Below are 48,479 nucleotides of genomic sequence, written 5' to 3'. Positions count from 1 at the left end.
TGGTGGATAAAGAGCTTTTTGTTGCTTCTGTCGATAAAGGACTTTTTAGAATGGATGGTTCCCGAATTGCAAATCCAAAAGGCTGGAATATTTTAAAGAACACAGTCGTTCATGCAATCGAAAAACACAAAGGCAAAACTTATATTTTTACCCAAAAGAAAGGGATTTTTATTGTAGAAAAATCAGGTTTGATTGCCTGGAATAATCCTTTAAACGAAACATTAAAAGTAAACGGAATCAATGTCGCGAGGTTTTATTAAAAATAACAAATTAGTTATCGGAACCGGAAACAAAGGAGTTTATATTTATGATTTTAATTCAGAGACATACAAAAATATAGACCGAAATAATGTGTTGATGAACAACTCAGTTCTCTGTATTGGCTTTGATAAAGAAAATGATTTATGGCTTGGTCTGGATAACGGTATAGCACACGTTGAAGTGAATTCACCCATATCTATTTTTTATGACAATTCAGGAATTTTAGGTTCGGTATATTCCGTTGCAACCACCAATAAAGGATATTTAATTGCTTCAAATCATGGTGTTTTGAATTTGATTCAGGTAAATTCAAAATGATGCCCAATACACAAGGACAGGCCTGGAATATTACTAAAATTGAAAATAAATACATCATTGGACATAATGACGGAACTTTTTGCTATGAAAATGGTTCTTTAGTTAAAACAAATAATATTAGCGGTGGCTGGAATTTATCAAAAAGCAGTATTAACAATACTTGTTTTCAATCTACTTATAGTGGGATTTTGGCATATGATGATATTTCAAAATTAAGTGATTATAAAAAAATTAAATATTTCAAAGCCTATAAAATATGTAGCTCAAAATAAAAAAAATGAAATTTTTGCTGCAGATAATTATCGTGGTTTATATCGTGTTGTGTATAGTGATGATTATCAGACTAAAAAGGTTGAAAATATCACCCAGCAGAGTAAAATACAAAATGATTTTGGGGTTAAGATTTTTGAATTTAGAAATGAAATTTTGTTTCTAATTGATAATTCATGGTTTACCTATAATTCAATTACCAATAAATTGGAAGAAAATGAATTGTTTAATACTAATTTTAAAAATATAACAGATGTAGTAGCAATTGATGAAAATCATTTTATGGTACTTCAGGAAGGTATTTTGTACCATATTTATGCTGTCGAAAATAAATTTGTCTGGAATATTATTCAGGAAAAATATTACAAAGGAAAACTCATAAATGACAATTTAAGGATTTTTAAAACTCAGAATCACTATTTACTGAATCTGGATGACGGATTTATTTCTCTTCAGCTTAAATATGAAAATAAGCAAAATACACATGTTAAAATTGAAGCATTTAATAACGGAATACTGCTTCCCGATGATTCTAAAATTAAATACAATACCGAATTAAGAATCAATGTAATATCAGGAATTTACGGAGCCAGTAAGCCTAATTTATTTTATAAAATCAATAAAAGTAATGATTTTGTACCCATTTCCGATGGCTTAATTGTACTGAATAATCTAAGTAGTGGTAATCATACCATTGTCGTTTATAAACATGACGGAGCCAATTATGATAAGGTCTGTAATTTCGATTTTAAAGTAGCCGAGCCCTGGTATTTTTCTGTTTGGATGATTTTATTATATCTCTTATTAGTAGGGACAGTTTTGTTTTTTTATTATAAGTGGAATAAATTTCGCTATATGCAAAAACTGGAATTGCAGGCAGAAGAAGAAAGACATCAAAGGAAAATTCTGGAAATGGAATTAAAGGCCGAAAACGAACTCAATATTCAGGAATACGAAAAACACATTCTGGAACTCGAACTGCAAACTAAATCATCTGAAGTTGCCGGAAAATCATTATCTATTGCCAAACAAAGTGAAATGATTGAAAATATTCAGAGTATTCTGGATTCTGAAAAAGATTTTAATAAACTGAAAAGTGAAATTAAAAAAAGCAATTAAGATCAATGAAGTCAATAAACATGAATGGGAAATCTTTGAAACCAATTTGAATCAGATCCATAATGAATTTATCATTAATCTTTCGAAGAAATTCCCAAACCTGACTCTAAGGATATTAAGTTATGTAATTTATCTAAAAATGAATCTTTCTTCTAAAGAAATTGCACCGCTAATGAACATATCATTCAGAGGTGTTGAACTACACAGATATCGTCTAAGAAAGAAGTTTAAATCTGTCTCAGGAGGATAATCTTTCTAAGTTTTTATTAAGTCTGTAAGATTTTGTTTTATTTTTTATACAAATACTATTTTTTCAATCCTTTTTTTAACATTATTACAATACATCATTACTACATCATAACATTATGTTGATGAAATTTATTTAATAATTAAGTTGTTGTTTTAAAAGGTTTTAATTGTATTTTAAGTGTGTGTGATGTGGTTGTGTAGTAGTACTATATGATGTACTCAAACGTTGTAATTGTTTAATTTGGCTCTACTAACTTAAACGATTTAAACTGTATGAAAAATTTTATTTTTTAGCTTTCTGGCTCTTTTGCTTTTTACCGGCTTATATGTCGGGTCAGGCAATTAAAGGAAAAGTAATAGATAATAGCGGAATGGGAATCCCCGGAGCAATTATTAGTGCCCCCCAATCCAAAACTACCGCCGATGCTGATTTCGACGGAAATTTTACAATTAATGCCAAACCAGGTGAAATTCTAAAGATTTCGATGCTGGGCTTCGATGCTGTTTCTGTAGCAGCAACTTCCGGTTTAATGACAATTACTTTAAAAGAAGCTGGCGATACTGCTTTAAAAGAAGTAGTAGTAATTGGATATGGTACCAGAAAGAAAATTGACAATACGTCTGCCATTACTTCATTAAAAGCAGAAGATGTTACAAGAACAAAGGTATTAAATGCTTCTCAGGCTATTCAGGGGAAAGCAGCAGGGGTTCAGGTAACTTCTTCAGATGCACCAGGGAGTACACCTTCTGTAGTCATTAGAGGTTTGGGTACTGCATTAGGAGGCAGAAATCCTTTATATATTGTTGATGGTATGCCAACAGAAAATATCAATAATATCAATACAAATGATATTACTTCTTATGAAATCCTAAAAGATGCTTCGTCCCTTGCTATTTATGGCACAAGAGCAGCAAATGGGGTTATCATTATTACTACTAAAAAAGGTAAAGGAGATAAAGTTTCTGTAGAAATTGAAAGTTTTGGCGGTATCAGAACACCCCTTAAGAAAGTAAAGATGGCAGATTCTAATCAATATGCAAGCTATTCTAACGCCTCTTTAGGCACAAACAGATTCTCTACCAATCAGCCTGTTAATACAGATTGGTTTGATGAAATTACAAGAACGGGTACTTATACTCAAAATAATATTTCTATTTCCGGAGGTTCAGAAAGTGTTAAATACTTTTTCAGCGCAGGTAACTATCAGGAAAAGGCGATTCTTAACGGCTTAGATTACAGCCGTACAAATTTTAGAAATAATAATGAATTTAAACTTTCTAAAAAAATCACTTTAAATCAGAACTTTAGCTTTACATCGGCTAATTCTACACCAAAACCATTAAGCGCATTTACAAATGCTTACAAACAGTCATCAATTGTGCCGGTGCGTTTTGCGAATGGTCAATATGGTGCTCCTTTTGCAGATGCAAGCGGAGTGGCAAGCTCAACAGGTACTTCATTTAATAATGTTGGAAATCCTGTATCACAATTAGATTTTTATAATGAAGAACAAAGAAGTATTACCCTTCAGGGTGGTTTGAAACTGGATTATGAAATCTTAAAAGGCTTAAAGTTTACTTCACAATTTAATGGGGAATACTATACCTGGAAAAATTATAATTTCGAGGATACTAAAAATGTTTGGTTAGCGGCTAATCCAACCCGTAAAGATGCTGATTATTCAAGTACTGATCCTATTAATTTATTAACGAGAGGCAGAGAACAGTATTTTAACTGGAACCTGTCTAACTATTTTACTTATAATAAAGTATTTGCTAATGTTCACGATGTAGAATTAACAGCAGGTATTGAAACTTCTGTAAAAGGTCCAAGAGAAAAATTAGTAATCACCAGAAAAAATGTGAGTCCTGATTCTAACTATTGGTCTTTATATAATGCGACAGATGCAGAAGGTGTTGATTACTCAGGTACTGTTACAAATTTACAGGATATTGTTTTCAATGAAAGTAAATTAGCATCTTATTTTGGACGTTTCCAATACAAATTAATGGACAGATACTTAGTAACCGGAACTATTAGACGTGACGGATCTTCAAATTTTGCAAAAGATTACCGTTGGGGAACTTTCCCATCTGTAGGTCTTGGATGGATTATGACTAAAGAAAGTTTTCTGACAGATGTTAAAGGAGTTGACTTAATCAAATTAAGAGGTAGCTGGGGTAAATTGGGTAACCAAAATGTACCATTAAACAGTCAAAGTTATAATTCGGGTTTAAACAGTTATTTAGGAGGTTCAATTTTATATGAAGGATCAAGTATAACTTCTCAAATTGACCCGTCTTTAACATGGGAAATTACTGAAGAGGCTTCTGCAGGTGTAGATTTCGAACTTTTAGGCAACAGATTAAAAGGATCTTTCGATGTTTATGACAAAAATACAGATAATGTAATTTTATATGTAAAACCTTATCCAACTTCTGGAATTACAACGGCTTCTCCTTCTCATGTTGGTGAAGTTTCAAACAAAGGTTTTGAAATTGCTTTACGTTGGGATGATAAAATTAATGACAATTTAAGCTATTGGGTTGGTGGTAACTTCTCACACAACAAAAATGAGCTTACAAGCTTAAAAGATGTTTCATTATCTCAGGTTATTGGAGGTAATTTAGGAAATGGTCAGGACACCAAATTATTATACAACAACTCAATTGGTCAGCCATTAGGTAGTTTTTATCTTTATGAATATGCAGGTGTAGACCCGGCAAATGGAAACATGCTTTATTACGATTTTACTGGTGCTAAAGTAACTCAGGATGCTTTATCTGCAACAACTGATAAAAAATACGCTGGTTCAATTTTACCAAAAGCAAATTACGGAGTTTCTTTAGGGCTTGTTTACAAAAACATTGATTTTTCAGTTGACGGATATGGGACTGGCGGAGCAAAAGTGTACAATGGTAAAAAAGCACAGCGTTTTGGAGGTGAAAACATCGAAGCTTCTATGACAAATGATTATTGGACGGCAACAAATACAACATCTCAGAATCCAGCACCATTTAATATTGTTCCGGTTGCTTCAACTTATTATATGGAATCTGCAGATTTCTTCAGAATCAACAATATCACTGTAGGGTACAAACTTCCTCTTAAAGAAGATCAATTTATTAGTTCTTGCAGAATTTATTTTAATGCAATTAACCCGTTTATTACACAGAAGTATTCTGGTTTTTCTCCTGAGTTAAATGGAGATGGTAATCCTTATGGAACACAAGGTGTTGAACTGGACGCTTACCCAACATTAAGATCATTTGTAATTGGTGCTAATTTAAAATTTTAATATTATGAAAAAAATATATATATCAATCTTCTTGTTATCGGCATTAACTTTTACAGGATGTGCAGATGATTACCTGGATGTTAAACAAACTGAGACTATTTCTACAGATGATATTGAGTTATTTAACAACGACAGCGGAGCAAAAACCTTTGTTACCTCAATTTACAGTAAGTTTTTAGATTGGGACATGAGTTCATTCGGATGGATTGGCTTGGCAAGTATTACATCTGATGATGCTGATAAAGGTTCCACTCCAAGTGATACAGGTACTGATAAAGATGTTTTGGACGCCTTAACTTATAATGCATCAAATCCATCTGCTGAAAGTACTTTTAATGCAAACTATGATGGAATCAATAGATGTAACCAGGCATTAGCGATTCTTCCTAAATTAGACAAAGCGGATCCTGCATTAAGAGAAAGGTTAATGGCTGAGGCAAAATTTTTAAGAGCTTTCATGTACTTTACTTTAGTAAAATGTTACGGAGGAGTGCCAATTGTAGATCACGTTTCCAGTATTCCATTATCAGCAGAAGATAAAGCAATGCAGTTAACTCGTAAAACAGCTGCTGAAGTGTATGCTTTTATTGAAAAAGATTTAACTGAGGCTGTAGTGGTTTTACCAAATAAATCTGAATATGCTGATTCTGAAAAAGCCAGAGCTTCAAAAGGAGCAGCTTATGCTTTATTGGCAAAAGTAAGTCTGTATCAGAAAAAATGGCAAGACGTCGTAGATAACTGTAATCTGGTTACAGGATATAGCATATCTCCTGATTATGCTAAAATGTTCAGACTTGAAGGAGAAAATGATGGGGAATCTATTTTTGAAATAAACGGTAATGGGGCAGTACCAACTCGTGGAATTCAAGGATATTCTAATACTCAAGGTGTTCGTGATGCATGGGGATGGGGATTTAATCAGCCTTCTAAAAGTTTAGTAAATGCTTATGAAGCCGGAGATGTTAGAAAAGAGGCGACGATAATTTTTAGAGGTACAACCTTATATGATGGAAGAGTAATTCCAGTAGTTAGTGCAGACGATCCTAATCCGAGATATAATTATAAAGCTTATTCTTCTGCCTATACAAGTGCATGGGAAACAGATGCTAATATTAAATATTTAAGATATGCTGAAGTTTTATTAATGAAAGCAGAAGCTTTAAATGAATTAGGGCAAACTTCAGAAGCAATTCCTTTGTTGAATCAAATCAGACACAGAGCCGGATTAGGCGATACTCCTGCGACTTCGCAGTCAGCGGTTAGAACTGCAATCTGGAAAGAAAGAAGAGTTGAATTAGCTTTTGAATTTGACAGATTCTTTGATCTTGTCAGAACAGGACAGGCCAAAGCTGCTTTTGAAGCAGATAAGAGCGATATTTTCCCTAATGGAAGAGTCTTTACAGAAGGAAAAAATGAATTGTTCCCAATACCGGCATCATTCTTATTACAAGCCAACGGCTTATCGCAACAAAATCCGGGATATCCGAATTAACAGCATTAAATCACTTCCTTCAGATTTTCCGGAGGAAGTGTATTTACCATAATCTTAAATTTTTATAATGATTAGAATTTCAGTTTTATTATTAGTTTTTAGCTTTTTTGGCTTTGGATCTAATTCCGAAAAATCAAAAGAAAATAAAGGCCAAAATACTGCAACTGTAACATTAACAGATGAACAGCTTTTAGATGCCGTTCAAAAACAAACATTCAAATATTTCTGGGATTACGCAGAACCCAATTCAGGATTAGCACGGGAGCGTTACCATCCAGACGGAAATTATCCTGAAAACGATTCAAATATCGTGACCACAGGCGGTTCAGGTTTTGGATTAATGGCTTTGGTTTCGGGTATGGCTCAAGGTTATATTACCAAAGAGCAAGGAGTCGAAAGACTGAACAAAATTGCAGATTTTTTAGACAAAGCAGATCGTTTTCATGGGGCATGGCCACATTGGATTGACGGAAATACAGGAAAGGTAAAACCTTTTGGAACCAAGGATAATGGTGGCGATTTAGTCGAAACTTCATTTTTGGTTGCAGGGATGATTACAGTTCGTGAATATCTTAAAGATGGCTCTGAAAAAGAAAAAGCGGTCGCAAAAAAATACGATGATCTTTGGAAAGGAGTTGACTGGCAATGGTACACCAACAATAAAAATGTATTGTATTGGCACTGGTCACCAAATTACGCATGGCAGATGAATTTTCCATTACAAGGATACAATGAGTGTTTAATCACGTATGTGATGGCTGCATCTTCACCAACTCATTCAATTGATGCAAAAGCATATCATGAAGGATGGGTCAGAAGCGGTGGAATCGTTTCATCAAAAACAAAATATAATATTCCATTGATTCTAAAACATAACGGAGCAGAAGAATTTGGAGGTCCATTATTCTGGGCACATTATTCTTATGTAGGATTAGATCCAAATCAATTGAGTGATAAATATGCTAATTATTGGGATTTAAATGTAAATCAGACTAAAATCAATTATGAATATTGTGTAGAAAACCCTAACAAAATCAAGGATTATGGACCAAATTATTGGGGATTAACAGCATCCTATTCCAGAAATCCGGACGGTTCTATTGGTTACAATGCGCACATGCCAAGTAATGATCAGGGGGTTATTTCGCCCACAGCAGCCATAAGTTCTATTGTTTATACTCCAAAAGAATCATTGGCTTTGATACGTAATTTATATGAAAATCATAAAAATGAAACCTGGGGAGATGCAGGCTTTTATGATGCAATTAGTTTGGGCAATAAGTGGGTGGCTAAACGTTATTTAGCAATCGATCAGGGACCAGAAGTTGTAATGATTGAAAATTACAGAACAGGTTTATTGTGGAAATTGTTTATGAATGCACCGGAAGTAAAACAAGGTTTGACAAAACTTGGATTCAAATCTGGAAAATACGGAATTTAAATAGTTTTTTCATGAGGTATAAAGCAACATTTTTATTCCTGTTATTTTCAATAGTTGGATTTTCCCAAAGTGAAACAACCGGAAAAATCAATACAGTCATACTATCAAAATATGAATTGGGTTATGCTTTGCATCGTCCAGCCAATCTGAAAGAGAAAAAGCCATTAATCGTTTTTATTTCAGGAGATGGAGAAAAAGGAACTCACATTGAAAAAGTAAAAATTAATGGCCCTTTTAAGTATTTAAAAACACATCAGTTAGATGCTTATGTTTTGGCTCCTCAATGCAAAGAAGATGAAAATTGGGACATTGAATCCATTTATCAGCTTATTGTAAAAATTCAGAAAGAAAACAAAATCGATTCAGAAAGAATATATGTTACTGGTTTGAGCTCAGGAGGATGGGCTTCCTGGAATTTGGCTTTTGCACATCCGGATCTATTTGCCGCAAATGTACCTGTCGCTGGTTTTGTAGATTTAATTCAGTTAGAACACGCTTGCGCAATAGCCAATATTCCAACCAGAATTTTTCACGGATTACTGGATGATGTGGTGAATGTGAATTATGCGATTACAATCTACAAAGAATTGAAAAAATGTAACGGCAAAGATGTAAAACTGACCATTTTTGATGATGCAAATCACGATAGCTGGACAAGAGTTTATGACAATCCCGAAATTTATGACTGGATGTTTAGACAGATTAAAATCAATAAATAAAAATAAATACCACAGAATGAAAAATCGCCATTGTTCCGAACCAAAATAGGAATACACAATGGCGATTATATAAAAATCAATAAATATTTATATATGAAAAATAAATTAGTTTTACTTTTTTTAGGATGCGCTGTTTTGGGTTACGCCCAAAAAAAGAATACTAAAAATGCTGTAAAAATTAAACCAAAGTCGGAGTTTGTGGCAGAGTTAATGTCAAAAATGACTTTAGATGAGAAATTAGGTCAGCTAAATTTACCAACATCGGGAGATATTACGACAGGTCAGGCAAACAGTTCGAACGTTGCAAAAAATATCGCTGAAGGTAAAGTAGGCGGATTGTTCAATATTAAATCGGTTCAAAAAATAAAAGAAGTGCAGAAAATTTCGGTTGAAAAAAGCCGTTTAAAAATTCCGCTGCTTTTTGGTATGGACGTGATTCACGGTTACGAAACCACATTTCCAATTCCGCTTGGATTATCCTGTACCTGGGATATGAATCTAATTGAAAGAAGTGCTCAGATTGCTGCACAGGAAGCAAGTGCTGATGGCATCAACTGGACATTTTCTCCTATGGTAGACATTTCGCGGGATCCTCGTTGGGGAAGGATTTCCGAAGGTTCAGGAGAAGATCCGTATTTAGGAAGCCAGATTGCAAAAGCAATGGTGAACGGGTACCAACAGCACGATCTTTCTAAAAACAATTCCATTTTAGCTTGTGTTAAACATTTTGCCTTATACGGAGCTCCGGAAGCTGGTCGTGATTACAATACAGTAGACATGAGTCACATCCGAATGTTTAACGATTATTTTCCTCCTTACAAAGCGGCTGTTGATGCGGGTGTAGGTTCGGTTATGGCTTCTTTCAACGAAATTGACGGAATCCCAGCAACGGGAAACAAATGGCTAATGACCGATGTTCTAAGAAAACAATGGGGTTTTAAAGGTTTTGTAGTTACTGATTTTACAGGAATTCCGGAAATGATTGAACATGGAATGGGAGATTTACAAACAGTTTCGGCTTTATCATTAAACGCCGGAGTTGAAATGGATATGGTTGGAGAAGGTTTCTTAGGAACTTTGAAAAAATCTTTAGACGAGAAAAAAGTAACAATTGAGCAGATTGATCATGCGGTTAAATTGATTTTAGAAGCAAAATACGATTTAGGATTATTTCAGGATCCGTATAAGTATTGTGACGAAAAAAGAGCAAAAACGGAGATTTTTACACCATCTAGCAGAAAAGAAGCACGTGATATAGCGGCACAATCATTGGTATTGTTAAAAAATCAAAATCAGGTATTGCCTCTTAAAAAATCGGGAACTATTGCCCTTATCGGACCATTGGCAGATGCCAGAAACAATATGTCAGGGACCTGGAGTGTCGCCACTATTGGCGAAAAATGTATCTCATTACTGCAGGGGATTCAGGATGTAGGTGGAAAATCTGTAAAAGTACTTTACGCAAAAGGAAGCAATTTAGATTACGATGAAACTTTTGAAACCAATGCCACTATGTTTGGTAAAACCTTAAATCGTGATGCTCGTCCTAAAGAAGAATTAATTGCAGAAGCTTTAAAAGTCGCTGAACAATCAGATGTAATTGTGGCTGCCTTAGGAGAATCTGCCGAAATGAGCGGAGAATCCAGCAGCCGTACCAATTTAGAAATTCCGCAGGCTCAAAAAGATTTACTGAATGCTTTGCTAAAAACAGGAAAACCTGTCGTATTGGTTTTATTTGACGGACGCCCTTTGGTGTTAAATGATGAAAACGCAACGGTTCCCGCCATTTTAAACGTTTGGTTTGCAGGAAGTGAAGCAGGTCACGCTATTGCGGATGTTTTATTTGGAGACGTTAACCCTTCCGGGAAATTAACTACTACTTTCCCAAGAAGTGTTGGTCAGGTGCCGATTTATTACGCGCACAAAAATACAGGAAGACCTCTTTCGAATACAGAAGGAAAGTTCGAAAAGTTCAGATCAAACTATCTTGACGAAAGAAACGAGCCGTTATTTCCATTCGGATTTGGTTTAAGTTACACCACTTTCGATTATTCAAACCTGAAAATTTCTGCTGATAAAATGAATTCAACCGCAAAATTAAAAGTTACGGTTGAGGTAACTAACACCGGAAATTTTGATGGGAAAGAAACCGTTCAGCTATACATCAGAGATTTAGTGGGTTCAGTAACAAGACCGGTTAGAGAACTAAAAGGTTTCCAAAAAATAGCCCTTAAAAAAGGAGAAAAACAAACAGTAAGTTTTGATATCACTGTTGAAGATTTAAAATTTTATAACTCTGATTTACAATTCGTAGCAGAGCCCGGACAGTTTGAAATTTTCGTAGGAGGAAATTCGGCTGCCGATAAGAAAGTTAGTTTTGAGTTAACTAAATAATTGGTTTGTTATTATTAATTGCCCTTCGTACTGGTTATACGAAGGGCTTTTTTTTAAATCGCAAACAGGTTAAGATTTAAGCGCACAGTCTGTCATTCCGTAGGAATCTCAACACATTGTTTCCTTAAAATCTGAGATTTATATGAAAAGACAAGATTGTAATTTTTTAATTGCATTCGTATGTTTATAAAATACAAAATGATGAAAATAATTTATTCAATTCTATTTTTACTGTTGCTGATTGGTTTTAATTTTAAGACATCAGCACAGAATAAACTTGGTAAAACAGCATGGTTTGATCCTGCCAGACCTGCAACAACCTATTGTAATCCAATTAATATTGGTTACAATTATACCACACACAATCACAACGGAATTCCGGAGTCACGCCGTTCAAGTGCTGATCCGGTAATTATTACGTATAAAGGAGATTATTATTTATTTGCCACAAATCAGGCGGGTTTCTTTTGGAGTAAAGATATGTCCGATTGGAATTTTGTTTACGGAAGTTTCCAAAGACAGCCTGGCGATGATGATCAGTGCGCTCCTGCAGCCTGGGTCGTAAATGACACTTTATTTTATGTAGGCTCCACCTGGAAAAGGGATCATCCCATCTGGAAAACAGCCGACCCGAAATCAGGCAGATGGACCCGTCATGTTGATAAAGCAATGCTGCCTACGTGGGATCCTGCTATTTTTCAGGACGATGACAAAAAAGTATATATGTATTACGGTTCAAGCGGAAAACTGCCTCTTGTAGGTGTTGAGGTTGACTATAAAACATGGCTTCCAAAAGGCAATCAGGCTGATTATGCTACATTGTACAAAGCGACAGAGGTTGAAGATATTCAAAAACCTTACGGACAAATCAAAGAAGTAGCGATTTTAAATCCTTCTGCTCATGGCTGGGAGCGTTTTGGACCAAATAATGATATGGAACCTGCGCCCTGGGGGAATTTTATTGAAGGTACCTGGATGACCAAACATAACGGTAAATATTATATGCAGTACGGTGCACCGGCAACCGAGTTTAAAGGCTATGCCAATGGTGTTCACGTAGGTGATCATCCGTTAGGGCCTTTTACGTATCAAAAACACAATCCAATGTCGTATAAACCGGGCGGATTTGTAATTGGAGCCGGACACGGAAATACTTTTGAAGACAATTACGGAAATTACTGGAATACCGGAACCTGCAAAATCTCTATTAAAGACCGTTTTGAGCGTCGTATCGATATGTTTCCTGCCGGATTTGATAAGGATGATGTTATGTATTCTATTACTTCATACGGTGATTTTCCAATCGTGCTTCCAACCGGTGAACGCGATCAGACAAAAGGCGCTTCATCAGGATGGATGTTACTTTCGTATAAAAAGCCTGTAACTGTTTCTTCTTCGGAAGAATGTATGGAAGTCGAAACACACCGAATGGATAACGGCGGAAAAAAAGTGTATGAGAAATTCTGCTACGGAGCTGAAAATTTGACGGATGAAAATATTCAGACATATTGGTCGGCTAAAACCAATAATGCGGGTGAATGGCTTCAAATGGATTTGGGAAGACCTATGGAAATAAAGGCGTTGCAGATTAATTACGCAGATCATAAAGCAACACAGTTCAATAAAGCAATGGATATGTATTACCAGTACAAAATTTTCATGTCTGATGATGCTGTAAACTGGATATTGGTTGTAGACAAATCCAAAAATGATAAAGATGTGCCTCACGATTACCTAGAACTCACAAAATCGATTAAAGCGCGTTATATTAAAATGGAAAACATTCATAACGCTTCCGGATTATTTGCAATTTCAGATTTCAGGGTTTTTGGTGATGGATTAGCAGCAAAACCAAAAGCAGTTGCCTCTTTTAAAGTAAACAGAAATAAAACCGATTCAAGAAATGCCATAATTTCGTGGAAAAAACAAAATGATGCAGGCGGATACAACATTTATTACGGAATTACTCCGGATAAATTATACAACAGCATTATGGTTTACGGAGACAACACATATGATTTTAGAGGTCTCGATAAAGGCACAAAATATTACTTTACAATCGAAGCCTTTAATGAAAATGGAATCGGTATAAAAAATAAGATTATCGAAGTAAAATAATTTTTATTTAAAGAATTTATAAAAGCTCTGACTGCAAATTGAAGAATTTGTAAATCAGAGCTTTTTTATGAAAAGGCTGAAGAAAAAATCTGACAGATTTGGAGAATTTTTGTTTCTTTGTGAAAGAACTAACCAACACAAAAACACCCAAAACACATATAAAAATGATGAAAAAAACAACTCTTCTGCCTGTTTTGATTTTAAGCGGTTTGATGGCTTTTGCACAATCAAATGATGAAAAAAATATTAAATTATTTTATAAAAAAGCCTTAACCGATTCCAAATGTTATACATGGTTAGAGTATTTGTCCAACGATATTGGGGCTCGTTTATCAGGTTCTCAAAATGCACAATTGGCGGTTAATTACACCAAGTCCCAATTAGAGAGTTTAGGACTTGACAAAGTCTATCTGCAGGAAGTAATGGTGCCGCATTGGGTACGTGGCGAAAAAGAAACAGCATTTATCTTAGACGGAAAAGTAAAAACCGTAGTGCCAATTTGTGCTTTGGGAGGCTCTGTTGCCACACCAAAAACAGGATTAACTGCTGAAGTAATAGAAGTACAGGGTATTGAAGAATTAAAAACGTTAGGCGATAAAGTAAAAGGAAAAATTGTGTTTTTTAACAGACCAATGAATCCTGAAAATATTGAAACTTTTAAATCATATGGAGCCTGTGTCGATCAGCGATTTGCCGGAGCCAAAGAAGCGGCTAAATTGGGAGCCGTAGGAACTATTGTTCGTTCAATGAACCTACGTTTAGATGATTTTCCACATACAGGAGCGCAGAGTTATGGCGATTTGCCAAAAGAGCAATATATTCCGACAGCAGCAATCAGTACAAACGGTGCCGAATTATTAAGCGCAACTTTAAAAAATAATCCAGCTTTAAAATTTTATTTTAAACAGTCCTGCGAGACTTTGCCGGATGTTCTTTCGTACAACGTAATCGGAGAATTGACAGGAACGGTAACACCAGAAAACATTATGGTTGTGGGCGGTCATTTGGATTCCTGGGATTTGGCAGACGGCTCTCACGATGATGGAGCAGGGGTAGTGCAAAGTATGGAAGTGGTTCGTATTCTTAAAAGTTTCAATTATAAGCCTAAAAATACGATTCGTGTCGTATTATTTATGAACGAAGAAAACGGAGGAAAAGGCGGAGCCAAATACGAAGAAGTTTCAAAGCAAAAGAACGAAAACCATATTTTTGCTTTAGAAAGCGATTCTGGCGGATTCACACCAAGAGGATTCTCAATTGAAGCAGACGATGCTAATTTGAAGAAAATTCAGGGATTCAAAGACTTTTTCGAGCCATATCTGGTACATAGTTTTACGATTGGTCATGCAGGTTCAGATATTGGTCATTTAACCTCTAAAGCGATCGTTAAAGCAGGTTTAAAACCGGACTCACAGCGTTATTTTGATTACCATCATGCTGCAAATGATAAGTTTGATGCCATCAATAAAAGAGAACTGGAATTGGGTGCAGCGACTATGACTACTTTGCTTTATTTGATTGATCAGGGAGGGATTATACTTTCGGGAGCTAATTGATTTTATGGTAAAACCTACAAGCGATTAGTTAGGGAGATTTTTCCAAAGAATCAAGAGTTTAATGAAATTTTAATCTAAAATAAATGGCAAAAAAGTTTTCATATCTAATACTTATATTATCTATATTATTTTTAACGATAATTATTTTCCTTATAAAAGAAAGTGAATTTACTTCAACAACTGTAAAGGATATAACTGTTACCTCATGTTCCTTTTTTACTCTAATTTTAGCAATTTTATTGTATGATAGATTTGATTACAGAAAAGTCGTTTTTCAAAGGAAATTAGAAGTTGTACTTAATTTATTAGTTGATTTAAAATCTTTTACTTTTTACGCGAAATATATTAATACGGATTATGAATATAATATAGGATTTGAAATAGAACGAGTTTCGTTAAAAAAGAAATTCAACTCTGAGCATTTAGACAAGATAATTAGCTTCAATGAAAACTATCACAAACGTCTATATGAAAAAATTAGTTTATATATTACTAATCCATTTTTACCAAAAAAAATTGGAGAAAGTTTAAAATTTTTATATATGCGAAATAATCATTCTATAAATCATATTCCGGATTTTGAAGTAATTAGATTATTTTTTAATGATGAATTGCCAATTAATTTAGAGACCTTATGGTATATAGAATCCTCAAATACAATTACTTTAAAAAGCTATATTGAAAATTATATTATATGTTTAGATATTATTGAAAATTGGATTAATGAACATTCTAATATTAAAGCTGATTTAAATATATAAAAATTGCCCTAACCTTACTCCAAAGGATTTGAGTAATTGGCTTAATCGAAAGTTGGTTTTGTATTTGGGATGATTTTTGCAAATCCGAAAATAGTGGTTAATTTAATTGTAACCACATTAGCGGTGATTTTGCAGGATTTTGTGAAACAGGATAAAAACGCAAATGAAAAAAATAATTTTTGAACTACTATTTTTGTTTCCATTATTAGTTTTTGGACAGAATGTTAAACGAGGCATTATTGTTCCTGCTATTGACAGTTTGAAAACTTCCGAAAAATATTGTTGTATTCTTTCGCCAGAACAAGGATTTTCAGTTTATGACAATCCAAACGGTAAAATTATTGGAACGCTAAAAAGAATTGGTGACATGAAAAAAGACGATCAAGTTCCATATAAAATCTATTTTGTAACAGGTAACCAAAAAGTACAAATTGAGAATTATATAGAAATTGGTTATGAAATTTATGCGATAAATTATACTGATTCAATCCAAGGATTTGTAAAAGTTCTTGACACATCAAAAAACTATTGGCTCAATGTTGCTGAAATTAGAAAGCAAGGCTTTAAGGTTATAAGTTGGTTTGATTATTTGATTAAGCAAAGCAAAAATGCATCGGGTTATTATGCCAATGAGCCGGGGTTGAGGTTACGAAAAGAACCAAACTCAAATAGTGAAATAATTGGTTCTGTCAGAGGAGATTTATTTGAAATCAAACTTACAACAGAAACTTTTGGGCAATGGTGTAAAGTTAAAGCCATAAAATATAAAGAACATCCCTGCAACACAGAGTTAACTGAAAAACAAAATTTAGAATATATAACAGAAGGTTGGTTAAAAGTTATTGATGATAATGGAGAACCTAACCTTTGGAGGTATACGAGGGGTTGCTAATAAACAAAGTTTTGCAAAATGAAAAGATATTTATACTTCTATTCAAATTTATTGATAGCAAAATGTTTCTTGGCCCGAACACAAAATTCCAAAACGTTGACCAATTCTCATCCAAAAATCACATAAAAAATGCCTGAAAAAATTAGACAAGAATTCAATCTTTTATACAAGGACAAATTAATTGGCACTTTTTTAATCGAGAGTATGGATTTCCCAAGTACATCTGGACAGATAAAACTGAATACAGATACAATTGAAAAAGAAAAAGAATTGAGAGAGTACATAAAATTTTCAATTGAATCTTCCGAGAAAGTATTGTGTGACGATATAGCATATGGAGAATTCATAGATATAGAAGAATTTAAACATCTATCTATTATTAACAGTTTGGATTGGACATTGCTCTCGAAAGATGGAGAAGTAACAAAGATTTTAGTCCCGCTTTTCTTCTCCAATAATGAGATGAGTTTTAGATTTCAATAATCACAATTTCATCGCAATAACATGATACAAAACCGCAATAGGAATATTACTGAGCAACAGCAAAATCTTAAGCACTATATCTCTCTATCTGGTACTCGTTTGCAACGAGTACCTATTTACTTTTTTAACTAAATAAAGCGTTTGTAACGCGAATAATCTAATGAAACAATTAGCCATCATAATCGCTTTTCTTTTTTTTTCAAACTGCTACTTATTTGGACAGAAATATGTATTAAACAATGAAAAAATAATTTATTCTTTTCAAACAAACAATGGAAAGGTAATGACTCTTTGTAGTGATAAAACGGGAAAGTATATTGTCTATCGATTTGGAACAAAGGAAAACATTGAATTAGAATTCCCAAAAAATAAAGATAAATCGAGTTGGAACAAATTTGAATATTCTTATTGGCTTAGAGGTGGAGGGGTTGAAAACGAAGGGATTGATCTGAACTATGTTGCATTTATAATTGAAAAAACTAAGTATGTAATTTATGATACTTATTTTGCCAATGGAAAAAAATATGAAGTTGGAATTAGAGTTATTAACTTATCTAATAATAAAATAGTAAAAATCATTGGAAATAGAAAAACTCAAAAAGGAACTTTAATAGACTTCAGGTTTGATAAATCAATAAAAGAAGGTGAAGAGCTTTATGACTAAGTTGCTACAGTCTAAAGCTTTGTGAATTCATACCCTTTTTTTATTTCAAATAATTATGATTTCATCGAAATCACATAATATAATAACCCAATAGGAATATTACTGAGCAGCAGTAAAATCTTAACAGCTATATCTTTTCGTTCCTTATATAATTTTACAAAACGGCCTGTCAGATTAAAGAGCATGATTGCGTTTAAAAATAAAACTGAAACGGCAAAAGGAAAAGCAAATAACAGAACATTAGCGTTTTGTCTGGTAAACATATAAAAGACAAATAAGATAGTACTGATTATAAAAGTTCCAATCACTAATTCAATAGTTTGGGTTTCTTCTGAAAGTTTTTGATGTGTAGTTTGCATAAGATTAAATATTAAAAATGTGTTGAATCGTTTTAACTGGTACAAAAAGCATATTTGAAAAATTCAGATAATAAAAAGAATGTGCTTTTTTGCCTCTTTTGTATTGTTCAATAAAATACCGAATCTGTTTAGGGTAGAAGGGAGTACCTGAAAAGATTACCAAAAACAAATAAATACTTCTCTTTCCGTTTCCTAAAAGATAATACTGCATCCCGATCTCATCAATAACTGAAATTCCGGTATTGGTTAAAACATGAATAATGTCATGATCTTCTAATTTGGGCTGCATATCAAAATGATGTTTTGAAAGAAATTTTCCTAAACCGTTTCCTAAAGTGCCTTCGGGATAATTTAATAGTGTTGCTTTGTCAATTTCCCAAGGGGTATTTCTTTTAAAATATTTTTGATAAGGCTTTTTTGTGTATTCATACAATTTTTCAATAATGTGGTCTTTCATAATACATGCTTTATAAAGTTCTTTGAAATTCAAAGCATTTAATCAAATAAAAAAATAATGTAATTTTTAAATAACAATCTAAATATGTATTTTATCTTTCGTTATTATTTTTAAAGTACTTTGAATTGCAAAGTAAATAATAAAATAAATAGCTGCCAAATAAAATTGCAGTTATTTTTTTCAATAGAATAATGCTTAATTTTTATTTAAAAGTTTAAGTGTTGTTATTTATATTTGTCTGAAATATAAATTAAGATTAGTAAGTTAATTGAGAATTAAAATATGAAGAAATTATTTGTTGCAGTATTGTTGTTTTTTTCTGTAATTGGAGTTAAAGCGCAGGTTGTAGGTCTTGAAGTAGGGGATATAGCACCAGAAATTGATCTTCCGGATACAAAAGGTGAAAAAGTAGCACTTTCATCTTTAAGAGGAGGAATTGTATTAGTTGACTTTTGGGCATCATGGTGTGGTCCATGCATTAAAGAACAGCCTGAATTATTGAAGCTATATAACACATATCCCGGAAAATTAGATATTTATGGGGTTTCATTAGATACTAAAAAACCTTCCTGGACAGGAGTAATAACAAAACTCAAACTTCCATGGACACAAGTAAGTGATTTAAAATACTGGAGTTCTGCAGCAGCAACTGATTATATGGTACAAGCGTTGCCATTTAATGTTTTACTGGACAAAAATGGAATTATTCTGGCAAAAAATATTCATGGCAACAAGTTAAATGAACTGGTAAAAGAACTATTGACGAAATAGTTATTTTGTGCAATTTTGCAGATCAATTAATTCAAATTGATCTGCAAAATTTTAATTTACTTTAATACATTTCGCCACATCAACCATTGTCGCAACCCAAATATCTTTTTTTCTTTTCTTTAAATATTCCAGTAATTTTCGGTGTTCTTCCAAATCGATATTCAGAGAATGTTCGCCGCCTACACCGTGAAACAGAAAAACAATAAAAGAGCCCTTTTTTTCAGCTTCTTCAACCTGAGCTATCATTTGTTCGGCTGTGCTTCCGTTTTGAACAAAGGAATTTACATTAGAAAGATCAACTTCTTTCTTGTTTAAATAACCGGCTGCAACTCCCCGTGCAGCAACAAAATCATTTTTTAAAAAATTATAATACAATGTATCATTAATGGTCAAATCTCCGCAAGGATAGGCAAAAGTACGTTCGTTTTTGCCGTCAATAGCTTTTAGTAAAGTATTTGTAATTCTGGTTTCATTAACTGCCCTTGCAACCCTATATTTGGATAAATCAGCTTCAGCTGTTACAAATTCTCTTCCGGGTAAATTTCCGTCACACGGATGGTTTAATGTATGATTACCAAGTTCATGTCCTTGTTTTGCTGCGGTTCTCCATGCTTCAATTCTCTGGGAAACAACAGGGGAAGAGCCTATCAAATAAAAAGTTCCTTTAAACTGATACGAGTTAAGCATTGGGATGACTTTGTCAAGATGAATATTTAAGGCGTCATCATATGTCAGTACAACAGCACATTTTTTACCATTCCAGTTTGTGTTTTGTGTCTGGGCAAAAACGGCAGCAGAAAACAGATAAACAATTACGGCAGCTATTATGTTTTTGAGATTCTGGTTTAATAGTTTATCAGGAAAAGTGGTCATGTTAGTTAGTTTTTATTTAGAGGGTTTCAATTATTCTGACCAGAAATATATGAAAAAATATTCAGGCAAAATGACAAATGGTATTGTTTTATTTCTTCAGTTTTTAGAAGATTGCATCAGATAGAAAATAGCTATATTTACACTTATTTATTATTTATTTTATGGAAGAAAATAAACATGTAACGATATACGATATAGCTGAAAAGTTAAATTTAGCAACATCAACTATTTCCAGGGCTTTAAAAGACCATCACACGATTAGTGATAAAACAATAAAAAAGGTTAAAAAAACTGCCGAAGAAATGGGTTTTGTGCCTAATACTTTAGCAGCAAGTCTAAGAGGAAATAAAACCAAAACCATAGGCGTTTTGATTCCGACAGTTACCCAGCCCTTCCTGTCATCATTAATCAGCGGAATTGAAATTGCCGCCCAAAAATCCGGTTATACGGTTATCATTATGCAGTCGCATGACTCTTCTGAAGAGGAAGTAAATATGGCCAAATCTTTATACAGCAATCGTGTTAGCGGTGTTATTTGTTCGCTAGCTATGGAAACCAGGGATACATCACACTTTTTGCAATTTTCAAACAATAATATTCCCCTTGTTTTTGTCGACAGGGTTCCTAAAGATTTCAATACATTCAGAGTCATAATTGATAATTATTCAGCAGGTTATAAAGCAACGAAACATCTTATCGATCAGGGCTGTACCAGAATTGCACATTTGACCGCTGGATCAGAATTTGGTAATTTATATAATGAAAGGAGAAGAGGTTATATCGAAGCTTTAAGAGATCATAATTTACCTATGGACGAGGAACTGATAGTCAATTTAAAGTCAGTTACATATGAAGACGGAGTAAAGGCAAGCAATAAATTATTTGATTTGAATCCAATTCCCGATGGTATTTTTGCAGCTGGAGATATTATTGCTGTAAGTGCTGTTCAGACGGCTAAAAAAAGAGGAATTAAAGTTCCGGAGGATGTTGCTGTTATTGGCTTTAATAATGATCCAATTTCGCAAATTATTGATCCAAATTTGTCAACCATAACACATCCTGCAGAAAAAATGGGTAAGGCCGCTGCCGAAATTATTATTAAAAACCTAAAATCTTCTAATAGTGATGAGGTTAAAGAAATCACTTTTTTAAATACGGAGGTTTTGGCACGCGAGTCTTCGAACAGAAAATAAGTTGTAAGGGCTTCGACTCCGCTCAGCCTGACAGTAGAATTATAGCTTAGGATTAAATTTAGAAATTTTAAAGTTTTTAGATTTAATTACTTTTCCATTATCCGCAATCATTACACAACTGTAATCCGGGAATTTTTGAAGTAAAAGCAAACCATCATCTTTGCCTAAAACCATTATTGAAGTGCTTAATCCGTTTGCAGTTTCGGCATTGGGGCCAAAAATAGTAACACTGCACAAACCAGTTGCCGGATAACCGGTTGCTGGGTTTATAATATGTGAATATCGTTTTCCGTTAAAAACAACATATTTTTCATAATTGCCTGATGTGGTTACAGCACCCTCATTCAAAGGAACAACCGCTAACAATTTTTCAGGTTTAAAGGGATTCGTAATTCCGATTTTCCAGTCTTGTCCGTTGGGCTGTTTTCCCCAAGTGCTCATATCGCCCGATCCGTTTATGATTCCGGCTTTTATGCCTTTTGCGAGCATCATGCTTCGGCATTTATCCGTTGCGTATCCTTCTCCCAGAGCGCCAAAGCCAATTTTCATTCCTTTTAATTTCAGAAAAATGGTTGAGTTTACACTATCTAAAATGATATTTTTATAACCGACTTTGGCTACCGATTTTTTTATGGCTTCCGCCGAAGGCATTTCGGTCATGGAGCCGTCAAATTTCCAAACACGGTCTAAGGCAGCAAAACTAATGTCAAAACCACCATTGGTAATTTCAGAAAATCGAATAGCTCTTTGCGTCAGTTCAAAAACTTCCCTATCCACTTTTATGGGTTTGATTCCAGCATTTTGATTTACTTCAGAAACCTGCGAATCCGGTTTCCAGTCTGAAATCAGGTTTTCAATCCGGCTAATTTCTGCAATTACTTCATTTATATTTTGTTCTGCTGTAATAGAATCATTGGCAACAATACTAATATCAAAACGTCCGCCCATTAGCAAAGTAGTTCTTTTGCGCAATAGCTGAGAATACCCGGAGATGTTCCATAAAATTACAAAAGCAAGTACAATTTTATAATGAGATAACTTCATTGGTATAAAAATATTAATAACAGTCAGTTAATAATTGTCCGTTTTTCTTATAATCATAAAGGTTTTTGATGTTTCTTTCCAGGCATAATTCGTTTAAAATTACTTCTACATCATTTTGCATTGCCAGCGAACCACAAATCATGATAACGCCGCCTTGTTGTAATAAATTAACAAAAAAGGAAGCATCACGTTTTATCAAATCCATCACGTAAATATGTTCTGCTTCCCGGGAAAGAGCCAGATGAAAACCTGCAAGTTTTTGTTTCTGAGTCATTTCGTCTGAGAACTTTTTATAACCTAAAACGGTTTCGGTTTCCATTCTGAAACCACAATACAAATGAGTTTCTGTTTTTTTTCTGTTTTGCTCAATCATTCCAAGAAAAGGGGCAATTCCTGTTCCGTTTGAAATCAGGGCAACTTTGGGAGCTTTGGCAGGAAAATGAAAAACATTATTATGTATGATTCGGGCTTTAATGGTATTTCCTGCTTCAAGGTTATTTAAGAATTCGGAACCCAGTCCGTTTGGATGTAGTTTTACAACTAATTGTATGTTTCCGGAATGATTTCCAATAGAGTAGAGGCGTTCGCGTGAATCGTTTGCAGGATAAATGGCGAGCAAATCTCCCGAACTGAATTTTGCACGCATATTGACCCGTAAGGTTAATATGAAAGTGTGTTCGGTTTCAGTAACCTTTGTTTTGTCTAAAACCATTAGTTTTTGAAGTCCTTTTGGAACATGGTTATATAAGGAAGGTGTTGTAGCTAAAGGAATTCCGGTTTTTTCGCTCCATAATTTCACCCAGTTTACAAACTCAATAGCCGATTTGTCATTAACCGTCTGCAATTCAAGAAAACGTTCTGTCCAGTTTTGGGTTTCCAGAAGCTGATCGGCTTCTACTGCAAACTTGCAAAAATCAGGATATGATTTTGACCCAAAACCGATTACGGAAAAATTGATTTTCTGTTTTTGGTTCTGCTTGTGCAAAAGAGATTTAAATTGAGTTCCGTTTGAAGGCGGATCTCCTAAACCATGCGTAGAAGAAAAGATAATGATATGTTCTGCCTTTGGATAAACAGAAAAACGGTTTAGTTCGGTTATAAAAGCTTTGTGTCCCTGATCTGTAAGTTGCTTCAAAATAGCATTGGCAAACCTGAAAGAGCTCCCGTTTTCAGAACCTACTAATAGAATGATGCTGCTCTCATTCGCTTTGAATTTATTTTTTATTAAGCCAGATCTTCGTTTTAAGGTAATCGCAAATCCTGAATAAACAAAGAAAAGAATATTGATGCAGGCAATAGCCAGAATGATAGCCCATACTGCATTGATTCTTCCGGTATGAAGATCAAGGCTGAACGAGGCTAAATGAACTGTTACAGGAACCCGTTTTTCAGAAATAACTGCACCGCTAACCTGATTTACTTCAATTTCACGATCTTTTAATTCGATAATGTAATATTCTTCAGGGTCATCCGTAAAAGGAAATTCTATTTTTTTTACGTCTGATAAAAGTGTATTTTTAAAGATTGAAGTTTTTTTGGCTTCCGAAGAGAGTTCGGTATTTACAGGTTTGACTTTTTCATTGCCCATAAAAAAGTTGAATCTTTCCAGAGAAAGATACATTCCGGTAAGTGCAATAATAAAAATCGGAATCAAAGTCAGTCTCCCCAAAACAACATGGTAGTACTGGGCAAAATATTCTTTGATTACTTTAGAAAAGAAATTTCGGATGCCGTGCTGTCTTTTTAAAACAAGCACGAAACCCGAAATTGATATTAGTAATAAACAAAAAGAGATTACACCAACAAAAAATCTGCCGGTTTCATGAAGAAATAAAGAGCGATGAAAACCTGTAACCCATTGAATAAATTCGTTTTTTTTTAAAGGAGTGCCTAATGTCTTACCGGTTTTGGGATCGATATAGGCGTTGATGTCATTTCCATCCTCATCGATTGCCTGCAATGTTACAAACTGGTTGTAATCGATACTCAATTCTGTAATTTCAGGATATCCTTTTTTTAATACTGGCAGTGTTTCGCCTAAAGTTAACTGGTCAAAATTCGCTGCTTTGTAAGGCAATGTTTTTTCCTGCGCCGCATCGATCGCCAGAATGATTCCGGTTACCGAAGCCAAAATTAGAAATACAGAGGAAAATAGGGCCAAAGCCAGGTGTGCGTAACGCCAGAAAGAAAGAGTCATTGCGTGTATTCTAGAAATATAATCGTATTAAATTTTGTTCAGTCTTACGTATCTGATATAACCTTTACCTTCTGTTTTTTCAGCGAGACCTTCAGTTGTAAGTGGAATTTCAAGATCGTTTACGTAATATTTCTGGTCTTCAACTGCCGATTCAAATCGTAATTTGTATCCTTTGTTTATTTTAGAATTTTCAATTTCTATAGTAGTGACACTGCGGTCTCCGCCTGTAACCGATGCTCCGGTTTTGGCGCTGATATCGTCTGTTTTTTGAGCTGTATGAAACTTGTTCCATTCCTTCAATGATTTGTACCATTTTTTGTCATCTCCCATCACATAAAGCGTTTTTTCGTAATCTCCTTTAGCATTAATTAGTGATACGACTATATAGGCGCCTTCTCCCATGTAATTTGACATTTGGAGCATACATTTATATTTTGACGACTGTGCGTTTATATTAAAAGAAACAAAGCATATAAGAGCGCCCGTAAGAGCAGTTTTAATTATAGATTTCATTTGAAATTAATTTATTATTTATTCGAATTTAAAAATTGGTAGTTTTTAGTATTTATTTTAAAAACTCAACAGAAATATTACTTTTTGTAAGTGACTCGTTTTCTTTTGCTAATGCGTAAGGGCTTTCATCAAATTCGGTGGTAATTTCTTTTTTAGCACCAATAGATAAAAGGTATTTCAGGATAACATCATCTTTGGATATCATTGCAGCTTTGTGCAGAGCTGTTAATCCGTCTTTGTTTTTGGCATTGATATCGATGTTTAAATCAGCAATTTTTTTCAACAAGGTTAAATCATTTTTGACGATTGCTAGATGATATAATGTATTTCCGTCTTTTTGAGGAGCAGCGAGGTTTAGTCCTTTATCCTGTAATAATTTTATTTTGGCAGCAAAAGGGTCTTGTTTTGCATTAGCACCTTCAGGACCGCGTCCCATCATTTGTGGGCGGTATGACTGTACCAGATAAACACCTGAATTGTTACCGTCTTTGTCTTTTACATTTGCATCCGCGCCCTTAGCTAAAAGTAAACTTACAGCCTCCGGAGTTCCATATTTTACCGCATTTGTCAAAGCAGATTCGCCTTTTAAATTTTGAAGGTTTATGTTTTTTGTTGTAGGAAGCAAAAGTTCTAATACAGAAGTTTCTCTGGCAGAAGCAGCAACCATTAAGGGAGTAGTTCCTTCCTTATCTGCTTTATTAGGATCAACTCCTTTGCTTATGAAATAGTTGATGATTTCAATCTGGTTTGGTTTCCCTGCCAAAAGATGCAGTACATTTTGTCCGGATTTATTTAGTGCAGTTGGTTTAATTTTTACATCTTCAACCAAATATTTGTAGGTTTCGATTGTATTACTTTCTCTGCGGCTTCCCTGTGCAGCAGTAAAAAGTGCATTATCGTTTGGTTTAGCTCCTTTTTCAAGAAGTTTTTTCAAAAGCGGAATATTTCCGGATCTTGCGGCGTATGTAAAAGCGGTGTTACCTTCGCTATCAACATCTTTTAAAGACATTCCTTTTGTAGCAAAATATTCGGCAGCTTTTAATTCTTTGTCAGATGAAATGGCTAATAGTAATAAGTTAGCACCATTTTGGTATTTTTTCTTAGGATCAACCCCGGCTTTAAAAAAAGCATCATACAAAGCAGGATTTGACTGACCACTTGAAGCTGCAAAATCAACCGGAGTTGTTCCGTGGCTGTCTTCAAGATTTACATCAGAGCCTTTTGCAATTAAGTAATCTACTAATTCAGTATTTCCTTTATACGCTGCCCAGTGCAAATAAATTCTGTTATCGTGAGTCGGTTTAGTTAACGGATTTCCCGGCTGATCCAGTAAAAACTTAATAGTTGCGACAGGAGCGTCATTATTAATGGCTAAAACAGTAGGGTCAAAAGCATTTGCATTTGATTCGGCAGGATTATTTCCCTTGGCAATTTCAGCTTTAACGGCGTTTACATCAGGATTTGTTTTCCAGAAAGATTGGTCTAACAGTGTATTTTTTTGCTGTGCAGCTGCAAAAAATGATGCGGCTAAAGCAATAGAAACAAAAAGGTATTTTTTCATAAATAGTAGATAATTTTTAGGCATAAAACATCGGGTAGTGTTTAGATACTTTTATGCTCAAAAGGTTTAAAATTTGCTGAACTTTTATTTTGAGTAATTTATTATTTAGAATAAATAAAAATAAAAGCAAATATAGAAATAAATAATAAAATACCAATGTTTATTTAGTCTTAAAATTGAGTATCGAAATTTTAAATAAGCACTTTTTAAGTGGGTATAAACCTGTTGGGTGTAATTATTTAATACGTCAGTTCGAGTGTTTTTTAATGCATAGAAACGCAACAAAAAAACGTATTGTGAACCATCTGCAATGATAATTTTTCTGTTATCGATACAATTTTTCTATCCAAAATCACTCAAACTGACGAAAAATTATCATCAAAAACTAATTACAACCAACGGGTTAGGTATAAATCATTGAATATTGTTTATGCAGCTAACTAGCTAAAATTATAATTATTCAAAAAATTTGGCAGAACATATTAAATATAATATCAAACACTTTTTCAAAAAATAATTTATTTAAAATTATAAGAAAACAATTTAGAGTGATTTTGTATCAAGATATATATTTTAACAAACGTATTATAAATAATTTCTACCATAATCTTGCAGATTTCCCCATATAATGACCTGCGTGTCTAGCATCAAATTCTTTATCTTTTTTCTCTTTTTCAATCTTTTCTTTAGCCAGCCTTTCTTCTTGAGCTATTCTTTCTTCGGCTTCTCTCTTTTCTTGAGCTGATCTGTCGGCAGCTTCTTTTTCAGCTTCTTTACGGTCTTCGTTCGCTTTATCAAAATTATCTTCATCACTTTGATGAATCTTTGGATTTCGGGTAATAGCACGTCCCTTCACATATTTACCGCTTCTTGTTTTTTGCCAGAATTTTTTACCATAATCTGCAGCTCCCAGACTTCCTTCCATCTTGTGATGTAGGACTTCTGCTCTGCGAAGATGACTTATAGTTTTCCTTGCCTCTTCATCGCTCATATTTTCTTCTTGAAGATTTTGTAGTCTTTCTTGAATTTGCTTTGCATGAGCAGCAAGGCTCACATAGGTTCTACTTCTAGGAGTCATAGATCCAGACTCATCAGTAACTGTATCAACACCTTCTGCATTTACTTTATCTAAAATATTGGCCTCATCTACATCTCCTTCATGATCAGCGTCATCCTCACGCATTTCAGGTGCAACTTCTTTTTCTCCTCGTGGTATAATATTAGAGCGGAGCTTCGCTAAGGCTTTATGTCCTGCTAAAGGATTAAGATGTAATTTTTCTCGCATGATTTTTTTTTGCGGTTCGGTCATTTTGGAATAAAGAAATCCTAAAGTTCGTTTAGGTAGTTTATGATGCCCTCCAATAATTTCTTCTTTACCTCCATGCCATTTCCCCATTTTTAAATTTGATCCGGGTAAATTCTTTTTTGTTTTGTTAAAGCCAAACTCAGTTGCCTGAAAACGACGGCTATTGATTTCTTCTTGCTGCGTTAAGTTAGGCTCAATTTTGTAATGTTCCCGAAGAATTTGATCGCGTTCTGATTGGCTTGCAGTAGGAAATTTATAAATAGCTTGTTTTCTGTTTTCTTGTTGTTCACTTTTAACCTTTTCGCTAGCCAAACGATCTTGTTTTTTTTGTTGCTCACTTTTAGCCTTTTCACTAGCCAAACGATCTTGTCTTTCTTGATATTCACGAATAGCACGTTTTTTTGCAGCACGTTTTTTTGCAGCACGTTTTTTTTGGCTTTTATTCATTTGAATGACTCCTATGTAATTATTATTTACATTTCGTATCGGGTCAAACTTTTGATTTTGTTGATTATTTTTAGTTATCTCTTGCGATTTTTTTTGCGTAATAGTTTTGTGTGTATTGTTTGCAAATCCATTTTTATGTTCTTCATCGTTATTTTGTTTGTTTTGTAAAGCTATTGAACCCATAACATCTGCCTCATTTTCTAATCCTTTATCATCATTTACATTCACTTTTCCTTTCATTTGCAAAGTAGGTTTTACCCGTCCCTGTTTTTGCTGTATAACATGCCAGGCTTCATGTGGTAAATGTTTTTCCTGACCGGAACCAATATGAATATCAGTTCCTTGTGCATAAGCATGAGCGTTTAATTGAGCAGGTTTTTCAGAGTTATAATGAACTTTTACATCATCCATCGAATGACCTGAAAGATTTTCTATTCCTGATTTTAAGTTATCAGGTAAACCTGTATTATTTCCTTTTTTTTGTATAATAGATGTAGAACGATTATCCTGTAACGTCTTTGCTTTATTCTGAATGGTTTTATTATTCAAATTGGCCGCAGAGGACTGCAACTCTGTATCGTTTTTTTTATATAAATGTTTCATAAGTTATAAGATTAGGTAATTATCCCGCTATCTGAGCTTCAGTAATCTGGATCTTTTTGAAAATCATTATTTTTTAGGTTTTTCTTCGTCTGCAAAATAGTGCGACAGCCACTATTGGAAGTATTTGTAAAGGTTTTATTTTCGGATAATCTTTCGATATGGAATACCATTTTTAAGTTTTTGAATCTTAAAACGTTATTGAATCGTTTACTAATAATGTAACTTCAACTGGCCCTAAAGCCCCTGAATAATCAACCGCAGAACAAAAAGGATGATTTCGAATCAGTAACTTTAAATCTTCCAGCTTTCTGTCAAAATAGGGAAGTGTTATTTTTTTTCCTGTCAGCAGCTGAATTAAATGTTCATTTTTTAACGGATACATTTTAAATAATGGTTTTCTGATAAAATAAAGCTTTTCTTCATGTGTTTCAAAACTATATCTGTCAATGGTTTTTAATTCTTTTGTATGATTTTCAAGCAAAAAATAAATATGGTTTTCTATTTTTTTTAAAGATGAATCAAAATTTTTATCATTAGTTTTTGTTATCAGATAAAGGATTTTGTTTGTAATGAGATAGCCATTTATGACCAAATCACTATTTTCTGTGCAGTGGTTTAAAGCCATAGCAAGGAGCATTTTCACATAATTGTGATGAAACTGATTCTTCCAGTCTTCCAATTTCAATTCTGCCTCATGTGAGTAAAGATGCTTTTTGATGATTATGGATACAGATTTGTCGTTCATCTTTTTTATATCAATTCATTTGTGTCACACTAATTGTTTTGTTTTCCTTTTTAAATTCACGTCGAATTCCTTCAAGCAAATCCTGATATCCCACAATTGGTCCATTTTTTTGAATTGCCTTTAAAGCACAATATCTTAAAACATTTATTATGGCTCCTCCAGCCAGTTCATATTGTTCTGCAATGTTTTCGAGATCAATATCAGGATCTAACTGACATTTTCCTGAAAAGGCATTTTTCCATAATACCAAACGTTCTTCAGGACTTGGCATCGTAAAATGTATCATCGACTGAAACCTTCTCGAAAAAGCTTCATCCATATTTTCTTTAAGGTTTGATGCTAATATTACAACTCCCGGAAAATCTTCGATTCTTTGTAATAAATAGCCTGTTTGCTGGTTAGCGTGTCGGTCATTTGATGAGGAGGTCTGCGTTCTTTTTCCAAAAAGAGAATCTGCCTCATCAAAAAATAAAATCCAGTCTTTGTGCTGTGCTACATCAAATATTTTAGAAAGGTTTTTTTCTGTTTCTCCAATATATTTTGATACTATCATCGAAAGATCAACTCTATATACTTCCCGATTAGTACTTTTTCCTAATAAGGTAGCAGTTAGTGTTTTTCCTGTTCCGGGTGGGCCATAAAAAAGAGTCCGATAACCGGGTTTAATTTTATTTTCAAGTCCCCATTCTGTCATTAGGACTTCACCATGTTTTAACCATGCATCAATTTCTAATACTTGTTCCATAACATGTTCTTCTAAAACCAAATCTGACCAATTTAATTTGGTGGAAATTTGTTGTGCAGGAAACGATATACTGTGCTCTAACCGGGGTAATGTACCGGTAATAAAATAATGCAGCCAGCGTTCATTAATAGAAATTGTCTGTTTTAAAAGGGGCGTATTGGATTCTGTTGCCTCTAAAATTAAAACCTGTTCTTTCAAAAGAATATTTGATGGGTTAAGAACATTCAGCATTTCAATTCTTAATTCAGGATTAACAGCTGTAATTAAAAAGGAAAAGGTTTGACCGGTTGGTAAAAATCCGCTGTGGATTTTGTTTACAACTCCTCCAAATTCAGTAAAACCACGATCGTACATGGCATTTTTACTAAAGAAAATATCTAATGCTTCGGGCTTTATCTGAGGGGCAATTATTAAAGCAAGACAAAGTCGCTCAAATTGATTTAAATCCCACTCCTTTAGTTTTTTATAATAAGCAGTATTTTCTGCATCTTCATCTGTTTCAGGAAATGGAATGTCCATCCAATGATTTTCATGACCTTCCTGAAGCAAGTAACTACAGATTACCTGATCAATTACTTTTTGAAGCCAGTCTATTTCTTTGTATAAAATGACACTATTTTGTTTAGCTTCCATACCCTTCAAATAGTTTTTCGACATCATCTAAATTGGTATCTGTCCATTTAAAATATAATAATGCATTATTCGGATTTAATTCATTGGCTTGTAACATATCCAAAAAATGACTTTGTGCATTTTGCATGATTATTTGTGAACTTAAGGCAATATCATTATGAAAGTTTGAATCAAAAAAAGTATCTGTCCACTCGCTTGAATTATAGGTTTTATGTAAAAAATCACTAATAAAATAAGCCAGTTTATCATCTTGGACAACTAGTTTTTTTGCCTTGAAATAAGCTGGCTTTCTTTTGGTTTCACGATGGTAATAATCAATATCCTTAGATTGTATTGTTTTGGTATTATCATGTCCGAATATATCAACTAATCCAAAGTTTTCAGAATCACTTGCTAATTCCAGTTCAGCATTTGCTTCACCTGCAACAGCCAGAGTAGTGCTTGCAGCTGTAGCACTTTCTGTCACAATATAAAGTTCCCGAAAAGAGAATAAGGTTTGCGTAAGTTTTATAATTAATTGCTGTTGAATATCATTCCAATTCTCAATTTTCATGGATTCGGGTTCTGCAGCCCTAAAAATGAAACTTCCTTTATTTGTAAAAGCGAGTATCTGTTTGCTGAATTCAAATTGTCCTTCAATAGCACTATTACCAAAACCTCGTCCTGAATAGGGTTTTGAGATGCCATCACTAAAACTCCAGCTTGATGGATTTAGTTTAATTACAGGGCTTAAACTAACTTCATCCGGAGACAGAATACCGTTGCGATATAAATTCCCCAAAAGGGTAATCGTACCATTTTTAATTTGGAAATAATCGCCAGGAAACAGGTTTTTATTTAATGGTTTAGTAGGTAGAAATCCACCTGTTTTTAAGTAAAAATGCCTGTAATAATTTTTATAAATTAAATCCATAAAACTAAAAATTAGGTGGTTAAATGCCCACTGAATCTTTGATTGAAACAGAGGACTTTTTTATTAAGAAGCCAAAGCAGCAGCGTTTGCAGCAGCCAAAGCAGCCTGTAACGATTTAAGTTCAACCTGAGCTTTATTTAAGTTGATATTTGCTACATTCAATTGTCTTGTCGTTTCATCATTTGCTTTATTTGCCTCAAGGTAATTAGCTTTTGCTTCATTATTTGCTATATATATCAAGGCCTGAACTGAATTATTACCCTCTAATATAAAGATGTCTTCCGGATTCTTTTTTCCTGTAAGTGTCAAATAAAGACTTAAGGCCTGTTTTTGCTCAAGAGCAGTAGCCGCTTCAGATTCCAGAGATAATGATTGTGCGGCAAATATTGATTTTAATGCAACTAGTGTAAGTGCGATTGCATTATTTGAATCAGTGCCGGCAGCATTTATTTTGGTTATCAAATCATCTGATATAAGCGGGTTTAATGATTTTTTGCGAATAACAAGATTGGATAGTTTATTAATAATCTCTACAGAATAGATAAGCTTATTAATTAACACCGTTACTTCTTTTGCAACTTCTCCTGTAGCCTCGTTCGCCACAGTCATTTTTGAAAAGGCAATTTCAGAATTCTGAAACAAATCTAATCCGTTCTGAACCACCTGGTCTACAAGTTCTTTGTTGCTTTTTGCCTGAGTTCTCGAACTTTCAGCATCCAGTAAATATCCTTGATATTTTATTGATTTTTGATTTAAGGAAGCAACAACGGTTGATTGTTGATCTACAACTGCCTGGGCAACTGTTACCTGAGAGGTTAATAAATCGATATCAGATTTTTTCTTTTCGGTAATTCCATATCGCTTTGGATTTGAATTTAGTATAGTGTCCATATTTTAGGATTTAATTGATTAGTATTTTTTGGTTATTAGCAATTGAAAAAGTAAAACTTTCTTCATTTTCCCAATCGGATAAATTGTTATTATACTGTTTTCTGTTCGTTTCACTTCCTTTGTAATAAGACAGAATTACCGGAATGTACAGTCTGTTGTCTATTAGTGAATTACCAAAATTATCTGTCGTAGCAGGATCAATTTTTACCTCATAAATCAGCGGATCGTTTGAAGTAGGGGCAGCAACAGTATAATTGCCCGAAGGAACGTTTTCGGCTAATTTTTGATTAAAGAAAAAAGCTTTTGTGTTTTTAATTTCAGCAGTTTTTTGGGAATACATTTTTTCAAGTCCAATATACAAATGGTTCAATTTGGTCAGTGCGATTTCAAGTTTTGAATTAGTTTCTATCTCAACCAGGTTGTAACTATTTGATTGATTTTTAGTGTTTTCTATTTCATTATTCAATTTTTCTTTATTAGATGAGTCAGGAGATTCCTGTTTCTTATTCAGTGGCTTATCCAGTTGGTCTTTGGGGTCCTTATTTTTATCTTTAATAGATTCTAATTCGGTTTCGTACTGCGTAATTTCATTTTCAACTGTTTCTATTTCTTTCTTTAAAATAGTTTGCTGAATAGATTCTTCAAAGTTGTCAAGGTCATTTTTTGTAAAGTCTTTTTCTTTATAAGGCAAAAACATACATCTGTATTCTGTAATTGACTTATCATCTTTATTCACGGCAAAGTTTACAGCAAAAGGCGATAGCGTTGGCAAACCTATTTTTGTAGTATCCTTTTTTTCAGGTTCTTGTACAATGTTAATGTCTTTTACCGCATTTACTGTTTTCTTTAAACTAAATGTTTCAGATGGAGCTGATAGATAATCATCGTAAGTATTTATTCCTTTTTTATATTCGTCTGTAAATACAGTAAGAAGAAAGATGACATATTTTTCTCCTAAAACGATCACTTCGTTATCTGTATCCACTAAATCTAAAATGTTAATGGTTTTAAAAACATCTTTTTTTTCTTTAAAAGCAGCTTCAGCAGTTTTCAGATTTGTTTCATTAGTAGCAACTAATCTTTGCGCTTCTAATAATTCATTTTCAGCTTTTGCGGCATTTGTATTTGCAGCTTTTAAATTATCTGTCGCTACTTTCTGAAAGTCAATTGCTTCCGTTTCGGTAAGTGTTGCAATATTTAGGGATCGCTCAATTGTATCCTGATCTCTGGCAGCCTGTGCTGAAGTTTTGGCAAGATCCTTATCGTCAGGATTTTTTTTGGCTGCTTCTGCTGCTTTTGCTGTATTTTGTTTAGCAGTTTCTAATTCTTTTGTAAGTCTGGTAATGTTGTTTTTCGTATTGTTAACAGCAGTATCAGCATCACTTTTTTCTTTGGTTGCTAATGCCAAAGCAACATTGGCTTTACTTAAATTATCTTTTGCTTCAATGGCTTTTTGTTGGGATGCTCTTAGATTATTGATCGCCTGAAAGCGGGTTTTATAATTAGAAAGGATTGTTTTACTTGTTGATAAATCTGTTTTGACAGCAGTACCATCAGAAGGAATTATCTGAATACGCTGAAGCGGATTAATCAATAATTCTTCAGCAGCTGATGCAGAAAAAACAGATTTTTTACTGTCCTTAACCAAAAACAGATTATAAGTTTTTACTGGGTTGTCTAACCCAAGAGGCGGCGTATTTGTTCCTTTTTCATCTGTTTTAAAAGGTGCCTTAAAATAGTTAAAAGAAACTTCATAAGAATTATTATAAATCTTAGGAACATTGACTCTTAAATTGTAATTAAGACTTTTGTTATTAAGCAGATAAGCCACTTTTGCTGCCTCTAACTCTACTTTGTTAGATTCAATGATTCCCTGAGCTGCTTTTGTATTTATGCTGGCAGCCGCTTTTGCATCATTATCGGCAGCAACAATTGCTGCTGTAGTTGTAAAATTTGTACTGGATACCTGCAAAAGATTGCTAATTGAAGTATCCGTAGCTTTTGCCTTATCCTGTACTGTAGATGATGAGACTTCTGCAATAGCTGCAGAAGCTTCCATAGCATGCTGAGAAGCGACTTCTGCAAGATAAGCCGTTCTGTTCATCAAATTGTAAGCTTCGATACTTTGCTGATAAATTTGAGTACCGTAATCCGCCGCATTAATAATACTAAAAATGCTTCCCATATCACTTGCCAGTCGTACAATTGCATTAGTAGCAATTTGAATGTTGGCCGCACTAACAGCCCCATTGCTTACAGATTGCAAAGTATTTGTGTTTTGCTGGGTAGCCGACATTACAATATTGGTAGAAATATTTTTGGTTTTAACCGCCTGCTCCTTAACCGTCTGAGCCTGATTGTATTTTTTTGTAGCCAATTCTAGTTTGTTATCGGTAACGATTTCTGCACCTTCGGCATAATAAAGTGTAAACATGGATGAATTTAATTGTGAATCCAATTTTTTCTGGTTCATCTCCTGGCTTTCTAATGATGCCAATACACTGGAATGTAAATTTTCACTGTAGCTGTTCATAATTGATTTTTTAATTGATTAATTTTTTATTTTAAGAGATTGTATTTATATTTTTATAGGTTTAATAAGGCCAGTTAACATGCAATGGTTTGTCCATCCAGGCATATTTTATAATTGAAAAAGCAAAAGGTGATTTGTTGATCAGTACATCATAGGCTTTCTTGTCTACTGTAAGTTCCCATCTGTCTTCAAGTTCTGTTAGGATTCCGTCGCGTACAAGCCAGTTTCCTCTAAAACCATCTACTGAACAATCGCCAATTGCATCCCAGTAAGAAATAGCAGCCAAGATTAAACCGTTGATTAATGTTTTATTTTCTTCGGGAATTTCGATTTCGTCCGGTATGGCATGCATCATCGATAATCCGCACAATACCTTGTTTAGGGGTAAATATGCTTCTTCTGTTTTTGTTAATCCTGTAACTACATATTGCAGGTATTGAGAAGCGCGAATCTGATTTTCTATACTGGTAAATTCGTTATCAGCTACCAATTTAAGCCTCTCAAAAAGCATAATGATATAGCTGTTTAAGATTACGATTCTGGCGTTTCTGACAGCAATACCCTCGCGAATAGGGGCTTTTGTTTTTTTACTGATGCTTATTCTTTCCATTTTTTCAAGTATTTCAATATTTTTTGAGATTAGAGCAGTTTGTTTTTCAGCATTGCTTACTGCTCTAAAACTAAGTTGTAAAGACAGTGGAAATAGGTGAATGTGTTTTTCAATGTCGATCAGGAAGTTTTTTTTTGTAATTCCTTTTTGGGTTACCACTTCCCAGATTAATTCATTCCAGATTTTATCAATCGAAATGAGTTTCCAGTTATCATTTGCTGCGGCTTTGAGCAGTTTTCTTAATAACAGTATTTGTATTTCTTTTGAGGCTATTCCTTTAATCGCAACGGTTCCTAAAACGGAATGGAATTTTTTTAGGATTCTCAGATAAGACTCTCTGTTTTTATCTAATTGACCAATTGAGCTGCATAAATTGTCAAAATCAATAGTACGGCTAAGCCAGTCTAATTGCGCTTCGGCAACGAATTCATTTTTGATTATTCCGAAAAATATTTTAGGATGGTTTACTACAATTTCACCGAGTAATTCCTTAATGTCAAATGTTCCGGAAATACTTAAGGCAACAGGAATTTGTTTTTGACGGATGATGAGTGAGAACCACTCCTGTTTTTCTTTTTCTGAAAGGTTTTTACCTGCAAACAAAATTTTGCTTTTAGTTTTATTCTCCAAAGGCAATGTATCCTCAGGCAGATTTCTCATGGTAGGATTTTCTATAAAAGAGGGGAGGGCCTTATTTTTTAAATCTATTTTATGAAGACGTTTTATCTCCTCTATAAGCTGATTTTGATTATTGTTACTATTGGTTTCCAGGTAAACGTTGAGCGCATTTTGCAGCATTTTTTGAAACAGGATTTCATTTCCTTTATAGGCAGAATATTTTAAAATCGTTATCCAGAACAATTCATTTAATCCAGAACAAATTTCTGTTTTTGAAAGTGTTGTGATTTTTTTAGTCAATAGGGCAGATTGTTCTGCTATCCAGTGTTTTTTTAAAGATGTACTGTTCTTTAAAAAATAATGCATAAGGATTTTACTTTCTTTTTCGTCCTTTTTTCGTAATAAAATAAATTTAGGATCATCAAAATTCAGAATCAGCAAATGAGATAATTCAGAGTGGGATTGTTGAGATGTGCTCTGTATCAAAAGTGCTAGTTCTATAACATCTATGGCGCTGTTGTTTCTCAATTGATTAAAAAAAGTATTTTTGACTGCGACTCCAAAAGACTTTATTTTTTTAGAAAGCAATAGTTTGGTTATAAACTGAAAGTAATTTTTACGATGTGTATGGGTTACTTTTTGGGATAACTGAAGAATAATGGTTTCCAGGAACAGCGATGAATTATGTTCTGGATGAAGAAATATTTCCTGTATACCAAACAACAGCAAATCATCAGTAAGAAGCTCTTCAGGAAAATCGTATTTTTCTTTGGCATTTAAGATTTCGTATACCATCTGAATCGTTTCTACCAGTTTTGTTTTTTTATAGTTGGCAGTTTTAACCGATAGTTTCAATAATTCACGGTTAAGAACCAATGGAAGTATTTTTTTTAGCAAATCTTTATTGCCATACGAAAGCATTACTTCGAAAGCCATTTTGGGATGCAGCGTGATGTTTTTGATAAGTGATCTTTGCAGGTCTGTAAAAAGCTCTTTTTGGGCTGATTTTTTTTGTAATTGGATTTCGAGTTTTGATAGTAAGTTTTTGAAATGAGTGGCAGGATAACTCGAATTATTACAGGTTATTTCACTGCAATAAATAGCATTGAGGCTGTTGTAAATTATTTCAGAATTATGATTTTTTACATCAGAAGGAATTCTGGAACTGGTAAACGATTCTAATAAATGTTCCGGATCAAGATTATTCTTCTTACTTAATTCTGTAATGCAGTGGAGTAGAAATGTACTATGATTTACATTTTTATTTTTTATCAGAAAAACAATTGAGATTTGCCATAAGGTCTTGCTGTTTGTTTTCAACTTAAGGGTGCTGCTTAATTTGTTCAGACAAATTATAGTATCCAGATTCAACGATGATGAAGCTGTATCGAAGTTAGAAAACAATAATCTGAGAGCTGTTTCATTTAGATCCTGAATCAGTAAAATAAGAGCATTATCGTTATGTAAAGCTTTATTTATGAGTGTGCTAAATTTTGTTGGATTCTCATTGCTCAGCACAACAATCAATTCATTCAAATCGTTTTTATTGGTATTTGTTTTTTCTTTAATTATATTGTTTAGCAATTGTTCGAAAATATCCCAGTAATCTTCGTTTTTTTCAGGCTGATAATGGTCTTTTTTTTGAGATTCAAATTCCTGTGTAAGTGTTTTTAGCGAAGCAATAAAATCATTGTCCTGACTGGTTTTATCAGAAAGTTTTATAATCGTGTTTTCAATCAGCAAAATAAGTTCAGTATACGAAATATTGTAATGATTTGCCATTTGAAGAATACTGCTTTTCATAAACGCCAGTTTATTAAAAAGAGTTCCTCGCTCCAGCAGCAGAAAATTGAATATAAAAAACCAAAGATTTTTTTTGAAATTGATTGCACTGGTCTGAATAATAGTTTCTTTTACCTGAAGTTTCGTCATAACTGAGGTGAATTCAACTATAGTATTGCTATTATTGGGTTCAAGTGCAGCGATTATTTTGGTTATATTACTTTCGTTAAATTGCCAGGCGATTCTTTTTCTTACCTGTTCATGGGTAATTCCTGTTTTTTTGATGATAATACTAACCTCGGCTAAATTATTCTGAAGTAATTCGGCCAATATTTCGTTAATAGATCCTTCTTTGTTTTGGTAATTCCATGGCAAATAGCCTTCCATCAAAAAAACAATAAGATTCTCCAGGATCGATTTTTCTTTGTTGTAAACCGAAATCAGGTTTTTCTTCTGATGATTTTGGTAGATAATCATTTCAGCAATTTTTTCCTTCAGCTGATTTCGAATTTTGGTGCTTAAATCAAACTCAAGATCATCATAATCGCACGGGCCAAGGTTTAATTCCAGCGATTCAATTCTCCAGCTTTGTTCAGGCGGACAAAGCTCATTAAATATATTAGCGACTTCTCTGGGTAAAGCGATTTTGCTCCACGAACTCAAACGGTCCTGAAGTTTGTATCCTTCATTTTTTTGATCAAAAGTAGTGTCCCACTTTAGGCTTGATACAATATGGCTGTTAATTTCTTCCATTTTTTGCTTCTAAAATTGAGGTTAAACTTCTTATGAGATTCATTGCAGACTCAACAGGATTTATGGTCACTTTTTTATCTGAGTTATCTGTTGAAGGATACTCTGAATCATTTCTAATCGGAAGTAATTCATCTTTGTATCGTAAACTTTCATACCAGTAGATATAATCCGGAATAAATCCTTCTAATTGCTGACTGGTTAAAAAGAGACATTCATAGTTAACATTCACCGGAAGATTGATTTTAAGAAACTGTTTTAAGCGTTTTTTAAATTCAGCAGTATGAAACGGATGAATAAAATTTGGGAATATCAGGAAAATGCTCTTTTTAAAAATTTTAGAATCAAGAGTTACTTTTCCATTTCCTGATGAAATCGTTATCCGGAAAGAATAATTGGACAGTGCCGTTTTTACATAATCGCTTTGATTTTCGATAGTTTCATTTCCGGGAGTGAAAAAATATTTTACATCAGCAAACAATAAAAAATTTTGCTGTAACTGCACATCTAACGTAGTTTGATCTGTACTGTTTAAAACATAATTCAGATTGGTTACCGTTTGAAAATCAATGTTTTCAATACTGTAAGAAGCATAATTTACCTGATTTGCTTTTATTATTTCGAGATTAAATTTTAATTGATTTAAAAAAAGTACCGATTCCAAAAGCACACTTCCGTTTCTTTTTTCTGTAAACCATAATGCTTCACGTATCGTTTTGAAAGCATTACTATCCGATTGATTTTCAGAGTTATTTTTTAAAATATCAAGTTTGCTTGTAATGAAATTAGAATATATATTTCTTAACCCGAAGAGTAAATTCAGTTTTAATTCAATTCCTGAAAAATTGTTGAAATCATTCAAATGTAATTTCTCTTTTTTATTGATTTTTTCAGATCTGAAGATGAAATCAGAAGTGTTTTCATTTATAAATTGAAAATTGTTTACCTTAATTTTTGGCAAATTTATATCCGGTTTACCATTAACTGGATTTGCTATTTTTGAGGCACTTAGAAAATTATATGCTTTTTGTCTGTTGTATGACAGCAGCCCAAGATTTTGTAAATACAGGCTTTTTAAAATTATTTGGTCTTTTCGTTTGTCTCCGGTATAAATCGTATCATCAATAATCGAATCAATGACCTTTGGAGATTCACCATGTCGGGCAAGCAGGTGATCGAGTAATTTATTTCTTCGGTCAAGGCTTACATTTTCCTGTTCCATAAGCTTCATTAAACCAAATATGTATGGATTATAAGGATCCTGCTGATATTCAATCCAGCTTTTTTCTTTTACTTCAGCCTGAGATTCATTTCCGTAGCTGTAATTAAAAGTATTACTATCTTTCAATAATGGCTGAATGTGAGGAACAGTGTATAAAGACTGATAAAAATAAGCAGGCGAAAACATTTTATAAGGCACTGGATATTCTAAATGTTTTTGCTCGTAAGTATCTTTTACAGCATAAAAAGCTTCCTCGTCTGAGGGAGCTCCACAAACAGAATTCTTAAAAGAAAACAATTTGGAAATATTAGCCAATTGCGAAAACTGGTTCGCCAATATTTGATCAAATAATGTCAAATAACCTTTTAACTGGCGTGATTGCGCTACCTGAATGGGTTGCGACTGATCTTCAATCGTATCGTGACCAATCCCATATTGAGCAGGAAACGTATTTTGGATAGAGTAGTAGGTATTGATATCCCTAAAGTAACTTTTAGGTAATTTTAAACCTGTACTATTGTTTATAATACTGGTTGTTTCTTCAAAATTATCAATGCTCGCGACTAAAGGTCTAAAGGAATCAAAAGGCAAATCTTTTCCGTTGCAGCTCAATATCAGGTTTTTATTCTGATAAGAAGCTAAAATATCAACCGATAATATTTCATTTACAATTGCCTGAAGAACAGCAACTGCTTTCCCTTCCTGATGAAGCTGTAAACCATTAATTGAATTAATTCCGGGCACAGATTCTATTACCGGAACTAAATCAATTGCCTGAATACTATCTATTTTATCGGTTAAGGATTCGGTTATAATCCAGCCATTTTCTAAATATGGACCATCATAAATTTCAGATGAGGTATATCCGGCAAGTTTTAAATTATCATAACTCGTTTGTGTGATTTTAGAAAATATATAGGATCGAATTGTATTTTGCAGTTCCAGTAAAACAGTGTAGGGATCAGCCTCCTTATTAAGTTCTAATTTTCCCCCAATCCAGTAATTTACGGGTTGTAATGCAATAGGCTCATTGAATAATTCTCCTAAATTTCGGCTTTGGTTAAGTAAATAAAATGCCGATTTGCAAACTTTTTTAATAGCATTGGTATTTGTAATATCAGGGTCTACATAAAGATAAACCTGATATACTTTATTAAAAGGAAAAATATTATTGTTATAGCAAAATATGGCAACATTATATACATTTTCGATACCGTCAATCAGATATTTTTTATAATCGGCGATTGTATATGGCGCAGTTGTCAATATCTCAGTTGGTAAATAGAACTGGTTGTTAATTTCAATATCTCCTTTAGCGTTCGTTAAAATATCCGGAATACTAAAATCAGTACAATATCCTAATTCAGTAAGGGCATAACAAAACTGATCAAGAATAGTCATTCCGGGATCACTTGGATTAAAGTTCGTCCATTCACTTCCAATATGTTTTTGGATATAATCAAGCGCTTCACCTTTCAGGAAAGTAAAATCCTGATGTAGGGGAAGTGGCGCTTTTACTATGTGATTGGTTGTATCCATTTGTGAATTAAAAAGAAATATTGTGATTAGGTGCCGAAACTAAAAGTGTCGCCGGGCCATAAGCTTTAAGAGTTGATTTGTTTTTTTTGAAAACAGTTGGTTTACCTGTTTTGGAATTAATGTAAGAACTGGAAAATGATACATTTTCGGCTAAGGCAACTCCTTCTATACTTTGAATAAAAGTGGCTACTTTGACATTAATCAGCGGTTTGTCAATTTCTGTTTGAGGTGCTGAACTCTTAATCCATGGCGACAGATAAAGTTTTAAAGCATCATTTACATTTTTATGAATGAGGACTGGCTGATAACCGCTTTGAACAACTATTTTAGCAGAAACAGAAACATATTCCATATTAAAATTGGAAACCGTAATGTTGGCAAACGGAGAGGCATTTTGTTTTAAAAAACCTTCAATTTCAGATTCAATGCAATTGGAAACCAAAGGAATAAAAGCATTGCTATCACTCTCATTATCCACTTTTTTTACGAGATAAACATTACAGCAGTTTTGGAATTTTTTATTTACAACTTTCGAATAATAAATACTGTCATATTGTTGGGCGATCAAAGTATAATAATCAGAAGATGTAACGATTCTGTTTTTTGTTTTGATGGTATTGCTGACTCTTTGGTTTTTATTAGTTTCGTTTTCGGCTGCTTTTCCTCCAAAAGAAGCAAATGGCTGAATCAATGTCGCGATCTGCAGAATTGCATTTTGGGGTTTGGTAATCGTTTCGCTATTTATCTGAGGAATCTGGTTATCTGATAAAAATGAAGTTCCGCTTCTTTGTACCGAAAATCCGTTTGTTTGTAAAAAAGTCGTTTTAGAGTAGGATTCAGGCTTGCCCGAAACAACAATAGAAATCCAATTGTTTTTCCTGGGCATGTAAATTTCATTGTTATTGCAATCTGCCGGAATAGGAAGTGTTATAATTCCTGAACATTTAAACTGATTCGTTTCGTCAGCTAATGGTTTTATTTGGCTCCAGCCGGAATTGTTTAAATAGAAGTAGTTAACGCTGTGACCAGGTGTAATTGCAGTTGAATTTCGGGCTAATTCAAAATACAAATTTAAAGAGCTGTTGCAGATTAAATTTTCGAGTTCAATAAATAATCCTCCGGTATAATTAAACGAAGGATAAAGTGGCAAGCCAGCTGTAACAGTTGGATTAGGCCCTGCAATAGAGGTGCTTGCTGTATTGGTCTGGTCAGAATTATCAAATATCTGATAATTGCTAAAAGGCGTATAGACAAAATACTGCAAGGGATATTCTGCTGCCGTGCTGTCAAATTTATACGTTACGGTAGCCGAATAACTAGCCGAAAACGATTTGATTTTTGGCGCAAACGGCAAATTTGCAGACGGAATAAATACAGCGTCTTTTTTTCCTCTGGCTCTCGCAAGACTATTAGCATTATCCAGTGCAATAGAAGTTACCACATTTGGATAAATTTCTGACCCAAAACCGTATTCCGGCCCGGATAAAATCATTTTTATAAATCCGGAGGAACTGCTTTCAGTAAATTTTAAAGGTTCATTCTGAATGTTCGGGTCAACCAAAAAAGTATGATCCATTACAACCTGAGAAGCTGATGTAGTGGTTTTGGAATACATATAATAACTGCTCGAATTGGTAACAAAAGGTAGAGTTGGATCTCCTTCATTAGTATCGAACAAAAAGATAGGGTTGTCATTGTCTACTTTTGGAGCAAGCACATCAATACCATTTGCGCTGTCCACTTTATATATTTTAAGTTCCTGCCACGATTTTTCTTCCAACACATTAAAGTCAACAATAAAACTGCCATTGCTAAAAGTTTCGTCATCATCATCTACAGTAACAGTTTCTTTTCTGGCACCAAGAAAATTCATAAATCTTTCTCCAACTCCCGGTTTTTCATCGTCAGTTGAACCCGGATTCAAATAATCATTGTATTGTTTGTAATACGTTCTAAAATCCGAAGGACGTTTATCCCAGTTTATTTCTATAATAAAATCATCAACTGGTTTGCTGAATATTTCGTTATTTCCAATTATAAAATTGGCGTTTTCTAAAGGAATCGGTCCAAAAGGAGGGAATGGATTTTTGGTGTTTAATTCTCCAAAATCATTGTATAACTGAAATGTTTTAACATCAAATACTTTTACTTCAATTGTTATAGAAAGTACTTTTGGAGGTGTTCCCGGATTTGAAACTGATTCAAATAAAACTTTAAACATAGGCCATTCAGTCTTTAAGCCGTCAGGATTTACAAGGAATGGTTCTATTGCAGCTTCTGTTGCCGCAAGATCTATTTCTATCGTAACAATGTTTAGCGAAGTATTTATGTTAAAAACAGATGGACCTAATTCAAGTTTTAGCCACTCTTTTTGTGTGCTTAAAAAATAGGAAGCTTTCTGTAAAAAGCTTAAATACATAGCCGAATCAAATTCCAGAGTCAGTGTTATTTTTCTTTTTCCTTCGCGTAATAATAACATTGGTGATGCAAACGCAATTCCGATTGGTAGGGAAGGGGAATTTGAATCTGACTCCCCAAAAGTTGGCCAGCTTATAATTTTTCCGTCAGCATCTTTTTGTATGCTGGTTGGTTTAATCAATTGTAAATTATAAGACCCGGCATTTGACTGATTTTGATAAGAAAGCTTACTGGCACTCACAATAGTTGCCGGATTTAAAGCGGTGTTTTTTTGTGAAGCAAATACAATAGGATTCTTTTGCGAATCAACGCCGGCATTAAATAAGGTTCCGGAAGGTAAATTAAAAATCGAATCGGTTTTGGCAAGTGTGGCGCACAAAAAAGTACTGTCAGCCTGTGCAGGTAATTTTGTCTGTTTTAAAATATCACGATAGTAAAAATCAAGATGTTTTTGTGAAATACCGTTTAACTGATTCTGCTGTACTTTTAAGATATTGATAAATGACCGTAAAAGTGTCGTATCCGGAAATTTACTTTTTTTATGGCTTAATTTCTTAAATTCATTGGATGAATGATGAATTACAGTTTCTAAAAAATTAAATAACTGATCTCCTTTTTGGGTCAGAATACCCAAACTGAAAGGAATAATGGTTTCTGATACATTCAGAATATTTTGTTCTGTTTCGAATCCAAAAACTTCCCAAAAAGGAGTTTTGTCTTTGTTGATATTCCAAAGATTAGCATCAAAAGAAGCAAATTCAGTATGCGGCACGATTTCAATAAAAACTTTTTTGACTGATGAATTGGATAAATATTGTCTAAAGGACTGAATCGCCCAAAAATCAATGCTCAATTTTGTTTTTATTTCGTAAAAAATATAATTTTTAAGATCATAAGTTTCATTGGTATTTTGCATGTAATTTGCCCAGCGCTCTATAATTTTGTAGACAGTATTAAGATGGTCAAATAATTTAGTTAACGCATTTGACTCCAAAATGCCACTAACATCTTTATGTGCCGGTTTTTGAATCTCAGTGCAAATCGTTTTATAGGCAGCGTATAGGTTTTTATAATTTGTTTTAGATATAGAAGCCATTAAAAACACAGGATCTTTTAGTAAAAAAGGATTCCAGTTTCCTTCAATGGTATTGGTGTCATTATAAAAGTTGATAAGCTTACTAAATTCTGAAGCAAAATATATCCAGTCCAGCTCAGTCCTTCCGTCAATCAAATACGGATTTGGAACGAGTGATTCGTTAAGTGAATTTATGGCGCTATTTTGATCAATTACAAGCATTATTTTCCGGCTAAGTTGGTTCCTTTTTTCAAATGAAAAGGAAAAACATAATTATGTCTGGTATTCGTTTGTGCGTAGATGTAAATAATTAATATTTCGACAACACCATTAATTAAATCCGTAGCTGCTACCCGTACTTCCTGAACTATTATTCTTGGTTCGTAACGTAATAAGGAAAACTGAATAGTTTCTACAATTTCTCATTTCAAAGTATTGTCGATTTTTCTAAACATAAATTGCTGTAATCCGGATCCAAAATTCGATTCCAGCGTACGTTCTCCTTTACGGGTATTCAAAATGATATTGATAGATTCGTTTATATTGGTTTCGTTTGCCGAGATATTTACCTGATGATTACCTGCAGAAAAAGACACAGGAAATGCCCATCCTGAACCCAAAAAAACATTTTCTTTTTTATCTGCTATTTTATCCACCTATTATCACATTAAAGGCTCCAAGGACAATTGATCCCCCATGAGCGGTTTTATCTCCTATTCTTGCGGCGGGCATTCCACCAATTTTAACAGTTGCCGATCCTTGTACTATAGAATCAGGCGGTCCTACGCAAACCAGCATATCACCAATTCTCGCTGCCGGTAATCCTGCTATCAAAACTGTTGGTTCTCCCGGCCCAACAATTGGCCCGCCAACATGCGGAATCGGAGGTACAGCCGGCGTTTGCATCGGGCATTCATGAAAATCTGTAAGTCTTGCTGCTGGAGGCATATTTTTTTTAATTGATAATTGATAATTGATAATTGATAATTGATAATTTTTTTAATTAATCATTACCATGGCGCCTTTCAGCGTTAATTCCATTCCTCCGGAAACCTGAGCTGTTTGTCCGCCCTGAGCAGTATACTGCATATCTGCTGATTCTTTGATGTTCAATCCTTTAGTGGTAACATCGCCTCCGCTTGATTCAATTGTAATTCCCTGCATGCCTTTGATAGTTACATTTTCCTGAGCCGAAATATTTATGCTTTTTTGGCTTGACATATCAATACCGCTGCTTGACATGACAACGCTATTCTGGTTTTCATCTTTAATCGTAATCTGTTTGTCTTTATCGCTGATAATGATGGTGTTTTTATTAGGCGTGGCAACGGTCCAGATTTTATTTTCATCATCAAACTCTACTGAAATTCCGGATTTGGAAACAATAGCTTTTATGGAGTTTTTTTCATTAGGCGATAAGTCCGTAAAAGGTTTATTTTTGGTTCCGCTGTACAAACTTCCCAAAATCACAGGATAACGGGGATCTTCGTTTAAAAAACCAAGGATAACTTCATCACCAACTTCAGGTAAAAAAAACGCTCCCGCTCCACTGGTAGAATAAAAGTTGGAAAGTCTGGCCCAGATTCCTGCGCCATTCGTGTCAAATAATGGAACATCTACTAAAATTCGATATTGAGAATCGGGATCATCAAACATTTTTTTTACAGTAGCGTTAAATAAACCTCTTGCTCCCGGTAAAAGGCCGGATGCGGGAGGAGACATAACATCTGGTTCTTCAGTAAACCAAAAAGGCGAAAGTCCAAGTGAAGCATGAGAAACCCAATTTCCTAGTGACAGATCATGAACAACACCTGAAATAATATAATCACCATTAAACCGATCGCCAACACCATCAAAAGTCATGTATTTTCCCGGATCGATTAAATTTGTTCCCTGAAATTTAGCATCACCAATTATTTTAGAATATTCACTTTTAATGATTTGAGCTTTTGACCAATTGGTTAAATCAGCAGTTTCTAAAGGTGCTGAAGTTTGCAGTTGAAAAGTGGAGAGTCCAATAACTTCGGATAATTTTTTTGATGATAAATTTCCGGCTCCGGTTATATTTGGTATGGCTTCCCCATTTACGATTACCTGATTTTTGTAATCCCACGTATTGGAGGTCACATTTCCTATTTGAGTTGTGGCATTTAATTTGGCATTAAATTCCAAAAGACTGTTTCCATAAGTGACAGTCAGAACCGATGTTGTATTGCTGTCCGGTGCATTTACAGAAACTTTTCCGTTTATCGTAGTTACAATTAATCCGTTTGCTTCGGCAAGAGCCAAAATATAATCCCAGTCGGTTACATAATATTGTACTTGTTCAGGCCACTTTGTAGATGTAGCTGCCACATCCGAAGATAATCCATAGGTTCCAATAATGGATGAAATGATATCGCTGTCTTTTTGATTAGAATAGGTAAGACTTTTTCTTCCCACAATCATTTTTACTGCGGCATCCCTGCATTCTATTTCTAAAGCAGATCCAACCAAATCATCAATACGAATGGACTGTCCCATAATTAAGCCCGAAAAAATAACGGTATTGGTATTATCATAACCTGCTTCTATACTAACAGCCGCTCCGGGAACAAAAGTAGAAGAGGAACTTGCATCAAAAGTTCCGGTATTTGCTTCTCCGT

The 48,479-nt window shown here is 33.9% G+C and carries 37 protein-coding genes (1 of these 37 running past the window's edge); 18 read left to right on the top strand and 19 right to left on the bottom strand.

The window, feature by feature from the left end; all coding sequences use genetic code 11:
• From BXU10_RS25395 to BXU10_RS21205, 16 genes are all read left to right on the top strand, one after another.
• Positions 1-260: hypothetical protein (locus BXU10_RS25395; RefSeq protein ID WP_223255525.1), on the top strand; the 260-nt coding region annotated here is incomplete at its 5' end.
• Positions 241-579 carry a two-component regulator propeller domain-containing protein gene (locus tag BXU10_RS25390; protein WP_223255524.1) on the top strand — a complete coding sequence of 113 codons (339 nt, stop codon included), beginning with the start codon at positions 241-243 and terminating at the stop codon, positions 577-579. The genes BXU10_RS25395 and BXU10_RS25390, both read left to right, overlap by 20 nt.
• Entirely contained in the window at positions 576-851 is a 276-nt protein-coding gene (locus BXU10_RS25385; RefSeq protein ID WP_223255523.1) for a hypothetical protein, read from the top strand. The genes BXU10_RS25390 and BXU10_RS25385 overlap by 4 nt, the downstream gene beginning before the upstream one ends.
• Positions 796-1,968 carry a hypothetical protein gene (locus BXU10_RS25380; RefSeq protein ID WP_223255522.1) on the top strand — a complete coding sequence of 391 codons (1,173 nt, stop codon included), beginning with the start codon at positions 796-798 and terminating at the stop codon, positions 1,966-1,968. Before BXU10_RS25385 ends, BXU10_RS25380 begins: the two co-directional genes overlap by 56 nt.
• A complete protein-coding gene (locus tag BXU10_RS25375; protein ID WP_223255521.1) occupies positions 1,946-2,218 on the top strand; it encodes a hypothetical protein in 273 nt (90 codons plus the stop codon). Before BXU10_RS25380 ends, BXU10_RS25375 begins: the two co-directional genes overlap by 23 nt.
• 325 nt (positions 2,219-2,543) lie before the next feature.
• Positions 2,544-5,516: a SusC/RagA family TonB-linked outer membrane protein gene (locus tag BXU10_RS21255; RefSeq protein ID WP_078229494.1), complete on the top strand. Its 2,973-nt coding sequence runs from the start codon at positions 2,544-2,546 to the stop codon at positions 5,514-5,516.
• A gap of 4 nt (positions 5,517-5,520) precedes the next feature.
• Positions 5,521-7,008, top strand: coding sequence for a RagB/SusD family nutrient uptake outer membrane protein (locus BXU10_RS21250; protein WP_078229493.1), 1,488 nt, complete (start codon positions 5,521-5,523; stop codon positions 7,006-7,008).
• A 67-nt stretch (positions 7,009-7,075) separates the two neighbouring features.
• Positions 7,076-8,449, top strand: coding sequence for a glucoamylase family protein (locus BXU10_RS21245; protein WP_078229492.1), 1,374 nt, complete (start codon positions 7,076-7,078; stop codon positions 8,447-8,449).
• An 11-nt stretch (positions 8,450-8,460) separates the two neighbouring features.
• Positions 8,461-9,168 carry a prolyl oligopeptidase family serine peptidase gene (locus BXU10_RS21240; RefSeq protein ID WP_078229491.1) on the top strand — a complete coding sequence of 236 codons (708 nt, stop codon included), beginning with the start codon at positions 8,461-8,463 and terminating at the stop codon, positions 9,166-9,168.
• A 93-nt stretch (positions 9,169-9,261) separates the two neighbouring features.
• On the top strand, positions 9,262-11,562 hold the full coding sequence (gene bglX / locus BXU10_RS21235; RefSeq protein ID WP_078229490.1) for a beta-glucosidase BglX: 2,301 nt from the start codon (positions 9,262-9,264) through the stop codon (positions 11,560-11,562).
• 198 nt (positions 11,563-11,760) lie between these two features.
• Positions 11,761-13,680: a discoidin domain-containing protein gene (locus BXU10_RS21230; RefSeq protein ID WP_223255520.1), complete on the top strand. Its 1,920-nt coding sequence runs from the start codon at positions 11,761-11,763 to the stop codon at positions 13,678-13,680.
• A gap of 167 nt (positions 13,681-13,847) precedes the next feature.
• Entirely contained in the window at positions 13,848-15,236 is a 1,389-nt protein-coding gene (locus BXU10_RS21225) for a M20/M25/M40 family metallo-hydrolase (protein ID WP_078229503.1), read from the top strand.
• A gap of 83 nt (positions 15,237-15,319) precedes the next feature.
• Positions 15,320-15,997, top strand: a complete 678-nt coding sequence (locus BXU10_RS21220) for a hypothetical protein (RefSeq protein ID WP_078229489.1) — start codon at positions 15,320-15,322, stop codon at positions 15,995-15,997.
• Positions 15,998-16,160: 163 nt separating this feature from the next.
• Entirely contained in the window at positions 16,161-16,889 is a 729-nt protein-coding gene (locus tag BXU10_RS21215) for an SH3 domain-containing protein (RefSeq protein ID WP_078229488.1), read from the top strand.
• Positions 16,890-17,018: 129 nt separating this feature from the next.
• Positions 17,019-17,372, top strand: coding sequence for a hypothetical protein (locus BXU10_RS21210; RefSeq protein WP_078229487.1), 354 nt, complete (start codon positions 17,019-17,021; stop codon positions 17,370-17,372).
• Positions 17,373-17,532: 160 nt separating this feature from the next.
• The gene (locus BXU10_RS21205; protein ID WP_078229486.1) at positions 17,533-18,036 is read left to right on the top strand and encodes a hypothetical protein; all 504 of its coding nucleotides are present in this window, start codon (positions 17,533-17,535) and stop codon (positions 18,034-18,036) included.
• A gap of 53 nt (positions 18,037-18,089) precedes the next feature.
• On the opposite strand, the gene BXU10_RS21200 is transcribed toward BXU10_RS21205, so the two are convergent.
• Both BXU10_RS21200 and BXU10_RS21195 read right to left on the bottom strand, forming a co-directional pair.
• Entirely contained in the window at positions 18,090-18,395 is a 306-nt protein-coding gene (locus BXU10_RS21200) for a hypothetical protein (RefSeq protein WP_078229485.1), read from the bottom strand.
• Between the two features lie 4 nt (positions 18,396-18,399).
• On the bottom strand, positions 18,400-18,852 hold the full coding sequence (locus BXU10_RS21195; RefSeq protein WP_078229484.1) for a hypothetical protein: 453 nt from the start codon (positions 18,850-18,852) through the stop codon (positions 18,400-18,402).
• A gap of 282 nt (positions 18,853-19,134) precedes the next feature.
• Here BXU10_RS21195 and BXU10_RS21190 point away from each other — a divergent pair, with 282 nt between their 5' ends.
• On the top strand, positions 19,135-19,623 hold the full coding sequence (locus BXU10_RS21190; RefSeq protein WP_078229483.1) for a TlpA disulfide reductase family protein: 489 nt from the start codon (positions 19,135-19,137) through the stop codon (positions 19,621-19,623).
• A 51-nt stretch (positions 19,624-19,674) separates the two neighbouring features.
• Here the strand turns inward: BXU10_RS21190 and BXU10_RS21185 are convergent, their stop codons facing one another.
• Positions 19,675-20,496 (bottom strand): polysaccharide deacetylase family protein, encoded by an 822-nt coding sequence (locus BXU10_RS21185; protein WP_078229482.1) that lies wholly within the window; start codon positions 20,494-20,496, stop codon positions 19,675-19,677.
• A gap of 161 nt (positions 20,497-20,657) precedes the next feature.
• Between BXU10_RS21185 and BXU10_RS21180 the strand changes: the two genes are divergently transcribed.
• A complete protein-coding gene (locus BXU10_RS21180) occupies positions 20,658-21,689 on the top strand; it encodes a LacI family DNA-binding transcriptional regulator (protein WP_078229481.1) in 1,032 nt (343 codons plus the stop codon).
• A 39-nt stretch (positions 21,690-21,728) separates the two neighbouring features.
• On the opposite strand, the gene BXU10_RS21175 is transcribed toward BXU10_RS21180, so the two are convergent.
• The 16 genes from BXU10_RS21175 to vgrG all read right to left on the bottom strand — a co-directional run.
• Complete coding sequence (locus BXU10_RS21175) at positions 21,729-22,733, bottom strand: FAD:protein FMN transferase (protein ID WP_078229480.1); 1,005 nt, start codon at positions 22,731-22,733, stop codon at positions 21,729-21,731.
• A 13-nt stretch (positions 22,734-22,746) separates the two neighbouring features.
• On the bottom strand, positions 22,747-24,930 hold the full coding sequence (locus BXU10_RS21170; RefSeq protein ID WP_078229479.1) for a PepSY domain-containing protein: 2,184 nt from the start codon (positions 24,928-24,930) through the stop codon (positions 22,747-22,749).
• A gap of 27 nt (positions 24,931-24,957) precedes the next feature.
• Positions 24,958-25,443: a DUF2271 domain-containing protein gene (locus BXU10_RS21165; protein WP_078229478.1), complete on the bottom strand. Its 486-nt coding sequence runs from the start codon at positions 25,441-25,443 to the stop codon at positions 24,958-24,960.
• 52 nt (positions 25,444-25,495) lie between these two features.
• The gene (locus BXU10_RS21160; protein WP_078229477.1) at positions 25,496-27,004 is read right to left on the bottom strand and encodes an ankyrin repeat domain-containing protein; all 1,509 of its coding nucleotides are present in this window, start codon (positions 27,002-27,004) and stop codon (positions 25,496-25,498) included.
• A gap of 598 nt (positions 27,005-27,602) precedes the next feature.
• The gene (locus BXU10_RS21155) at positions 27,603-29,360 is read right to left on the bottom strand and encodes a DUF4157 domain-containing protein (protein ID WP_078229476.1); all 1,758 of its coding nucleotides are present in this window, start codon (positions 29,358-29,360) and stop codon (positions 27,603-27,605) included.
• Positions 29,361-29,547: 187 nt separating this feature from the next.
• Complete coding sequence (locus BXU10_RS21150) at positions 29,548-30,105, bottom strand: hypothetical protein (RefSeq protein WP_078229475.1); 558 nt, start codon at positions 30,103-30,105, stop codon at positions 29,548-29,550.
• A 10-nt stretch (positions 30,106-30,115) separates the two neighbouring features.
• The gene (locus BXU10_RS21145; RefSeq protein WP_078229474.1) at positions 30,116-31,483 is read right to left on the bottom strand and encodes an ATP-binding protein; all 1,368 of its coding nucleotides are present in this window, start codon (positions 31,481-31,483) and stop codon (positions 30,116-30,118) included.
• On the bottom strand, positions 31,473-32,396 hold the full coding sequence (locus BXU10_RS21140) for a hypothetical protein (RefSeq protein ID WP_078229473.1): 924 nt from the start codon (positions 32,394-32,396) through the stop codon (positions 31,473-31,475). The genes BXU10_RS21145 and BXU10_RS21140 overlap by 11 nt, the downstream gene beginning before the upstream one ends.
• Before the next feature lie 63 nt (positions 32,397-32,459).
• Entirely contained in the window at positions 32,460-33,287 is an 828-nt protein-coding gene (locus tag BXU10_RS21135; protein WP_078229472.1) for a hypothetical protein, read from the bottom strand.
• 10 nt (positions 33,288-33,297) lie between these two features.
• A complete protein-coding gene (locus tag BXU10_RS21130; RefSeq protein ID WP_078229471.1) occupies positions 33,298-35,820 on the bottom strand; it encodes a hypothetical protein in 2,523 nt (840 codons plus the stop codon).
• 61 nt (positions 35,821-35,881) lie between these two features.
• Positions 35,882-39,583 carry a contractile injection system tape measure protein gene (locus BXU10_RS21125; protein WP_078229470.1) on the bottom strand — a complete coding sequence of 1,234 codons (3,702 nt, stop codon included), beginning with the start codon at positions 39,581-39,583 and terminating at the stop codon, positions 35,882-35,884.
• Positions 39,570-42,341 (bottom strand): hypothetical protein, encoded by a 2,772-nt coding sequence (locus tag BXU10_RS21120; RefSeq protein WP_078229469.1) that lies wholly within the window; start codon positions 42,339-42,341, stop codon positions 39,570-39,572. The genes BXU10_RS21125 and BXU10_RS21120 overlap by 14 nt, the downstream gene beginning before the upstream one ends.
• A gap of 7 nt (positions 42,342-42,348) precedes the next feature.
• Positions 42,349-46,056, bottom strand: coding sequence for a hypothetical protein (locus BXU10_RS21115; RefSeq protein WP_078229468.1), 3,708 nt, complete (start codon positions 46,054-46,056; stop codon positions 42,349-42,351).
• A 200-nt stretch (positions 46,057-46,256) separates the two neighbouring features.
• Positions 46,257-46,490: a GPW/gp25 family protein gene (locus tag BXU10_RS25370; RefSeq protein ID WP_223255519.1), complete on the bottom strand. Its 234-nt coding sequence runs from the start codon at positions 46,488-46,490 to the stop codon at positions 46,257-46,259.
• On the bottom strand, positions 46,483-46,782 hold the full coding sequence (locus BXU10_RS21105) for a PAAR domain-containing protein (protein WP_078229467.1): 300 nt from the start codon (positions 46,780-46,782) through the stop codon (positions 46,483-46,485). The genes BXU10_RS25370 and BXU10_RS21105 overlap by 8 nt, the downstream gene beginning before the upstream one ends.
• Before the next feature lie 51 nt (positions 46,783-46,833).
• A protein-coding gene (vgrG, locus tag BXU10_RS21100; protein WP_078229466.1) for a type VI secretion system tip protein VgrG crosses the window boundary here: on the bottom strand, positions 46,834-48,479 show its 3' portion. It continues 151 nt past the right edge of the window; the window shows 1,646 of its 1,797 coding nt (coding positions 152-1,797); its start codon lies beyond the right edge, outside the window; its stop codon occupies positions 46,834-46,836.

Source organism: Flavobacterium sp. LM4 (genome assembly GCF_002017935.1).
Lineage (GTDB): Bacteria > Bacteroidota > Bacteroidia > Flavobacteriales > Flavobacteriaceae > Flavobacterium > Flavobacterium chungangense.
The sequence above is the reverse complement of the archived record's forward strand: the minus strand, read 5'-3'. Positions and strand labels throughout refer to the sequence as shown.

What these genes read in the sequence shown, in the direction of transcription:
- BXU10_RS25390 (WP_223255524.1), top strand. Translation starts at nt 241, where the DNA reads ATGTCGCGAGGTTTTATTAAAAATAACAAATTAGTTATCGGAACCGGA.
- BXU10_RS25385 (WP_223255523.1), top strand. Translation starts at nt 576, where the DNA reads ATGATGCCCAATACACAAGGACAGGCCTGGAATATTACTAAAATTGAA.
- BXU10_RS21255 (WP_078229494.1), top strand. Translation starts at nt 2,544, where the DNA reads ATGTCGGGTCAGGCAATTAAAGGAAAAGTAATAGATAATAGCGGAATG.
- BXU10_RS21250 (WP_078229493.1), top strand. Translation starts at nt 5,521, where the DNA reads ATGAAAAAAATATATATATCAATCTTCTTGTTATCGGCATTAACTTTT.
- BXU10_RS21245 (WP_078229492.1), top strand. Translation starts at nt 7,076, where the DNA reads ATGATTAGAATTTCAGTTTTATTATTAGTTTTTAGCTTTTTTGGCTTT.
- BXU10_RS21240 (WP_078229491.1), top strand. Translation starts at nt 8,461, where the DNA reads ATGAGGTATAAAGCAACATTTTTATTCCTGTTATTTTCAATAGTTGGA.
- bglX (WP_078229490.1), top strand. Translation starts at nt 9,262, where the DNA reads ATGAAAAATAAATTAGTTTTACTTTTTTTAGGATGCGCTGTTTTGGGT.
- BXU10_RS21230 (WP_223255520.1), top strand. Translation starts at nt 11,761, where the DNA reads ATGATGAAAATAATTTATTCAATTCTATTTTTACTGTTGCTGATTGGT.
- BXU10_RS21225 (WP_078229503.1), top strand. Translation starts at nt 13,848, where the DNA reads ATGAAAAAAACAACTCTTCTGCCTGTTTTGATTTTAAGCGGTTTGATG.
- BXU10_RS21220 (WP_078229489.1), top strand. Translation starts at nt 15,320, where the DNA reads ATGGCAAAAAAGTTTTCATATCTAATACTTATATTATCTATATTATTT.
- BXU10_RS21215 (WP_078229488.1), top strand. Translation starts at nt 16,161, where the DNA reads ATGAAAAAAATAATTTTTGAACTACTATTTTTGTTTCCATTATTAGTT.
- BXU10_RS21210 (WP_078229487.1), top strand. Translation starts at nt 17,019, where the DNA reads ATGCCTGAAAAAATTAGACAAGAATTCAATCTTTTATACAAGGACAAA.
- BXU10_RS21205 (WP_078229486.1), top strand. Translation starts at nt 17,533, where the DNA reads ATGAAACAATTAGCCATCATAATCGCTTTTCTTTTTTTTTCAAACTGC.
- BXU10_RS21200 (WP_078229485.1), bottom strand. Translation starts at nt 18,395, where the DNA reads ATGCAAACTACACATCAAAAACTTTCAGAAGAAACCCAAACTATTGAA.
- BXU10_RS21195 (WP_078229484.1), bottom strand. Translation starts at nt 18,852, where the DNA reads ATGAAAGACCACATTATTGAAAAATTGTATGAATACACAAAAAAGCCT.
- BXU10_RS21190 (WP_078229483.1), top strand. Translation starts at nt 19,135, where the DNA reads ATGAAGAAATTATTTGTTGCAGTATTGTTGTTTTTTTCTGTAATTGGA.
- BXU10_RS21185 (WP_078229482.1), bottom strand. Translation starts at nt 20,496, where the DNA reads ATGACCACTTTTCCTGATAAACTATTAAACCAGAATCTCAAAAACATA.
- BXU10_RS21180 (WP_078229481.1), top strand. Translation starts at nt 20,658, where the DNA reads ATGGAAGAAAATAAACATGTAACGATATACGATATAGCTGAAAAGTTA.
- BXU10_RS21175 (WP_078229480.1), bottom strand. Translation starts at nt 22,733, where the DNA reads ATGAAGTTATCTCATTATAAAATTGTACTTGCTTTTGTAATTTTATGG.
- BXU10_RS21170 (WP_078229479.1), bottom strand. Translation starts at nt 24,930, where the DNA reads ATGACTCTTTCTTTCTGGCGTTACGCACACCTGGCTTTGGCCCTATTT.
- BXU10_RS21165 (WP_078229478.1), bottom strand. Translation starts at nt 25,443, where the DNA reads ATGAAATCTATAATTAAAACTGCTCTTACGGGCGCTCTTATATGCTTT.
- BXU10_RS21160 (WP_078229477.1), bottom strand. Translation starts at nt 27,004, where the DNA reads ATGAAAAAATACCTTTTTGTTTCTATTGCTTTAGCCGCATCATTTTTT.
- BXU10_RS21155 (WP_078229476.1), bottom strand. Translation starts at nt 29,360, where the DNA reads ATGAAACATTTATATAAAAAAAACGATACAGAGTTGCAGTCCTCTGCG.
- BXU10_RS21150 (WP_078229475.1), bottom strand. Translation starts at nt 30,105, where the DNA reads ATGAACGACAAATCTGTATCCATAATCATCAAAAAGCATCTTTACTCA.
- BXU10_RS21145 (WP_078229474.1), bottom strand. Translation starts at nt 31,483, where the DNA reads ATGGAAGCTAAACAAAATAGTGTCATTTTATACAAAGAAATAGACTGG.
- BXU10_RS21140 (WP_078229473.1), bottom strand. Translation starts at nt 32,396, where the DNA reads ATGGATTTAATTTATAAAAATTATTACAGGCATTTTTACTTAAAAACA.
- BXU10_RS21135 (WP_078229472.1), bottom strand. Translation starts at nt 33,287, where the DNA reads ATGGACACTATACTAAATTCAAATCCAAAGCGATATGGAATTACCGAA.
- BXU10_RS21130 (WP_078229471.1), bottom strand. Translation starts at nt 35,820, where the DNA reads ATGAACAGCTACAGTGAAAATTTACATTCCAGTGTATTGGCATCATTA.
- BXU10_RS21125 (WP_078229470.1), bottom strand. Translation starts at nt 39,583, where the DNA reads ATGGAAGAAATTAACAGCCATATTGTATCAAGCCTAAAGTGGGACACT.
- BXU10_RS21120 (WP_078229469.1), bottom strand. Translation starts at nt 42,341, where the DNA reads ATGGATACAACCAATCACATAGTAAAAGCGCCACTTCCCCTACATCAG.
- BXU10_RS21115 (WP_078229468.1), bottom strand. Translation starts at nt 46,056, where the DNA reads ATGCTTGTAATTGATCAAAATAGCGCCATAAATTCACTTAACGAATCA.
- BXU10_RS21105 (WP_078229467.1), bottom strand. Translation starts at nt 46,782, where the DNA reads ATGCCTCCAGCAGCAAGACTTACAGATTTTCATGAATGCCCGATGCAA.